Annotated in this window: 48 protein-coding genes and 1 pseudogene (1 of these 49 running past the window's edge); 25 read left to right on the top strand and 24 right to left on the bottom strand. The window is 64.8% G+C overall.

Annotated elements, in window-relative coordinates:
- The 3 genes and pseudogenes from CXQ91_RS20640 to CXQ91_RS20620 form a co-directional block, all read left to right on the top strand.
- A protein-coding gene (locus CXQ91_RS20640) for a TetR family transcriptional regulator (protein WP_181038980.1) crosses the window boundary here: on the top strand, positions 1-337 show its 3' end. It extends 338 nt beyond the left edge of the window; 337 of the gene's 675 nt are visible here — the last part of the coding sequence; its start codon lies beyond the left edge, outside the window; it ends in the stop codon at positions 335-337.
- Positions 338-1120: 783 nt separating this feature from the next.
- Positions 1121-3077: pseudogene (locus CXQ91_RS20630) on the top strand (HelD family protein).
- A gap of 410 nt (positions 3078-3487) precedes the next feature.
- The gene (locus CXQ91_RS20620) at positions 3488-4300 is read left to right on the top strand and encodes an SDR family NAD(P)-dependent oxidoreductase (RefSeq protein ID WP_104175749.1); all 813 of its coding nucleotides are present in this window, start codon (positions 3488-3490) and stop codon (positions 4298-4300) included.
- A 37-nt stretch (positions 4301-4337) separates the two neighbouring features.
- Here CXQ91_RS20620 and CXQ91_RS20615 read toward each other — a convergent pair whose 3' ends face one another.
- The 5 genes from CXQ91_RS20615 to CXQ91_RS20590 all read right to left on the bottom strand — a co-directional run bounded on the left by CXQ91_RS20615 (position 4338) and on the right by CXQ91_RS20590 (position 7640).
- The gene (locus tag CXQ91_RS20615) at positions 4338-4703 is read right to left on the bottom strand and encodes a DUF1801 domain-containing protein (protein WP_219816556.1); all 366 of its coding nucleotides are present in this window, start codon (positions 4701-4703) and stop codon (positions 4338-4340) included.
- 320 nt (positions 4704-5023) lie between these two features.
- A complete protein-coding gene (locus CXQ91_RS20610) occupies positions 5024-5248 on the bottom strand; it encodes a helix-turn-helix transcriptional regulator (protein WP_104175747.1) in 225 nt (74 codons plus the stop codon).
- On the bottom strand, positions 5197-6018 hold the full coding sequence (locus CXQ91_RS20605; protein ID WP_104175746.1) for an MBL fold metallo-hydrolase: 822 nt from the start codon (positions 6016-6018) through the stop codon (positions 5197-5199). The genes CXQ91_RS20610 and CXQ91_RS20605 overlap by 52 nt, the downstream gene beginning before the upstream one ends.
- Positions 6019-6339: 321 nt before the next feature.
- A complete protein-coding gene (locus CXQ91_RS20595; RefSeq protein WP_104175745.1) occupies positions 6340-6777 on the bottom strand; it encodes a VOC family protein in 438 nt (145 codons plus the stop codon).
- 152 nt (positions 6778-6929) lie between these two features.
- The gene (locus tag CXQ91_RS20590) at positions 6930-7640 is read right to left on the bottom strand and encodes a TetR/AcrR family transcriptional regulator C-terminal domain-containing protein (protein ID WP_181038979.1); all 711 of its coding nucleotides are present in this window, start codon (positions 7638-7640) and stop codon (positions 6930-6932) included.
- Between the two features lie 104 nt (positions 7641-7744).
- Between CXQ91_RS20590 and CXQ91_RS20585 the strand changes: the two genes are divergently transcribed.
- Both CXQ91_RS20585 and CXQ91_RS20575 read left to right on the top strand, forming a co-directional pair.
- Positions 7745-8965, top strand: a complete 1221-nt coding sequence (locus tag CXQ91_RS20585; protein WP_104175743.1) for a glycosyltransferase — start codon at positions 7745-7747, stop codon at positions 8963-8965.
- Positions 8966-9342: 377 nt separating this feature from the next.
- Complete coding sequence (locus CXQ91_RS20575; protein WP_104175741.1) at positions 9343-9750, top strand: hypothetical protein; 408 nt, start codon at positions 9343-9345, stop codon at positions 9748-9750.
- 88 nt (positions 9751-9838) lie between these two features.
- Here CXQ91_RS20575 and CXQ91_RS20570 read toward each other — a convergent pair whose 3' ends face one another.
- The 6 genes from CXQ91_RS20570 to CXQ91_RS20540 all read right to left on the bottom strand — a co-directional run bounded on the left by CXQ91_RS20570 (position 9839) and on the right by CXQ91_RS20540 (position 15327).
- Positions 9839-10294: a DUF6262 family protein gene (locus CXQ91_RS20570; protein WP_258074174.1), complete on the bottom strand. Its 456-nt coding sequence runs from the start codon at positions 10292-10294 to the stop codon at positions 9839-9841.
- On the bottom strand, positions 10281-11828 hold the full coding sequence (locus tag CXQ91_RS20565; protein ID WP_258074173.1) for a site-specific integrase: 1548 nt from the start codon (positions 11826-11828) through the stop codon (positions 10281-10283). Before CXQ91_RS20565 ends, CXQ91_RS20570 begins: the two co-directional genes overlap by 14 nt.
- On the bottom strand, positions 11825-12433 hold the full coding sequence (locus tag CXQ91_RS25435; protein ID WP_258074172.1) for a tyrosine-type recombinase/integrase: 609 nt from the start codon (positions 12431-12433) through the stop codon (positions 11825-11827). The genes CXQ91_RS20565 and CXQ91_RS25435 overlap by 4 nt, the downstream gene beginning before the upstream one ends.
- Positions 12396-12929, bottom strand: coding sequence for a site-specific integrase (locus tag CXQ91_RS25430; protein WP_258074171.1), 534 nt, complete (start codon positions 12927-12929; stop codon positions 12396-12398). The genes CXQ91_RS25435 and CXQ91_RS25430 overlap by 38 nt, the downstream gene beginning before the upstream one ends.
- A 279-nt stretch (positions 12930-13208) precedes the next feature.
- Complete coding sequence (locus tag CXQ91_RS20555; RefSeq protein WP_146072400.1) at positions 13209-13445, bottom strand: hypothetical protein; 237 nt, start codon at positions 13443-13445, stop codon at positions 13209-13211.
- Between the two features lie 1504 nt (positions 13446-14949).
- Positions 14950-15327 (bottom strand): hypothetical protein, encoded by a 378-nt coding sequence (locus tag CXQ91_RS20540; protein WP_028275079.1) that lies wholly within the window; start codon positions 15325-15327, stop codon positions 14950-14952.
- A gap of 353 nt (positions 15328-15680) precedes the next feature.
- Here CXQ91_RS20540 and CXQ91_RS20535 point away from each other — a divergent pair, with 353 nt between their 5' ends.
- Complete coding sequence (locus CXQ91_RS20535) at positions 15681-16274, top strand: recombinase family protein (protein ID WP_104175737.1); 594 nt, start codon at positions 15681-15683, stop codon at positions 16272-16274.
- Positions 16275-16400: 126 nt separating this feature from the next.
- Here the strand turns inward: CXQ91_RS20535 and CXQ91_RS20530 are convergent, their stop codons facing one another.
- The 7 genes from CXQ91_RS20530 to CXQ91_RS20500 form a co-directional block, all read right to left on the bottom strand.
- On the bottom strand, positions 16401-16604 hold the full coding sequence (locus CXQ91_RS20530; protein WP_013599688.1) for a cold-shock protein: 204 nt from the start codon (positions 16602-16604) through the stop codon (positions 16401-16403).
- Between the two features lie 195 nt (positions 16605-16799).
- On the bottom strand, positions 16800-19514 hold the full coding sequence (locus CXQ91_RS20525) for a PEP/pyruvate-binding domain-containing protein (RefSeq protein ID WP_104175736.1): 2715 nt from the start codon (positions 19512-19514) through the stop codon (positions 16800-16802).
- A gap of 9 nt (positions 19515-19523) precedes the next feature.
- On the bottom strand, positions 19524-19841 hold the full coding sequence (locus CXQ91_RS20520; RefSeq protein ID WP_104175735.1) for a hypothetical protein: 318 nt from the start codon (positions 19839-19841) through the stop codon (positions 19524-19526).
- A 126-nt stretch (positions 19842-19967) separates the two neighbouring features.
- On the bottom strand, positions 19968-21119 hold the full coding sequence (locus CXQ91_RS20515; RefSeq protein ID WP_104175734.1) for a diguanylate cyclase: 1152 nt from the start codon (positions 21117-21119) through the stop codon (positions 19968-19970).
- Between the two features lie 153 nt (positions 21120-21272).
- A complete protein-coding gene (locus CXQ91_RS20510; protein WP_104175733.1) occupies positions 21273-22328 on the bottom strand; it encodes a zinc-dependent alcohol dehydrogenase family protein in 1056 nt (351 codons plus the stop codon).
- A 65-nt stretch (positions 22329-22393) separates the two neighbouring features.
- Positions 22394-23020, bottom strand: coding sequence for a response regulator transcription factor (locus CXQ91_RS20505; protein WP_104175732.1), 627 nt, complete (start codon positions 23018-23020; stop codon positions 22394-22396).
- Positions 23017-24237, bottom strand: coding sequence for a sensor histidine kinase (locus CXQ91_RS20500; RefSeq protein ID WP_181038978.1), 1221 nt, complete (start codon positions 24235-24237; stop codon positions 23017-23019). Before CXQ91_RS20500 ends, CXQ91_RS20505 begins: the two co-directional genes overlap by 4 nt.
- A gap of 220 nt (positions 24238-24457) precedes the next feature.
- Here CXQ91_RS20500 and CXQ91_RS20495 point away from each other — a divergent pair, with 220 nt between their 5' ends.
- From CXQ91_RS20495 to CXQ91_RS20470, 6 genes are all read left to right on the top strand, one after another.
- Positions 24458-25051, top strand: a complete 594-nt coding sequence (locus CXQ91_RS20495; RefSeq protein WP_181038983.1) for a heme-binding protein — start codon at positions 24458-24460, stop codon at positions 25049-25051.
- Positions 25052-25255: 204 nt separating this feature from the next.
- On the top strand, positions 25256-27184 hold the full coding sequence (locus tag CXQ91_RS20490) for a hydantoinase/oxoprolinase family protein (RefSeq protein ID WP_104175730.1): 1929 nt from the start codon (positions 25256-25258) through the stop codon (positions 27182-27184).
- A 49-nt stretch (positions 27185-27233) separates the two neighbouring features.
- Entirely contained in the window at positions 27234-27674 is a 441-nt protein-coding gene (locus CXQ91_RS20485) for an acetone carboxylase subunit gamma (RefSeq protein WP_258074169.1), read from the top strand.
- Between the two features lie 27 nt (positions 27675-27701).
- On the top strand, positions 27702-29828 hold the full coding sequence (locus CXQ91_RS20480) for a hydantoinase/oxoprolinase family protein (protein WP_104175728.1): 2127 nt from the start codon (positions 27702-27704) through the stop codon (positions 29826-29828).
- A 63-nt stretch (positions 29829-29891) separates the two neighbouring features.
- Positions 29892-32213: a hydantoinase B/oxoprolinase family protein gene (locus CXQ91_RS20475; protein WP_104175727.1), complete on the top strand. Its 2322-nt coding sequence runs from the start codon at positions 29892-29894 to the stop codon at positions 32211-32213.
- Positions 32214-32333: 120 nt separating this feature from the next.
- Positions 32334-33155 carry a hypothetical protein gene (locus CXQ91_RS20470; RefSeq protein ID WP_146072399.1) on the top strand — a complete coding sequence of 274 codons (822 nt, stop codon included), beginning with the start codon at positions 32334-32336 and terminating at the stop codon, positions 33153-33155.
- Between the two features lie 11 nt (positions 33156-33166).
- On the opposite strand, the gene CXQ91_RS20465 is transcribed toward CXQ91_RS20470, so the two are convergent.
- The 4 genes from CXQ91_RS20465 to CXQ91_RS20450 form a co-directional block, all read right to left on the bottom strand.
- Positions 33167-35977, bottom strand: a complete 2811-nt coding sequence (locus CXQ91_RS20465) for a LuxR C-terminal-related transcriptional regulator (RefSeq protein WP_104175725.1) — start codon at positions 35975-35977, stop codon at positions 33167-33169.
- 138 nt (positions 35978-36115) lie between these two features.
- Positions 36116-37300: an acetyl-CoA acetyltransferase gene (locus CXQ91_RS20460; RefSeq protein ID WP_104175724.1), complete on the bottom strand. Its 1185-nt coding sequence runs from the start codon at positions 37298-37300 to the stop codon at positions 36116-36118.
- Entirely contained in the window at positions 37297-37983 is a 687-nt protein-coding gene (locus CXQ91_RS20455; RefSeq protein WP_104175723.1) for a CoA transferase subunit B, read from the bottom strand. Before CXQ91_RS20455 ends, CXQ91_RS20460 begins: the two co-directional genes overlap by 4 nt.
- Positions 37984-38042: 59 nt before the next feature.
- Entirely contained in the window at positions 38043-38762 is a 720-nt protein-coding gene (locus CXQ91_RS20450) for a CoA transferase subunit A (protein WP_104175722.1), read from the bottom strand.
- 201 nt (positions 38763-38963) lie between these two features.
- Here CXQ91_RS20450 and CXQ91_RS20445 point away from each other — a divergent pair, with 201 nt between their 5' ends.
- Positions 38964-39746 (top strand): IclR family transcriptional regulator, encoded by a 783-nt coding sequence (locus CXQ91_RS20445; protein ID WP_104175721.1) that lies wholly within the window; start codon positions 38964-38966, stop codon positions 39744-39746.
- A gap of 377 nt (positions 39747-40123) precedes the next feature.
- Here the strand turns inward: CXQ91_RS20445 and nadE are convergent, their stop codons facing one another.
- Positions 40124-40978: an ammonia-dependent NAD(+) synthetase gene (gene nadE / locus CXQ91_RS20440; RefSeq protein WP_104175720.1), complete on the bottom strand. Its 855-nt coding sequence runs from the start codon at positions 40976-40978 to the stop codon at positions 40124-40126.
- Between the two features lie 72 nt (positions 40979-41050).
- Positions 41051-42052, bottom strand: coding sequence for a LacI family DNA-binding transcriptional regulator (locus CXQ91_RS20435; protein ID WP_104175719.1), 1002 nt, complete (start codon positions 42050-42052; stop codon positions 41051-41053).
- Positions 42053-42316: 264 nt separating this feature from the next.
- Here CXQ91_RS20435 and CXQ91_RS20430 point away from each other — a divergent pair, with 264 nt between their 5' ends.
- The 12 genes from CXQ91_RS20430 to uidB all read left to right on the top strand — a co-directional run bounded on the left by CXQ91_RS20430 (position 42317) and on the right by uidB (position 57562).
- Entirely contained in the window at positions 42317-43165 is an 849-nt protein-coding gene (locus CXQ91_RS20430; RefSeq protein ID WP_104175718.1) for a sugar phosphate isomerase/epimerase, read from the top strand.
- Positions 43162-44172, top strand: coding sequence for a Gfo/Idh/MocA family protein (locus CXQ91_RS20425; protein WP_104175717.1), 1011 nt, complete (start codon positions 43162-43164; stop codon positions 44170-44172). The genes CXQ91_RS20430 and CXQ91_RS20425 overlap by 4 nt, the downstream gene beginning before the upstream one ends.
- A gap of 231 nt (positions 44173-44403) precedes the next feature.
- Positions 44404-45930 (top strand): ABC transporter substrate-binding protein, encoded by a 1527-nt coding sequence (locus tag CXQ91_RS20420; RefSeq protein WP_104175716.1) that lies wholly within the window; start codon positions 44404-44406, stop codon positions 45928-45930.
- Between the two features lie 6 nt (positions 45931-45936).
- Positions 45937-46878: an ABC transporter permease gene (locus CXQ91_RS20415; protein WP_104175715.1), complete on the top strand. Its 942-nt coding sequence runs from the start codon at positions 45937-45939 to the stop codon at positions 46876-46878.
- Positions 46875-48731, top strand: coding sequence for a dipeptide/oligopeptide/nickel ABC transporter permease/ATP-binding protein (locus tag CXQ91_RS20410; protein WP_104175714.1), 1857 nt, complete (start codon positions 46875-46877; stop codon positions 48729-48731). Before CXQ91_RS20415 ends, CXQ91_RS20410 begins: the two co-directional genes overlap by 4 nt.
- A complete protein-coding gene (locus tag CXQ91_RS20405; RefSeq protein WP_104175713.1) occupies positions 48728-49600 on the top strand; it encodes an ATP-binding cassette domain-containing protein in 873 nt (290 codons plus the stop codon). Before CXQ91_RS20410 ends, CXQ91_RS20405 begins: the two co-directional genes overlap by 4 nt.
- A 48-nt stretch (positions 49601-49648) precedes the next feature.
- A complete protein-coding gene (locus CXQ91_RS20400) occupies positions 49649-50509 on the top strand; it encodes a sugar phosphate isomerase/epimerase (protein WP_258074167.1) in 861 nt (286 codons plus the stop codon).
- Between the two features lie 41 nt (positions 50510-50550).
- Positions 50551-51717, top strand: a complete 1167-nt coding sequence (locus CXQ91_RS20395; protein WP_104175712.1) for a Gfo/Idh/MocA family protein — start codon at positions 50551-50553, stop codon at positions 51715-51717.
- Between the two features lie 164 nt (positions 51718-51881).
- Positions 51882-52943: a LacI family DNA-binding transcriptional regulator gene (locus tag CXQ91_RS20390; RefSeq protein ID WP_104175711.1), complete on the top strand. Its 1062-nt coding sequence runs from the start codon at positions 51882-51884 to the stop codon at positions 52941-52943.
- Between the two features lie 84 nt (positions 52944-53027).
- Positions 53028-54434: a glucuronate isomerase gene (gene uxaC, locus CXQ91_RS20385; protein WP_104175710.1), complete on the top strand. Its 1407-nt coding sequence runs from the start codon at positions 53028-53030 to the stop codon at positions 54432-54434.
- Entirely contained in the window at positions 54431-55864 is a 1434-nt protein-coding gene (locus CXQ91_RS20380) for a mannitol dehydrogenase family protein (RefSeq protein ID WP_104175709.1), read from the top strand. The genes uxaC and CXQ91_RS20380 overlap by 4 nt, the downstream gene beginning before the upstream one ends.
- 264 nt (positions 55865-56128) lie before the next feature.
- Positions 56129-57562, top strand: coding sequence for a glucuronide transporter (uidB, locus tag CXQ91_RS20375; RefSeq protein WP_258074166.1), 1434 nt, complete (start codon positions 56129-56131; stop codon positions 57560-57562).
- The last annotated feature ends 109 nt before the right edge of the window (positions 57563-57671 follow it).

Here is a 57671-nt window from a genome sequence, read left to right as displayed (position 1 = left end):
TGAACCGACGAGCGGTGCAGGGCGTGACCTCCCTCTCCGGCAGGGTCGGGCGATTGCCTGGATCTCCGAAGCGCTTGCACCGCTCAAGGGGAAGATGACGGACCAGGACATTCATCGGCTGGTCCTGGCAATCCGAAGTGCGATAGGAATCGAGTCCCTGGTCTGGCTGACTGATGTTGGTGGCCTTAGCCGGGAAGATGCCATCGCCTCGATGCGCTGGACCGCCGCGGCCCTCTTGTCGCAGGCTCTGGCGCGCGGTCTTCCGGCCAGCGCGCCAATGCCCGGTGTCACCATTGTTCCGGGCACTGGCGCCGCTACCGCCGAGAGCAGTTCCTAAGGAAACGACCTCTCACAAAAACTGTATGCCTAACGCCCGGATCCGGCTTGAGTGGCCGCTACCTGTTTTACCCGTCTGGGTCACTCTTGGACATGAGCTGTCCTGTGCTCAGAACGGGCCGGCTACGCAGGACCGCCGTCTGGTGTTCCACGACTTTCCGGACGGGCCACTACGGAGGCGACCGCCGCGGCCAGTGCCGGAACGTAGAGCCAACCTATGGTTGCAGACGCAATGATGGTGAAGATGGCAAGTGCGACGGTGGTCGCGACTGACGCATATTGTTGTGCGCGTCCCGTTAGCACAAGAGGTAGCCCGGTTAGGGCCACGGGGATGAGCAACGGCACGAAGACGGAGGGCCCTGCAGTCTCAAACAGGGTCGAGGTAGTGACCTGGTCTGGCCCGTCGTTTGTCAGTCTTACGTTGACGTACAGGGGAACCAGCAGTGCCACGAGGGCAACAGCAATCGTGAGCGAAAACGCAATGATCTGGCGAATACTCATCGGATGCCAGCGGCGTCTCATATGACCCCTACTGCAACACATTCCTCCTCACTTTCAATCTATAGGGCACCGGGGGGCTTGCCGCAAGACCCGGGTTGGGCCGCAGAATTGAGAGCCGAAGTCAGGACCTACGGAATTGGGGTAGCGACATGTGCATCCACCTAGACCGCCGCGCCCGCGCTACGAGAAGCGCTCTCCAACTGGTTCGGCAGATCGCTCAGCCCAGAAAGGAACTGATGACGTGCCCCTGACCACGAGCGCGTTCAACCTGCCCGCCCACCTCATGCCCAAGGCCGATCCGAAGCTGATTGCCGGTGACGAGCAGCATTTCGCGGCCATCGCGGAGAGCCTCGGGCAGTCGATCGCCGAGCTGTCCGACCGTCTCGGTGCCGCACGCAGGGCGCCCGGCCGCACGGGCCAGGAGGCGCTGGAGCGGGACGTGGAGATCCGCCGGCTGACCTCTCGCCTGCGCGCCCTGCGTCGCTTCGGTTTGGACCTGTGCCTCGGACGCATCGTCAGTGCTGACAACCCCGAACCCGTGTACATCGGACGTCTTGGCCTCACGGACAGCGAGGGCCGTCGGCTGCTCGTCGACTGGCGCTCGCCCGCGGCTGAGCCGTTCTTCGGAGCGACGAACGCCAACCCGATGGGGCTGGCACAGCGCCGCAGATATCGCTGGACCCGCGGCCGAATCAGTGACTACTGGGACGAGGTATTCACCTCGGACGGTTTTGAGGGGCAGGCGTCCCTGGAGGACCTTTCCGCTTTTATGGCCAGTCTGGGGAGCAGCCGGTCTGCTCGGATGCAAGACGTTCTCGCCACCATCCAGGCGGACCAGGATGCCATCATCCGGGCGTCATCGCGCGGTGCCCTGGTCGTCGACGGCGGTCCGGGCACAGGCAAGACCGTCGTCGCGCTGCACCGCTCCGCCTACCTCCTCTACTCCGACCCGCGCCTTGGTCACCGCCGGGGCGGCGTCCTGTTCGTTGGTCCACACCGGCCCTACCTGGCCTACGTCGCCGATGTCCTCCCCAGCCTGGGAGAGGAAGGAGTGCAGACCTGCTGACGAGTGGGCCGAGGCGTTTGAAGCGCCGGTGTCCGGCACCCCGCACAACGAGGCACGGGACGAGGTCTGGGAGGAGCTGCTCACCATCCTCGTGGACAAGTTCGACGGCGGCGACGTCCCGGAAGGCGTGCTCCGCCGGGCTCTCACCGAGAATGCGGAGTTGGTGGAGACATTCAGCCGAGCGTGGCCGCTGCTCGACTACACCGACGTGGTCAGTGATCTTTGGTCAGTGCCCGCGTACCTGCGCCTGTGTGCGCCCTGGCTGAACGCTGCAGAGGTCAGGAAGTTGCAGCGCCCGAATCCCAAGGCCTGGACCGCACCCGACCTACCGCTCCTGGACGCGGCCCGGCAACGGCTCGGCGACCCCGAGGTGTCGCGACGCGTGCGTCGGCAGAACGCCGCCCTGGCTGCAGAGCGTGAGCTCATGGACAGGGTGGTTGACGACCTGATTGCGGCAGACGACTCCGAACTGATGGTGATGTCGATGCTGCGCGGGCAGGACATGCAGGACAAGCTGGTCGACGAGGACGCGTTGCCGACCGCCGACCCGGACACGCTGGCCGGCCCGTTCGCCCACGTCGTCGTGGACGAGGCGCAGGAGCTGACCGATGCGGAGTGGCAGATGCTGCTGCTCCGCTGCCCGTCGCGGAGCTTCACCATCGTCGGGGACCGCGCCCAGGCCAGGCACGGGTTCGCGGAGTCGTGGCTGGAACGGCTCGGGCGGCTCGGGCTGACCAACGTGAACCTGGCGGCCCTCAGTATCAACTACCGAACGCCGGAGGAGATCGTGGCGGGAGCCGAGCCGGTCATCCGGGCCGTGATCCCGGACGCCAACGTGCCGACGTCCATCCGCAGCGGCGGCATGCCCGTCGTCCACGGATCGACGCTGGAGCTGAACTCGATCCTGGACACCTGGCTCGCCGCGCATGCTGACGGGATCGCCTGCGTCATTGGCACGGGTGACGTCGGGGATGGCTCGTTCGGGGCAACGTCCCGCGTCAGGTGGCTGACCCCGGAGCTGTCGAAGGTGCTCGAGTTCGACCTGGTGGTCCTCGTCGACCCGGAGGGGTTCGGCACGGGGATCGAAGGAGCGGTCGACCGCTATGTCGCGATGACACGTGCGACCCAGCAACTCGTCATCCCCACAACCCCTAACGGTGGCGAAAAATCATGATCGTGGCACTGGCGCTCTAGAACCAAAGAGACTGGATGATTCCAATAGCGCCATCGCCACGATGAGTATGAAAAGGAACCCCAGTTTGTCCCACCCGCCAGCATTCTCGAACAGCAACCAGAGGGAACCGGCAAGGACGAACGGCACCGCGGCCAGGATGAGCGCCCGGTACCTGATCCATTCCCACATGACCATTCCCCCCTGGAGAGTATCCGGTTGCTTCAACCGGCATTCTGCGATGCCGCATACCCGTACTGCGACATGAGCTCCGACACGGAGGCCAGCGCCCCGAAGGCCACAAATGCTGGGGCCACGGAGCCAGCCTGGGTGATGCTTGCGCTGCTGGTCCAAGGTGCCGGCTCCGGCGTATCATGAGGTCGCGGAACGGAAGGCAATCGGGGCCGCTTGGCATGATCAACGATGGCGAACGCAGGGAAGCGCAGACGGAAAACGTGGCGCTCGTTACCGGCGCGAGCCGAGGCGTCGGCCGCGGTATCGCACTTGGCCTTCTGGCGGCGGGGTTTCGCGTTTACGGCTCGGGCCGCTCGATCGAGCAGGCGGACCTGCCGCGGGAGATACGGCGCCTGCGCTGCGACCATCTCCAGGACGAAGAGACGGCAGCCGTGTTTGAGGCGATCCGGTCCGAGTGCGGCAGCCTCGATCTCCTCGTCAATTGCGCGTGGGGCGGCTACGAGAAGATGGTCGAAGGCGGCGCGTTCACTTGGGCTGCGCCGTTTTGGGAGCAACCGCCGCATCGCTGGACCGGCATGATGGACGCCGGCGTGCGCGCGGCATTTGTGTGTTCGGCGCACGCGGCACGAATGATGACGCCGCGCCACCGCGGCCTGATCATCAACATCAGCTTCTGGGCGGCGCAGCGTCACCTCGGCAACACGATCTACGGCATCGCAAAAGCGGCGACGGACAAGATGACATCGGACATGGCCGTCGAGCTGAGACCGTTCGGTATCCCCGTAATCTCGCTCTACCCCGGTCTGGTTCGAACCGAGTCCGTTCTGGCAGCGGCGAAAAGTGGCATGTTCGATCTCTCGACCAGTGAGAGCCCTGAGTTCATCGGCCGCGTCGTCAACGCGCTTTTCCACGATCCGAACCTGATGGCGCGGACGGGCCAGGTGCTGGTCGCTGCCGCGGTAGCGAAGGAGTTCGGCGTACTGGACGTTGACGGAAGTTCGCCGCCGGCGCTGACACTTGGGGACGTCTAGCCGAACCTAGACTCCAGCCCGGTGTCCGGTTGTCGACTTATGCTCGAACCCATTCCCGGACAAGCGCAACGAATTCGTCCTGCCTTGCCGTGGCGACCTCAGCGCTTGGAAAGATCACTTGGCCGCGGTCTTGCCCGATCATTTCCAGCAGCCCGGTCCACTTGGCGGTGTCAAAATGAAAGTCATCCTCGATGGTCTTTGCGCCGCGGTGAAAAATTAGCTGAACGTGATGAAGCGGCCGCAAATTAAACGTGACCCGATCAACAGAATTGAAGCAGAAGCTTGGTGCCCTCCATTTGATACGCTCCGACATCGCATCATCCGCGTCGAGGACAGCCAACCGCAGGCGCTCGATCACAGGCTTCAATGGATGGTCCAGCGTCTCAAGGAACGAATCAACCATCGGGTTTCGATTTAGTGTCATAAGGCATAGTCCATCACCTCCGTCGGCTGATGCGTGAGACAGGAGAGATCGGGGCCGAGGTATAACGAAGGCCCGCCTATGGGGGACAGGCGGGCCTTCGCAACTAAATGCTACAACGCTCTTGAATAGCTATCGAGTGGACGATACCGAACCCGACCGGGCCGAAGACTGGCAGTTCGACAAAAGAGTGCAAAGTCGCCAGATTGGCCAGCCCGGGGGACTGCAACCTTTGCATTGATTCTCCGTAACCCGTGCCGACCAGCAGCCGCAGCATTGTCTCGCCGGGATCGGGATGCCTCTCACTGCTCGTCGAGGAATAGCTCCTCGATCTTCAGGTCGAACAGCCGGGCGAGGCGGAAGGCGACAGGAAGGCTCGGATCGAACTTCCCAGTCTCGATTGCGTTGATCGTCTGCCGGGAAACGCCCACGCGCGGTGCCACGTCGGCCTGCGTCCAGGCGTGTTTGGGGATCGCTAGCCGGGCGTCTCGTTCTGCTCTCTTTGGGCCAGACGCTGGAGTTGCCATCTGTGCACGTCGGGCAGCCAATCCAACGTGGCCGATGGACCGACCCGCGGGTCGTCGGGAACACCGCCGTCGCGCAGTGCCTGGACGTACGCGCGATCCTGTTTGATTCGTGCTCGTACCTGCTCGGCTCCGCCGACTGAGCCGTGACCGGGGATGACGGCATCAACGTCGTCGGCCACGCTCTCGAGCAGCCGCAAAGCGGCGAGGTAGTCCTCGATCGGATTCGCGGCCCCTAGGTCGAGGAACGGCATCAGGATGTCAGAAAGCATGTCGCCGGCGACGAGGACGCCGCGCTCCTCAATTAGCAGAGCCGCATGGCCTGGGGCATGGGCCTGATGCTCGATGATCCGGACTTTGGGGCCATCCCAAGGAATCTGCGCAGCTTCGGCGGGCAGACCGGTAATGAGACCCAGCAGATCCATCGGGATCTCCACGGCGTACTCCGGCGGGAGCCCCACGGCTATGCGAGCCTTCCAGTCCGCGTTCGACAGCAGATCTTGGATAGTGGCCGCGCAGCGAGCTGTACCGTAACGGGGTACGTCGCCGAAGTTCGCGTGCCAGAGCACGTGGTCCCAATCAGAATGCGTCGAGAAGCCTGCCACGACGGGCTGGCCCAACTCGTGAAGGTCGTTCGCGAGGGTCGCCATTTCGTCGCCCGTTATACCGGGGTCGATGAGCAACACGCCGTCCCGGCCCTGCACGACAATGGAATTACTCTGGATGAACTCGCTCTCGTGAACTAGAACGCCCTCAGCCACTTCCTTCAGCATGAAATACCTTCCGCTTGTGGTTTCGAACCGCTTGTCGAGACGGTATTAGCTGGCGGTAGTAGATTGCAAGCACTATGGACGAAGCGGGTGAGCCGCGGTCGGGGTGCCCGATCAACGCGGCGATCGAGGCGTTCGGCGATCGCTGAACCCTGTTCGTCCTCCGCGACATCGTCTTCGGGGACCGTCGATATTCCCGGGAGATGCCGGTCGGCTCAGAGAGGGGATCGCCTCAAATGTTGACGACAGCGGTAGGTGATGGCCTCTTGGACAGTCTTACGGCCTGAGGCCTAGCAACACAGGCTAATTGGGCCGATCCGGGTGTCAGTCTTTCTGCAGTTTCTCGGCGAGCATCACGAGGATTCCGCTGGGGCCGCGGAGGTACGTGAGTTTGTAGACGTCGCCATAGGTCGCCACGCCGCGTAGCGGATGGCATCCGTGCTTCGCAGCTACCTCAAGGGCTTTGTCGATGTCGTCGACCGAGAAGGCCACGCGGTGCATGCCGATGTCGTTGGGACGAGTTGGGTTGGACTCGATCGCTTTGGGGTGGATGTATTCGAAGAGCTCAAGTCGACCATTACCGTCTGGGGTTTCGAGCATCGCAATTTTGGCGTGGTTGCCATCAAGTCCGACGGCAGTGTCGGTCCACTCCCCGCTGACCGTGTCACGGCCCACGACCGTGAGCCCGAGGTCGGTGAAAAAGGCGATTGTTGCTTCGAGGTCGCGAACGGCGATACCGACGTTCTCAAGTTTGATGGCCATGCGTTCAAGCTACCAAGGCGGACCGATTAGCTCCAGTGGCGAGCCGGGACTCGACTGAACAAGCACCGGCACTGATCACCCCTATGTACGCATGTGTCTGTTCGTTCAGAATGGCGGTCTTTTCACAGCTCGGTTTGGCGGTTCAGGTTCCCTCAGGCGGAACCGGCGGCGACCGGAAGGCCCGCGCCTGCCAGGTAGCTGGTGATGACGCTGGTAAACACTTCTTCCGGTCTCTCGGGGTCCTGCTGCCCGGTGATTGCGCCGGCCAGCAGCGGGTACTTCCCGGACTGGACTACATCGGAGAGGTACTGCAGGCGCACGTTCGCCGCGCCGGGGCCCGTCCCGGAGCTGTTGGCTGCTGCCAGCTCATTTTGTACGAATGCGGAGGTGATGGCCGTGATCATGGCCACGGTCTGCAGCTTTGCGGGGCCGGGCATGTCCAGCGTTTCCAGTGCGGACAAGGCATGCTCCAGATATCCGAGAGCGTTGGGTCCCATTGAGGGCCGGGTCAGTAGCAGCGGAGCCAGCCACGGGTGCCGGTGCATGATGGCCCGGCCTTGCCGTGCCAGGTTCAGCAGCTGGATCGGTGGTGGTTCATCGGAGGGGTCAAGGTCGTATTCACCACTGACCGTGTCAACAATGAGTTCGATGAGCTCGTCGTGGGATTTCAGATACCGGTACAGGGACGCTGCGCCGGCCCCGACGCCGGCGGCCACGCGTCGGATGGACACCGCCGCCAGGCCGTCCCGGTCGGCGATATCGATCGCCGCCGCGGCAATCCCCGCGCGCGAGTGCTCCGGTTTCGGCCCGACGCCGGAACGCTCCGGCCGCCGCCAGACGTCAATGGGGTCACGAGAGGGCATACCTGTTCCGCCTTTCGTCTGGCCGCTTGGGTTAGGTTCCGCACCCATTTGACTATATTCTTGATTGCGAACAGTGATCGCAATCAGGCGGAATGAGAAATGGCATGCGAGTACTCATGATTACGCCAGGGACCCGAGGCGATGTCGCGCCGATGGCCGGGCTCGGCAGCAGACTTCGGACCTTAGGTTTTGATGTCGCAATCGCAGCCAATACTGCCTATGCCCATCTGGTCACCACGGCGGGGTGCGAGCACCGCGAACTGCCCGGTGACATGAGCCACCTCGTCAGCCCCGCCGCGCCCGGGAAGAAGGCCACGGGCGCGGATCTGCGCAGCTATATGCGTGAACTCGGTGACTACTTCGATCTGGCCGCAACCGGCACACTTGCCGCGGCCGAGGCCGGCGCCGACGTGATCCTGGCTAACGCGGTCGCCCCGTTTGCCTATGACGTGGCCGAGGCACTTGGCATCCCCGCCATCGGCGCCCATCTGCAGCCGACCGAATCGAGCGCTGCCTACCCGCCTGTGGTTCTGGGGACCGCCCGTAGCCTGGGTCCGGCCGGAAACAAGCTGCTCGGTTCACTGATATCCGCGGGGAAGGCGCCCTATGACGCCCCGAGCGCCCGCATCCGCCAGGTGCTCGGCTTGACTAAAAAGGCCCGGTCCGCGTCCGAGCGGGCCCGAAGGAATGCCAACCGTCCTGTTCTCCACGGCATGAGTCCCACCGTATTTCCGCGTCCGGCGGACTGGCGATCCGGACTCGCCATGACTGGCTACTGGTGGCCAGAAGCCGAGCCGGGCTGGCAGCCACCTGCGGAGCTGGTCGAATTCCTCGCGGACGGACCGCCCCCGGTCTTCATCGGGTTTGGTAGCAGCGCGGCCCTGGACGCCGACTTCATGCTCGACGCCGCGCACCGCGCGGGTGCGCGCGCGGTGCTGCAAGGCGTGCAGGGTGTCTCAGGGCCCGGCGCCATCAGTATCGGAGCCGTTCCGCATGAATGGCTGTTCCCGCAGATGGCTGCGGTGGTCCACCATGCCGGAGCGGGGACCTCTGCGGCGGGGCTGCGCGCCGGTGTGCCGACGGTCGGCGTGCCGATATATACGGACCAAGCGTTCTGGGCCGCCCGGATCGCATCCCTCGGCGCGGGCCCGCAACCAATCCGTTACAGGGAACTCACCAAGGAACGGCTGGTCTCCGCCATCACGCAGGCGATGGCGACGCCGGACTACGCCGCACGCGCACGTCAACTGTCGGCAGCCCTCTCAACGGAAGACGGAACCGCGCCCGTCGTGGCAGCGCTCCGGTCCGCGGCAAAGCCGATCTAGCATTTCCAAATACGGTCGATATCTTTAGTCTTCCTCCTTCGATGCCTTGGGAAAGCGGGGCGCATTCGATGTGGAAAGTGTCCACGACGCATCTCCGACCGCACTGCGTCCCCGAGGACCAGACTGAGAATCGTGATGCACTCGAGATGCTTCCGATGACGCTTCCTTGGTTTCTGAATGGCTGCAGCCCTCAACTGGTCGTGCGGCGGTGTGATTCTTAGCAGCGCATTCTTGGCCTTCAGCGGTGCTGGCAAAGTCGCGGCCTTGGCAGGGAAGGAGGGTCTCGGATATGAGACTATGGGCACAATGCTCACAGGCGGGTTTGCCTTGGATACTTTGGACTATATGGGAACCGGCGAGGTGAGCACGCAGTGCAAATGACTCCGAGCAGCCTGTACGAGCGGATGGTGGACCGGCGGGTCAGGAAACTGGCGCCTCTTTGGGAGTCCAGGATCGGCGAGACGGGGCTGCGTCTGAATGCCGAGACTTGGGTGCGCTTCAAGTTGGGATGGCTGACCGCAGTACTTGGCTGTGCAGTGTTCGCCCCTGTCATATGGTCTGGGGCGGCTGCCGAAGTCACCGTTCCTCTGGTGCTCGCGGTGCTTATTACGTCTGGGGCACTAATGTGCTCAGCGCTACCGGTGATCAAACGCCATATGAAAGCCACCATGCAACACCTTGGGCTTCCCGAAAAACCTGCCATCACCGCTCAGGCGCTGCAGTCGCCGGAGGATTTCGACATATGGCTCCTTGAAACACGGCAATACCACAACCTTGAAGAATGACAAATAGCGAATGGGTACCGTTCTGGTTGTCCTAGCGGGTGCCAATCAATCAAACCGCTGCCCTCAGGTGAATGTGCTCAATAAAGCATCACTGCACGCCACCACTACTGATATATCCCGCAGAGGATGCCTGAGGAGCAGCCCGCATCGGGTTCCCTTGGGTCCCGCTGGCGTTCCGTCGCCGCGAGTGTCCCAAGGCGAGGGCCAGCTGGTGTCTGAGGTGTTCGATTTCCGTGGAGAGCGCGCGGTTCCGTTCTAGGGATGCGCTGAGCCTGGCGCGGAGTGACTCCGTGCTGGCGCTGCTTCGGCTTGTGCGAGGCTGCCGGGGCCGGCCCTCATGGCGCAGACCGATGATGACGGCGCGCAGGTCGGCCTGGGTGTAGAGCCAGGACCGGGATACCCCGGCGGCAGCCGCTACGGCTTCGAAGGTGACGGCTCCTCCCTCCTTTTCTAGTTCACGCAGTGCCGCTACAGCTTTGGAGCGGGTGAGTTCATGCCGGCGTTCGGCGGCCCGCCGGATGTGGTGGCTGTTATCTGCCCGCACGGCTGTCCTCCTCGTGTTGATGGTCAGGGTTTGTGTGCGTTTCGGTGTCGAGAGTTTGGATGATGCGGTCCAGGTTGCCTAGTACCTGGGTGTTCATTTCGGCCAGCCGCTGCTGGCCCCGGGCTTCAGCCGCGGAGATGATTTGAACGACCTGTGTGCGGTGTTCGCGGTGTTGCGGGAGGAAGTCTGCTGTGGTGATGAACATGGGACAGGTCAGGCACGCGTTGGCATGCGGGCAGGTCTTTTGCACCGGGAGACCGCAGTAGCCGTTGGGGAGCGCTTGGGTTGCCCTGCCGAGACGCTGTTTGGACCAGGCGGCCTCGGCGAGGGGGCCGTCGGGGTCAAGTTCGACGACGCTGCCGGATGCGTTGACTTTCCGTGCGGCTTCCCAGTGCCGCCGGATGGTTGTATCGCTGAGTCTGGCGTAGTGGGCGGTCATCTGGTGGGAGTCGTGGTCCAGGATCCTGCGCACGACTTCCTGCGGGACGTCGAGGTTGATCAGTCTGGTGCCCAGGGTGTGACGGAAACGGTGCGGGCTGACAACGGCAGGGTTGCCGTTTTCATCGGTGACGTTGCAGTCTCTAACCCATCGCCGAAGAGCGGTGCTATATGAGCCTGCGCTGATGTGTCCGGCGCCGTAAACGTCCACCATGTCATGGGCGAAAAGCAGGCGTGTCCCGGAATTGCTCGTGCCGTTGACGTAGATGATCTGCTCCGCGATGGCCCGTTCGAGTTCCTCATCGATGGGGACGAGCGCCTCGCGTTTCATCTTGTGGTTCAGATACCGCAGATACGGGGCACCGTCCTTGTCCCGGGTGATGCAGTCCTGGGTCAGGGCCACGGTGTCGCTGATCCGCAGCCCGCACCGGATCAGAATCAGAGTGATCAGCCGGTGATGCGGGCTGGCCATTTTGGCGAGATTTTCCGGGTTTTCCAGCTGGGCCATGACGTGTTCACTCAGTGCCCGGGGTTGTCGGACCGTCTCTTTGGGATAGTCCTCGGTGTAAATCTGGGCTGTACTGGGCAAGTCGGTCACCCATCCGTGGCGGCGCATGGTGAGGAGAAATGTGTTGAACTGGCCGATCCGGATCCGGTGCGATGGAGCTCCTGCGCTGTGGGTATGCAGGTATGCCAGGAACCCTTCGATTAGCTCCCGGTCTATATCGGCGGTGCCGGTGACCGGGATCCTCGTTGAATCAAGAAAGGCGTTGAAGCTTTCCACGGCTTTGGTTCCCAGCACCGCGGATTCAATCGTTAACCCGGTCGTCAGCCGCCAGCGGGCCCATCGTTTGGCCAGCTGCTTTAACCAGGGCCGCGTGATGTTTTCGAAGTGGACCGTGACTTGGCTGCGGGCGTTGATACCGAGGGCCCTGGCATGCCAGACATCCTTGGGAAACTCGGTATCCCACGGCGCGGCGCCCGCCCCGGTCTTCCCCATGGGGCCCGTCCGGACCGGCGGCGGGTCGATGCTGCTGTCCGCGCCGGGGGCCGCTGCCGGGTCGTTTCGTGAGGGCAGAGGATGCAGGGTGGTCATATCGTCACCGTCCTGGTGGCGAACCAGCCGGCATCGGCCAGTGCGCGGCGGGCATCATCGCTGGTGATATGGGCGTAGGTTTTGACCGTCGTCGTCAGGCTCGCATGGCCCAACAGTTTGGAGACCACCTCGACCGGGACGTTCTCCCGAAGCATCCGGGTGGCATAGGTGTGCCGGAACCAGTGCGGGTCAAACCCGATGCCCGTCTGCCGCCGGAGCCGCCGCACCAGATCATGGACGGCGGCATATGTCATCGCTTCCCCGTGGGGTCGGCCCCACAGGTTGACGAAGACGTAGTCGGAATCCAGGTCACCGTATTCGACGTCGAGGTAGTCGGCATACAGCCGGATCAGTTCGGCGGTGACGGGGACTGTGCGCGAATGAGGCGACTTTGCGCGCGCACCATTGGAGTTGTCACGCCGGCGGACCGTGATTTCCCGTTCGGCGACGGCGATGTCCTCATGCCGGAGCCCCAGGGCTTCACCGACGCGAATACCGGCGTCATGGAGCAGTGCAAACAGCAGCCGGTCCCGGAGGTGCCCGCACGAATCCAGGATGCTTTGGACCTCATCTGGGGCCAGCAGGCGGGGAATCCTTGCCGTCACGGGAAGCTTCACCACCCGGCCGCTGTTTCGCGGCACCCTTGCTGATGTGGTGCAGGAAGGGTTTCCATCCTCCCTGGCGTGCGGACGGGTCCCAGCACGTGATCAGCTCGCCCAAGTCGAGGCCATGGCGGGCGGCATTCTGATAGAAGATCGATACGGTGGAAAGCTTGCGGTTCACCGTTGCCTCACCGCAATGGTGCCCGATGGCCGGAAGCACAGAGAAGACCTGGCCACGCATATCAGGCGGACGCCGCAGCCACCGGATGAAGGCCCCCACGTCTTCCAGCTTCACCGACTGCCAGTCACGTCCGTATTCGTCCAGGAAAACGAACCAGTCCTTCAAATCGTGGGCATGGGCCTTCATCGTGTTCGGTGACCGCTCGGTCTCGGCCAAATACCGCAGATACCGCTCCGCCGGTTCGACCACGCCGGTCGCGCCGATCAGCGTGAACGACACCGCATTGCTTTCCGGATCCAAAACCTTCGATACCCGCATCGCCGCTCCCGTCAGCTGCCTAGTGGACGGACAAGACGCTAACCCATCCACAACGCAGCAACCAGAACCCCAAACCCCCGTGCACTACATGACAGACGTAAAGAGGAGGACTAAAGATATCGACCGTATTCGCTACAAACCAACCGACTTGTTCAACGGATTCGATGTGTGAATCGCGGCGGTATGTGGCGGTAAATGGCGGGTGTCCCTTCGAGGAAGCCGTTAGGAGCCGGCGTGCCTGTAAGCAGTCCCGCGACCGGTTGAACCGGCGCGGATCATCTACTCGTCCTCAGAAACCTCATCGTTTGCCGTTTCCTCGATCCAGTCGATTGCCTCATCCGAGAGGAAGAATCCTTCCGGAGCGGTTTCCCCAACCCAGGAAGCATCTGCCGTGGGTGCGCCTGCCACAGCCGTGATCTGATCCAGAATGTTCGGCGGCACAACGTCACCGTTGTTGTTGATCAACCATTGCTGCGTTGACGGGTCCACCCTTGGCCACCACTCTTCAATGCGCATGGCCTTATCTTGACACGGCGCCAAACTGTCCGATAGCCCAACCCTGACCGGTCAGTTTCGAGAGGATGCCTCGGGAGAAGCGGTCGCTCGGCGCAGTAAAGGAAAGCCTCGAAGGGGTACGGGGACAATTCTGTTCGGCACTAGCGCGTTCCGGCTGTCCGTGATTCAGTTCGTTCATGCCATCGCAACCGCCGGAGAAGCCAGTCAGGGGCAAGTCGTCGACCCGGGCCAGTCCCGAAGTGAGGCGCAGGCTCGCACGCATTGCCTACTTTGCAGTTCCGTTCACCGTGGTCTCGTTGGTCCTACAACTTCTCCCGTTCGACTCGTTAGCTTGGCAGGTAGCCAAGACGGCTTTCCTGCTTGTCGGTGCCATCGTCCTTGGGGTCTGGGCGACCCGCTTTTCACGGTGGCAGCGGGATGAGTACTGGCGCGAACAAGGCAGAGACCCCAAACATCCCGAACGCTTTCCCCAAAGGGCAGGGGACTGACGGACAGGCGCATGATCATTGATCTCACTACTTGGATTCGCTGTCTTGAGTCCTTCTGATGACAGAATCCAGCCGTGTCTTACCGGGAGTCCCTGCCCCACACGCCAAGCCTCGCTGGGGCCGCGAGCAGTCAAGCCGTCGCTTGTAATTGGTGCACTATTCGGTGTTCGGCTGAGGAGCCCTTACCGGGCGGAAAATTGGCTCTCCGACAAGTGAGGGCCAAGAGTCGCAAGGAAGGGGCAAGCCAGAGGAAAGCAATCCTCGACGGGTCGCCGCGAGCCCGTAGCGAGGTTAGAAAATTCGGATACTCCCACGCCCTGAGTGGCGCCTACTTTTCAGGGGAGGCTCTTCACTTGGGGCATCGAAGCGATCGGGCTGATTTCGGAATTGTGCGATTTGCTCGTCCCGCTTCACCTTCCGATTGATGAAGATTGTTGAGACTCCTCCAATTGCTCCGGCCGCTACGAGGAAGAGAACGCCAAGCCATCCCAAGACCTGGTAGGTTACCCAACACATGACCAGGAACCAGACCACCCATATGGCGCGCTTCGTCGTTTTGCTCATGCCTCATGCTATTGATCACAGCATTCCTCGGATAGGCGAAATGACCCTTGTGAGATCTATTCGTCCAGCAAGCCGAACCCTCTGAGAAGCGACGGAAGCCGAACCCTGATCGGACAATTCGAAGGTCCGAAAAGGATCCTTTACCGGGCGCCGCCGCGAGTGAGCGTGACCAGTAACGGTCGTATTCGTGCGCTGGCCACACCGCATCGTCCGCGGCTCCTGACGCCGCGCCAATTCGCGGAACGCCGACACTGACCTTTGCACGAAACACTGCACGTGTGGAGTTGGTCGCTCGGTGGCGGCGTTTTTTGGTCGCTCCGTGTCGCAACAGTGCCCGTAAGGCGAGCACCTATTCCCAATACATCGCAGCCGCACGTGAGCAGAGGCGCATCTCATGGCCGCCGACACGAAACGCCGAGGCTGGTCGACGCACCGGATCGCGTCGCAGACGTTCACGGCTGGGCGTGACGCTCCAACGCGTCCAGAGTCGTCTCGGGCGATGTGTTGAAGCAGAAGGTGATTCCGGGCGATTCCGCATTGCACACGTTGATGATCCGTTCGAAGAGCTCGGTGTACTCCGGGATCATCCTGATGCCGCCCCCGATCATCACGAGGCCGAAACGATCACGACCGAACGCCGAGCGAATCTCTGCTTCGGCCTCGTCCGGGGAGGTGCCGATCAGGCAGTTGACGGCGTCGAAGCCGGCGGCCGTAGTGGCCCCGAACCCCGCTTCGATCCGTTCGGTCATCGTGGCCTCGTCGAGGCCAGGAGGCAGCTTGCTATAGTCGAGGGCTCGCGCGTGGATGCCGATCATGAGGATTCGAGTCATGGGCCTCATTGTGGCATGCACGCCTCACCACGAATTAGCCAAACCGCACCACCAATCAGGCGGGCCCGCTGGATCCTTGCTCGACCCGCCCCGCCCCGCCCCGCCCCAGATGAGCTGTTCCTGTAGTGCAGAGGACTCCTGACGTTCCGTGCAGACGACTTCGGAAAATGACATCGGGGCCGGCCCCAGGTTGCGAACCGCCCGTTAGACGGTCCCCTTCCGGACGAACCCGCCGCCCACATGCATAAACGTGTCCCTGCGCATCAGCCCCCACCGTAAGACCCGTCCGGTGAAATGCCCGGTGACGGTAACATATCTGGCCCACCTAAGAGTCGAGTGGCAGACTTTTGCGCATGACCGCTTTGCTGGTCGGCTACGCGCGTGTGTCCACGGAGCAGCAGGACCTCACGGCGCAGCGCGACGCACTGTCAGCCTTGGGGATCACCCCGGATCGGATCTACGTGGACCACGGACTGACCGGCACTGACAGGAACCGGCCGGGCCTTCGGGAAGCGATGGCGGCCTGCCGGGATGGCGATACGTTTGTTGTCACCAAGCTGGACCGTCTGGCCAGGTCAGTCCGGGACGCCCACGAAATCGTTGACGAGCTGGCCCAGCGCAACGTGAAACTCAGCATCGGCGGCTCGGTGCACGATCCCACCGACCCCGTCGGAAAACTGCTGTTCAACGTGCTGGCCATGGTGGCGGAATTCGAGAGCGACCTGATCCGCGCCCGAACCCGCGAGGGCATGAAGATCGCAAAAGCCAAGGGCCGGCTGCGCGGGAAGAAACCGAAGCTTTCTCCCGCGCAGGAGGCGCACTTGGTCAAACTGCACGACGCAGGCGAGCACACCACCGGCGAACTCGCAGAACTTTTCTCAGTAGCCAGATCCACGGTGTACCGGGCAGTCCAACGCGCACGGCACAAGCCGGGCCTGCCCCGGTGAGGTGGCGCCTGCGCCGTGGCCAAAGCCAGCAGGCAACAACAACGGCCCCTCCAAACCGTTCGGTTCGGAGGGGCCGTAGTTGGTACAGGGTGGTCCGGCTAGGCGCCGGAGCCTTACCCTAAGCCTTTAGAGAGGGCGGATGTTCTCTGCCTGCGGGCCCTTGGGGCCCTGGGTCACATCGAATTCGACCTTCTGGTTCTCATCCAGTGAGCGGTATCCGCTGCTGGCGATTGCCGAATAGTGGGCGAAAACGTCAGCGGACCCGTCGTCGGGGGCAATGAAGCCAAAACCCTTTTCGGCGTTGAACCATTTAACTGTGCCTGTTGCCATGGCTGCATTCCTTCATGTGACTCTGATTCTCTCCGCAGGCACAGTGGCCCGCGGTGCGGAGAACGTCCCCCGCTGTCCCCAACGTACGGGGCGGCGGCGCTGCTTGCAAGGGTATAAGTCCTCTTACGGCACTATAAGTCTGGCTTTCGAGGCAATAATTGGCCCCCACGAACCGTAAACAAACGGGCAGAACCCTCACCAAGTGACGGTTCCGGCTGCCCCGTCCACTGTGACCGTCTGCCCGTCGCGCAGCCGCGCGGTGGCATCGGGAACGCCGACGACGGCGGGGATGCCGTATTCGCGTGCCACCACCGCACCGTGGGAGATGACTCCGCCCATCTCCATCACCAGGGCCCCGGCCGTCATAAAAAGCGGCGTCCAGCCGGGATCAGTCGACGGGGCCACAAGAATTTCCCCGGGCTCCAGGCGGGCACCCACCGGATCCATAACCACCCGGACTTTCCCGGTGGCCGTGCCGGCGGAGGCCGGCGTCCCCGCCAGCCGGTCCGCCGCGTCTGCCGGGGCCAGCGCGGCGGCCTTCGCCATGACGGCGGCCTCCACGTCGGTTCCGTCCGAGAGCAGCAGGCGCGGAATCCGCCGTCGCCGGAGTTCGACGTCGTACAGCCGGCGGCGCGGGGCGACGATTCCCAACAGGTTCGCACCGCGAAGGCCCACCCTCAGCTCATCGAAGTCCAGGAAGAACACATCGCCGGCGGCCGTGATGGTGCCGGCCCTTGTCAGTTCCACTCCAACGGCCAGGAGCTGCCGGTGCATCTCCGCCAGCACCATCACAATGCAGAACTTGGGAAATTCCCGCAGGCCGGCCAGCTGCCGGGTCCGCCGCAGGCAGAGCGCCACCAGGCGCCCCCGCAGCCGGCTTTTGGCACCTGCACGCGCAGCGAGTTCGCTGATCCGGGCCTCCGCGTCGTCGGCAGCCTTGGCAAACTGGCGGTCCGGAGCCTGCTCGGGCTCCTCCACCCGGAGATAGTTCGAGATCATGCCAAGCAGGTGGTCCGGCTCCTCGGACCACCGCGGCATCCCCAGATCGATTTCCGCCACAGCCCGGTGGCCGTACTTGGACAGGAACTTCCGCAGCCCGGCCTGGGCAACGGCCGGCAAGTTTCCCGCGTCGTAGCGCGCAGCCAGTTCCTCGGGGCGCTGTTCCATCAGCAGCCGGCGGGCCTCGGGATCCCGGCCCAGGGAAACGGCCAGGTGCCACAGTTCAAGGTCCATAATCGTGGTCACGTTGTGGGGAAGCCCCCGCAGGACCGCCTCCAGTTCCCGCGGCTTGGCAATGCCGCGCAGCAGCCTGCGGGCGGCGGCCAACATCAGGTACCCGGCAGCCGGCCCCGGCAGTGTGGCCTGGATCAGCCCGCTGACGGTGGTTCCCAAGACATCCTCTGCGTGCCGGAGCCGTCGTGCCGGACTGGCCGGGAGGGGGAGCACGAGCCGGGCTTCGAGGCGTTTTTGATAGCGCCGTGCCCTGCGCAGTTCCGCGTCCGGCCACAGCAGGGCACGCACCATCGCCGGGATGAACTGTGCAGCCAGGCCGAGGTTCTGTGTACCGTCAGTGCCCCGTCTTTCCGTCGTCGCGGAACCCGCAGCGCCGTCCCGGCCCCGCTTCCGGCGCCGCTCCTTTCGGGGAGGGCGGACAATGCTGAACCGCGGGTCCTCCAGCAGCGCCGGGAACACGGCCGCCGACCTTCCGTCCGCCAGCGGAAGCATCCGCAGCAGCGTCCGGCGGCCGGATTTGCTGCGGACGAACGGCGTCAGGTCGACATACATCCGCAGCCCGGGGTTCACGTATTTCCACGGCCCCTTGTTTCCCCTCATGAGGCTCAGGACTGAGAGGCCCATCGGCGTGATCGGGCGGGTGAGCCCCTGGAGCAGCGTGCCGCACAGGTACACGCGCGGCTCCGTGCCGGCCGCCTCGTCCGTGCTGGCTTCGCTGCCGGATTCTTCCTCCTCCGGCAGCGGGTACAGCGTGGTGATGGGCCGCGACTGGGTCAGCCAGGCCTTGCCTCCGGCGTCGATCACCCACTCCACGTCCTGGGGTGCGCCAAACAGGCTCTGGGCAGCGTCGCCAAGTGATGCCAGTTCGCGAAGCTGGGCCTCGGCCAGGCTTTGCCCCCGGCCCTGCGGCGGCTGCAGGACCCTGCCCGTGGCCGTGTCCACCACAAAGTGGTCGGGATTCACCGCGCCGGAGACCACGGCCTGCCCCGGTCCCGGGCTGGCATCAATGACAGTCTCCGTGCGCGTCCCCGTCACCGGGTTGGCGGTGAACAGCACGCCGGACGTGCCGGCGTCGACCATCTGTTGAACGACGACGGCGAGACCCACCTCGCGGTGGCTGATCCCGTTCGCCGTGCGGTAGGCCACCGCCCGGTCCGTCCAGAGGGACGCCCAGCAACGCCGCACGGTCTGGACAACGGCGTCGGCTCCGACGATATCCATGAACGAATCCTGCTGCCCCGCGAAGCTGGCGAAGGGCAGGTCCTCCGCGGTGGCCGAGGACCGTACCGCCACTGCCACGTCGTCGCCCATGGCCGTGTACGCGCGGCGGACGGCAGCCTCGACATCGGGCGCCACCGGTGCCGCCGCCACCGCCTCGCGGGCATGCCGCGCCAGATCGTCCCGGACGTCGGCCGCGCCGTCGTCAGAGTGTGAGTCCGGAGTGCCGTCCAGGCGGGAGGCCACGCCGTCGAGTGCCGCGGGGACGGCCATCCGGTAGGCAGCTGTGGTGAGGCAGAAGCCGGGCGGAACAGGGAAGCCCGCCGCGGTGAGTTTGCCAAGGTTCAGCGCCTTGCCGCCCACCAGCGCCAGCGACCCGGAGGCAAGCTCACTGAGCCCCACAACGAGGCTGTCCCGGGCCCCGCTGCCCGCCTGCGGATCATGGCTTACAGAACCCATGTCCCGCTCCTAGCCGTTGTCGGCGCCCTCGCCGGTGTCCTCCCACATGACATCCAGGTTGTGGAAGATCACGGGTCCGTCGCACAGCGCCGCCATCTTGGCCGCGAACTCCGACGTTTCCGGGCGGCCGGAATTCTCCATCGCAGAGTCAAAGGAATCGAAGTCGACGATAGTGAAATAGGTCCCCGGGCGGTCCCTGTCCGCCGTCGCGACAATGCGGCGGAACGTTGGCGGAGTACTTCCCTCGGTCCTTGACGGAGGGCCCAGCTCTTCAATCTCCTTGATGCGGGAGGTCTTGAATTCGATGATCTGCACAAACCCGGCCATGACGTCTCCTCGACGGCGGTGGATGCTGACGCGCTTCACGCTAGCCCCCGCCGCAGGGCGGCGCAAAGGGGAGAAATGCCCTACTTTGCCGGTGCCGTGGCTCTGCCCTGGTGGGAGCCAGGGCGACTAAGGGGTGTGGACTCCCCGGACGGTGCGGTTGCGGCCCAGCGACTTGGCTTGATACAGGGCGGTGTCCGCGGTCGCGATCAGCTCATCCAGGCCGGCCGTTCCATGGTCTATCGGGGCAATGCCGTAACTCGCCGTGGGCATGCGGAAACCGCCCGGTCCGCGGACTGAGCTGAGCTGCCGGTTGATTTCCGCAGTGATGGCTTCTGCCCGGTCCGGGCTTACACCGGGCAGGAGGAAGATGAACTCCTCGCCGCCGTAACGTCCCACGAGGTCTGTTGAACGGACCGTGTCATTGCAGGCGGCGGCGAACGACTGCAGGGCCACATCGCCGGCCGCGTGGCCGTAGGTGTCGTTGACTGTTTTGAAGTGGTCAATGTCGGCCAGGATCAGGGAGCCCAGTGCCTGCTTGCGCCGCAGCCGTTGCAGCTCATCGGAAGCCAGTTCCAGGAAGGCCGAGCGGTTGAGCAGCCCGGTGAGGCCGTCCTGCGTGGCCACGGCGTGGAGGGCGCGTGTCTGCTGTTCGCTGCTGAGCGCCGCCATGCTGAAGGACACCACCACCAGCAGCACCATGGTGACCAGCGTGGTGACGGCGGAGCCGAAGTAGGCAACGAAAACGGGGCCGTCCGGGCCTTCGCCGATGTACACCACCAGCCGGCAGAAGTAGTAGGCGGCGAAGAACCCGGCCGCGATGGCCAGCGGAATCCGGACCCGGGAGTAGCCCGGCTCCAGCCGCCAGAGTTCGCGGGACGCCAGGCCCAGCATGAGGCTCATGAGCGCCAGGAACACGGCCCCTCCGGACCAGACGTTGACGGCTGGGTTCTCCAGGGCTGATGACACGGTCACAACGGCGGGACCTGCCGCCAGCTGCCAGGAACGGGGCCGCGGGGCCCGCAGGGACCGGGCACCTGCCCAGACGCAGGTTGCTCCCGCGATCAGCAGGCAGTTTCCCAGCGGGTTGGCCCACACCTGATGCGCTGTCCCGTTGAAGAGAAAGGCAGCGGACCCGGCGAGGAAGAGCGTCAGGGCGACGCACCACCACGCACTGTAGGGGGACCGCGTGTTCCGGTAAGCCGCGAAGTAGAACAGGAGGGCAAGGGTGAACGCGACAACGGCAAAGGCAACCCTGAGGGTTGAGGTGTCGAGCTGCATTCAGTTCCCCCAGTTCGCCACCAAGCGAAGATCCGGACCGTACGCGCACCCAATTCGTACGCAGACTTAGTATCGCACCCGAAGGCGCTCGCACGGGGACTGCCGTTGCAGTCTGTCAAAACCCTGCTTAAGCCCTGCGGTCAGCCGGCCGGGTCAGGGCGTGAGCAGCACCTTGATGGCACGCCGTTCGTCCATGGCTTTGTAGGCCTCGGCAGCTTCCTCCAGCGGCATCACGGAGTCAAACACCCGGCCCGGGTTGATGGTTCCGGCCAGCACGTCCGTCAGTAGTTCGGGGATGTACGTCCGTGCGGGAGCCATGCCGCCGGCGATGGAGACGTTGGAGTCAAACAGGTAGCGCAGCGGAACCTCGGCCCCTCCGGTGGGGACGCCCACAAAGCCAAGTGCGCCGCCCGGGCGGACGCAGTGCAGGGCCTGCTCCATGGACTCCTTCGTGCCCACGCATTCCAGCACCGAATCGGCCAGCACACCGCCCAGCAGCCCGCGGATCTTGGCCACGCCGTCGTCGCCCCGTTCCTCCACGATGTCCGTGGCGCCGAACTCGCGAGCCAGCGCCTGCCGGTCCGCGTGGCGGGACATGGCGATGATCCGCTCTGCCCCGAGCCGCTTGGCCGCGAGGACACCGCAAAGCCCGACGGCGCCGTCGCCCACCACTACCACCGTCCGGCCGGGTGCCACTTTCGCGGACAGCGCCGCGTGGTGGCCGGTGGCCATGACATCGGAGAGCGTCAGCAGGTTGGCGGTTAGCCCAGCGTCCGGCTCGGTGACTCCCGGCACCTTGACCAGGGTGCTCTCGGCAAGAGGAACACGAACGGCCTGGCCCTGGCCGCCGTCGATCCTGTGGCCGGTATCGTCCCGGCCGCCCCAGCCGGCCAGGTGGTCGCACGCAACGGTGACGCCGTTGCGGCACTGCGGGCATTCGCCGCAGCTGATGACGAACGGTGCGATGACGAAGTCGCCCGCCGCCAGCGCTGTCACGTCCGCGCCGACGCTCTCCACCACTCCGACGAATTCGTGGCCGATGGCCGTCGGCTTCTTCGTGGGCCTGACGCCGCGGTACGGCCACAGGTCCGAGCCGCAGACGCAGGATGCGGTCACCTTCACCACAACGTCCGTGGGCAGCTGGACGCTGGGGTAGTCGCGGTCTTCGACCCGGATGTCTCCAGGGCCGTGGATGATGGTGGCGCGCATGAGGGCTCCTCAAGTCCGGGTGCGGGGCTAGGGTCGAGTCTAGACCTGCGTTCCAGAAGGATCCGCTAGCGCATCCCCTCGCGGCGGATGGCGGTGGCGATCGCGGCGGCCCGGGTCTCCACCCCGAGCTTGGCGTAAATGTGGGCCAGGTGCGTCTTCACCGTGGCCTCGGAGATGAACAGCCGCCGGCCGAGCTCCCGGTTGCTGAGCCCCTCGATCAGCAGGCTCAGCAGCTCCGCCTCGCGCGGAGTCAGGATCTCGTCGGGGTTCCGCAGCTGCTGGAAGAGCCGCGAAGCCACGGGGGCGCTCATCACGCTCTTGCCCTGGACGGCTCCCCGGATGGCAGAGAAGATCTCCTCCGGCGCGGCGTCCTTGAGCAGGTAGCCCATGGCGCCGGCGTCGACGGCCCGGACGATGTCCGCATCCGAATCGTAGGTGGTGAACACCAGCACGGCCTGCCTGCTGTCGCGGCGTCGCAGCTGCTTGATGGCCTCGATGCCGTCCATCCCGGCGCCCATGGCGAGGTCCATCACCACCACCGCGGGGCTGAGCTGCTCCGTTTGGACCAGTGCCTCTTCTCCGGAGGCGGCCTCGGCCACCACCTGAATGTCGGGCTGCGTTCCCAGCAGGGCCTTGAGCCCGCTGCGGACCACCAGATGGTCGTCCACCAGCAGCACGGTAATCGGGTTCACTGTTCCTCCCCGGTGGGCAGTTGCGCGGCCACTATCGTCCCTTCGCCGGGGGTGCTTTCCACCGAGAATACGCCGCCCAGCTGCTCCACCCGCTGCCGCATGGCGCGGAGTCCGTAGCCTCCGGCGTCCGACGGCGGTGCCAGCGACAGCGGGTCGAAGCCGCCGCCGTCGTCGTACACATCCAGGGTGACGGCACCGGGCAGGAACCCCAGCGTCACCGTGGCGTTCGCCGCGCCGGCATGCAGCTTGGTATTCGCGGCAGCGCTCTGGACCACCCGGAGCAGCGTGTGCCGCACGTCGGCGGGGACAGGGCGCGGCTCGCCGGTGACCAGCAGGCGCACGCCCGGGACATACTGCGACGCCGCCTGCAGCAGGGCATCCGGCAGGGGAGCCGTATCCAGCCCAGGGGAGGCGAGCTCGTGGACCAGGCTGCGGGTGTCCGCGAGGTTCCGGCGCAGCATCCCGCTGGCGTTGAGGACGTCCTCGCGCGCGGCCGGGCTGGGCCAGGACCTGTTCGCGGCTTCCAGGAGGAGGAGACTGCTGGCCAGGCCCTGCGTCACGGTGTCGTGGATTTCCCGGGACACCCGTTCGCGCTCCTCGATGGTGCCCGCCCTGCGCTCGCTGGCCGCCAGCCGTCCCTGGGCCAGCGACACCTCCGCGTGCAGCCTGCGCTGCTCGGCGGCGTCCTGCTCGATGCGGTCGTAGATCAGCGTCAGCATAACTCCCACGGCCAGCGGCCCCAGGAGCATGGCAATGTCGCTGCCGCCGCTGAGCCGGAACAGCCCGACGGCGGTGGCCGCCGCCGTCGCACCCCCCGCCAAATACGCCACCCAGCCGCTGAAGGCGGTCCGGCACAGGAAGAACAGCGCGAACGAGCACCATGCAAAGCTGGGCGCCGCGATCACCAGCACCGCCCAGAGCGCCACCAGGACGAACATCCACACCGCCCACGGCCGCCTGCGCTGCGAGAGCACGGCGATCACGGCATAGAGCGAACACACTGCCGCGGCCAGGGCCAGCACCCACAGGTTGTCCGCCGGGCTGTGGCGCATGACGTACCGGACCGCCGACGCCACCAGCAGCACGGCAAAACCAAGATGGACGACGGCGTCGATGCGGCCCAGCGGGCCTCTTCCGGGAGCGCCATGGTGGGGGAGGGCTTCGGGGGCTGGCGAGGGGACCGGCGCCGCCGGGAGGGCTGGTGGTGAGGAGGGCATGGGGGTCCGGTTCCGGTGGAGGAGTGCTACCCACAATGCTAGGGCCCGCGCCGTTGCTGGTCTCTCAGCCTTTTGGCTGATACGGCAAGCCTGATGGGGGAGGCCGGAGCAGACTAACGCCCGATGCCTTGCCGCGCCTGAGCGGAAACGATGGATTCCAGGCCCGGGGGCATGAACCCGGGCAAGTGCCAGAACCCCATTCCAAGGAGAACCCGTGAAGATGTCCAAGAAGATCGCCGCCGCCGCTGCCGCCGGAGCACTGCTCCTGACCGGCGGGCTGACCGCCGCAGCCAACGCCGGGACCTCAGCTGCCGCGTCTGCACCGGCAGCGGCTCCCGCAGCCGTTCCGGCAGCCGTTCCCGCAGCCGACGTCCAGCCGGCCCCGGAAACCGTGGTGGCCCAGAACCGGATCAGCGTCGGTGCCTCCGCGGACGCGGTCAAGGCTGCCCTTGCCAAGTGCCAGGCGGACAAGCTGCCGTTCGTCACCGTTGCCCTGGTGGACAGGTTCGGAACCGTGCAGGCGCTGCTCCGCGGCGACAACGCTGCCGAGCACACCATTGAGGCGGCGCAGCAGAAGGCCTACACGGCTGCCGCGTTCGGCACGCCCACCAGCGAGCTTGCCAAGCGCATCAACGGCAACGGGCCCAGCATCGCGGACCTCCCCGGCACCCTGTTCCTGGCCGGCGGAGTCCCGCTCAAGGTCAACGGGGTCTCCGTGGCGGGCATCGGCGTGGGCGGCGCCCCGGATGGTGCGCTGGATGAAGCCTGCGCAACCGCCGGCGCCGAGGCCATTGCCGCCGGGACCGCCAAGTAGGCCCTGCGGCTGCAGCCGCAAACCACTCCACCACCCACCCGGGTGGCCGTTCGGGCCCCGAATAGTCCACCCGGTCAGGTGGTTGCGGGCCACTCCGGCTGCTGAGCCACACTGAGGTCAGTCCTCAATGTGGCTTGGATCACAGTCGCATGTTGAGGAATACGCCGCTGGTGTCACCGCGCCTCAACATACAAAGGAGTATCAATGGAACGGCTCATTAACATCGACAACGGTGGGACGCTGACCGATATTTGTGTCTGGGACGGTGAGAATTTTTCGTTCACGAAGACGCTCACCACACCCTTTGACCTCTCCCAGTGTCTCTTCGACGGCATGGCCAAAGCTTCCAAGGAGATCTTCGGCGAAGAGGATCTTCCGGGGCTGCTGCACTCGACCCGTCACATCCGGTACTCCACCACCCAGGGAACCAATGCCCTCGTGGAGCGCAAGGGTCCCCGGGTTGGCATCCTCACAGACAGCCCCACGCTGGCCGGCGAACTCCGCAACGGGGACGCCGCAGCTGAGCTCTTTGAAGACCTCGTCGGCTCGCGGGTGGCAGTCATCAACGCCGAACAGGACGTGGAGGAGCTCGCCCAGGACATTGTCAAGCATGTCAACCGTCTGACCACGGACGGCGCCGCACGGCTGGTCATCGCCATGGCGGACCGCACCAAGGAGAAGGCCGTCAAAGGCGTCCTGCTCCGGAAGTTCCCCCGTCATCTGCTGGGCTCGGTTCCCATGCTGTTCTCCTGGGAATTCACGCCCGACACCGTCCAGGGCCGCCGGGTGTGGTCCGGAATCATCAACTCCTTCCTGCATCCCACCATGGAGCGGTTCCTCTACAGCACCGAGCACCGGCTCCGGGACCACAAGGTCAAGAACCCGCTCCTCATCTACCGCAATGACGGAGCCTCGTCACGGGTTGCCAAGTCCGTCGCGTTGAAGACGTACTCTTCCGGCCCCCGCGGCGGGCTGGAAGGAACCAAGGCTCTCTCGGAGGCATACGGACTCGCGCACGTTCTTATGATCGACGTCGGCGGCACCACCACGGACGTCGGCTCGGTAAAGAACTCGACCATCTCGACGGACCGCAGGGGCTCCATTCAGGGAGTTCCAGTTTCATTCGAGATGAGCAATGTTCACTCCAGCGGCGTGGGTGGCAGTTCCGTCATCTCCCTTCGCCACGGCGTCATCACGGTCGGCCCCGAGAGCGTCGGAGCTGCACCAGGCCCTGCTTGTTTTGGTTTTGGGGGCAAGCAGGCCACTATCACGGACGTAAATCTGCTACTCGGCGTGCTCGATCCCGACACCTACCTCGATGGAGGTTTCAGTCTCGACGCGGAACGCTCCCGCGCAGTCATCACCGAAGTCATCGCAGAACCTTTGGGGATCACCCTGAATGACGCCCTGATCCGGATGGAAGCCGCATACTTCCACCGCATGTCGCAGTCCTTTGCGGCCGACGTCGAGGATGCGGACGCCACCACGGTTGCCGCGTTCGGAGGGGCCGGACCGATGAGTGCCTGCGGTGCCGCACGGATCGCCGGAGTTCGCCGTGTCCTGGTGCCCAAGATGGCCGCGGTCTTCTCAGCCTTCGGGATCGGCTTTTCCGACATTGCGCAGACTTACGAGGCGAACGTCGCGGGAATGGACGCGCAAAACTTCGGCGCAGCCAGGGCGACACTGCTGGCCCGGGCTACGCGGGACATGTTCCAGGAAGGCCACGACATCGGCGAATGCCGGCTCGAATGGAACGTGGTGCTGGAAGACGCCGAAGGCCAGCTGGTGTCCGAACTGCCGTACCTGGCGTCCGATCCGCAGCCAGGCACCAGCGAGCACAACACCATGCTGACCCTGACCGCCCGGTACGAACTGCCGCACGCATCGATCAGGCGGGCCGAATCCGTGGCGAAGACACCCGCCGTCGCCGCCTCCACCCGAAAGGTCCGCTCCACCGTGGACAAGGTGGACGAGGTTGAAGTCTTCGACTTGGACAGCCAAACGGCCGGGGCTTCGGCGGCAGGCCCCGCAATCGTCGAAGGCCCCTACTTCACGGCCCGCGTGCCGCACGGCTGGGTCTTCGACGTGACGGTCTCCGGTGACCTCATGCTCACAGACACCCTCCAGAAGTGACCCCACACAACCAGCAAGAAAACAGGTGAGACACGCTATGCGAATTCCAATGACGGAATATCTGATCATCGATCTCGACACCGAGCGGTGGAACTGCAAGGTATGCGACCAGGACCTCGGCGACGCCAGAGGCAACTACAAGGAGGGGACGCTGGTTTACGACCGGGACCCCACGGAAATCCACCAGTCGATCCTGGACCCTGAGAAGTACGAATTCACGTTCGCCCCGGACCCCACGTTCTGCCGGATTCTCGAGTTCTACTGCCCGGGGTGCGGAACACAGCTGGAAACGGAATACGTACCGCCGGGACACCCGCCCACAGTGGACATGCTGTGGGACATCGACTCGCTCCGCGAAACATGGATCAAGCGGGGCACCAAACCTGAGGTCGCCATCAACTACGGACCCGGCGAAGAGGCGGTCGCCGATTTCACCCCGGCCCTCGGCTCCTATAACACCCACAACCATTCCCCCCATTCGTTCAGCTAGTACTTGGAATAAAGGAGACCACTGGTCATGAAACGAATCTCCGTCGACATCGGCGGCACATTTACCGACTGTTTCTTTGCCTGGGAAGACCAGTACGTTGAAGCAAAGGCGCTTACAACGCACCACAACCTGGCCCAAGGCTTCAATGAAGCACTCGACCTCGCCTGCTCACGCGCCGGACTGGACCGGGACCTCGTCCTGAAGGAAGTCGATTCCGTCCGCTATGCCACCACACTCGGCACCAACGCGCTGATCGAAGGTAAAGGCCCGCGGGTGGGGGCGCTGGTCACCCACGGCTTCGAGGACACCATCCCGCTTTCCCGCGGCCGTGGCTACGGCGAAGGACTGGACCCTTCCAAGCAGCAGAACATGCCTGACGCCACCCGCCCTGATCCGCTCGTGCCCCGCGCCCTGATCCGGTCGGTGAAGGAGCGAATCAACTCAGCCGGCAAGGTCGTCGTTTCGCTGATGGAAGACGATGTCCGCATCCAGGTGCGCGAACTCGTGGACGCCGGGGCGGAGGCAATTGTCGTCTCCCTGGTCAACTCGACCGAAAACCCGGTCCATGAGCAGCAGATCCTGGAGATCATCCTGGACGAGTACCCGGCCCACGAGCTCGGGGCCATCCCCGTCCTGCTGGGAAGCCAGGTGTCGGGCCGAAAAGGCGAGTACGTCCGTGCGACGTCGACGATCGTGGACGCGTTCCTGCACGAAATCATGTTCCACGCGCTGGGGCAGCTGTCCAACAACCTGCGTACGTCCGGTTACGACAAGCCCATGCTTGTGATCCACAACTCCGGCGGTATGGCGCAGTCCAACTCGACGGATGCCCTGCAGACCATCCACTCCGGTCCCATCGCCGGCGTGGGCGCTGCCCAGCACCTGGCTGACAGCACCGGCTTGGGAAACGTGATTTCGACGGATATGGGCGGCACATCCTTCGACATCGGACTGGTCCCGGAAGGCGGAGTCAAGCACTACGACTTCCAGCCGACCATCGGCCGCTGGCTGGTATCCGTTCCGATGATCCACCTGTTGACGCTGGGTGCGGGAGGCGGCTCGATTGCCAGTTATGACCGCATCCACCACGCGGTCCAGATCGGGCCGGAATCAGCCGGCTCGGACCCGGGCCCCGCATGCTACGACCGCGGCGGCCTCCGACCTACCGTCACGGACGCCGACCTGGTCCTGGGGTACCTGGATCCGGACAACTACGCCAACGGCTACATCAAGCTGAACAAGAAGCGCTCCGTCTACGCAATCGACGAGGTCCTCGCTGATGACCTGGACATGGACACCATCCAGGTTGCCAAGATCATCAAGAACGCGGTCGACGAGCAGATGGCGATCGGCATGGCCAAGGAGCTGCGGGTCCGGGGATACCTTCCGGAAGACTTCACCATGCTGGCCTATGGCGGCAACGGCCCCCTCCACGCCTGTGGCATTGCCGATCACGCAGGCATCCGCAGGATCCTCGCGCCGCCGTTTTCCTCGGTATTCTCGGCCTGCGGTGCCGGCAACATGAAACCGCTCCACATCCATGAGCGCGGCTCCCATGTGGTGCTTTACAACCCCACGGACCGCAGCCTCTACCAGAGCTACGACGAGCTGAACAATGTCATCCAGGAGCTGGAAGCCAAGGGCAAGGAAGACCTGATCCGTCAGGGGTACGACGCCGCCGACATCCGCTACAGCCTCGAAATGGACATGCGCTACGGCAACCAGCTGGTGACCACGGCTGTCGTTTTCGACATCAACCGTGTGAACGGCGTCGCTGACGTGCTTCACCTGATCCGGACGTTCTCGGACATCTACGGCAAGCGCTACGGTGCCGGCAGCCAGGCTCCCGAGGCCGGCATCCGGGCCCAGACCGTGAGGGTGTCGTCCTATGTGGACGGGGACGTGGTCAAGTTCGATTCGATCGACTCCGGACATGACAGGACCATGCCCAGTCCGGTCGGCACCCGGCAGGTCCACTTCGTGAAGATCGACGGAGCCGTGGATACCCCGGTGTACGACGCCGAGGCCCTCCACCACCAACACGTCATCCACGGCCCGGCCATCGTCACCACGGAAAACACCACGTATCTGGTGGAACCGGGCTGGCGTCTGGAACCGACATCCCAAGGAGCAGTGTGGTTCCTCAAAGACTGATCCCGTGCCCAACGGATCCACACCAGACCTTCCAGCTAATCCCATTGAAGGAGCTCGACAGCAATGACGCTTACAGCAAATGAAACCAGCACCACCGGAGACGCTTCCCAGCCGCTGACTGCCCAGGAGCAGCAGTGGGTGGACCAGTTCATGGACGAAACGACCCTCTTTCTTGGCCCGGACCCGGCCATCATGCGAAGCCACCAGATCACTTCCCGCTCCGCCTACGAGGAGGAGTGCATCTCCAAGGGGGTGGACCCCATCAAAGTGGACCGCATCCGCAAGCGCCTTGCCGGCGCCCTGGATGAGGGCTACGAAATGTGCGAGGCCATGGGTGCCGCTCCCGGTGCCAAATGGGGGGATCTGACGACGGCGATCTACACCGCCGAAGGGGACGTCACCTACCTGTCCTGTCACGGCGTGATCGCGTTCTCGGCGATCCTGCATCACCCGATCCGCTACATCATGAAGTACTGGAAGGACGAGCCGACGGTGGGGATCAACCCCGGCGACGGATTCATCCACAACGATGCCCGGTACGGAAACGTCCACAACACGGACCAGTCCATGATCATGCCGATCTTCCGCGAGGGAAAGATCATCGCTTGGGTCGCCGCGACCATTCACGAAGGCGAGAACGGGGCATGCGAGCCGGGCGGAATGCCGTCGGGCTCCGAGACCCCGTTCGACGACGGACTCCGGATGTCCCCGTTCAAGATCGTTGAAAAGGGCGATCTGCGCCGGGACCTGCTGACGTTCCTGCAGCACTCAGTTCGCGACCCCAAGCTGCAACTGGCTGACCTCAAGGTCAAGATCGGTGCCGTCCAGCGCATCCAGGAACGCGTCGACAGCATCATCGACGAAGTGGGAGTGGAGACCTTCGTCGCTGCCCTGCGGGTCACCGTTGAAGACGTGGAGCAGGAAGTGAAGCGCCGCATCAGTGAACTGCCGGACGGGACCGTGTCCTTCAACCAGTTCATGGACTCCACGCTCAAGGAGAACATCCTGATCAAGTTCGCCTGCAAGGTGACGGTCAAGGGCGACAAAATGACAGTGGACCTGAGGGGCACGGGTCCCGAAATCCTCAACCGGGCCATCAACTCCCCGCTGTGCTCGGTCAAGTCGATGATGATGCAGGCGATCCTGGCGTTCTGGTGGCCTGACCTGCCCCGCTGTACCTCTGCGATGTCGCCCATCGACATCATCTCGGATGAACACACGTGGGCCGACGCTGGTTACGATGCTCCGATGGGGCAGTCGCTGCAGGCGTCGTTCCGGGGATTCTCTGCCCTGCAGACAGCCTTTGCCAAGATGCAGTTCTCCAATCCGGAGAAGTTCTCCAATGTCCTGGCTCCGTGGTTCAACCAGATCAACACCTTCCTGTGGGGAGGCCTGACCCAGCACGGCGACCAGGTAGGGAACCTGTGTGCCGACCTCAACGGCATGGGCGGCGGTGCCAAGGCATTCCGCGACGGCGAAGACGCCGTCTCACCGTTGTTCTGTGCCATGGCTGACACTGCCGAACAGGAAGTCATGGAAGAGGAAGTTCCTTTCATGCAGCTGGTCAGCAAGCGGATCGTCCGCGACAACCAGGGCTTCGGCAAGAACAGCGGCGGCATGGGCTACGAGATGATCGTCGCCGCCGAGGGAACGCCGATGTGGGGCTTCATGACCGTGACCTCGGGATCCAAGTTCTCCTCCGTCACGGGAATGTTCGGCGGCTACGGCTGCAGCACCACACCGCTGGCCATGGTCAAGGGCATCAACATCTACGACGTCATCCGCAAGGACTCCAGCAAGTTCGATTTGTCCATGGAACGGATCATGAACGAGCAGCCCTACGAGGGCGGGAAGTACACCACGTCCCATATGGGGCTGCAGTTCGACGTCGCCAAGGATGGCGAGATGTACATGATCGCCCAGGGCTCCGGCGGAGGGTACGGCGACGTTCTGGAACGTGATCCGGAAGCGGTGGCTAAGGACCTGGAGCTGGGCCGCATTTCACCGAAGGTCGCCACCAGCATCTACGGCGTCGTCTGGGATCCTGAAACATTCGTGGTGGACCAGGAGGCAACCGCCCGGTTGCGCCACGACTCACGGCAGGCCCGGATCGCCCGCGGCAAGCCGTACAAGGAGTTCCTCGAGGGCTACGTGAAGACCGAGCCCCCCAAGGACCTCCTCTACTACGGGTCCTGGGGCGACGACACGGAGGAGCTCACCGCCACCCACTTTACCAACAACGGACCGGAACGGGTCAAAGCGACCATCGACAAGCTGCCGCTGATCATGCTCCCGGACCGCCGGGAAGTGAAGATCAGCGCACTGGAGGACCGGATCCGCGAGCTCGAACTGAAGCACGGGGAAGTTGTCCACCGTAAGTCCTAGCCCGTTATGGCACGTCCCCATCCGGGGCGCAGCAACTCACGAAGCCTCCAGCGCCGCATCCCCATCCAGGACGGTGCGGCGCTGAAGGCCGCTATCAGCCACAGTATGGAGAAAGACGTCATGACCACTTCCACTGCCACCACCCTCGCCAACGTTGTTGCCTCCCCTCCGTCCGGGCGACCGAAAGCTGTGGTGTTCGACCACCATGAGTACGCAGCTTCCGTGATTCTTCGCGGCCGGCCCGTCCCCTGGGACAACGCCACGGCGTATGCGGCTTTCTTCGCCCAGGCACAGGGGCTGCTCCGGCCGGACGTGGCGCTCCTGGACCTGGACCGGTTGTACGGTCACCTGCAGACCGGCAACACCCGGCTCGAGACCGCCATGGCGGCCAGGTCCCGGACGGGGTTCGCGCTGAGGACTTTGCTGGGGGACGAGGACCTCAACCGGTCGGTGCTGGACTTCGTTACCGTGTTCGCCAAGACAGCCCGCCAGCCTGTGGTGCTGCGCATCCCGTCGCCGATGAGGTGGCTGATGGCAACGCACCGATTCTCGGGCGCGGATGACACCAGCGGCCTCGACGCCGACAACGCCGAGAATGCCTCCATGTATGTCAGTGACTGGCTGCGGGCGTTCGCGGGGCTGCCCGTCGCGGGACTTTTGCTGGACAACCGAACGCCTGCCGACGCGTCCCGCGGCGTGCACGTTCCGCTCGAGGCCTACACTCCGATTGCCAATCTGGCTGGCAACTACCGTTGGACGCTGGGGCAGCTCGACGACGACCGGGCGCGCCTGCATGGGAACGCTGCGGTTGGTGCCTACATTCCTGCAGGGTTCTGGCTGGAGTCGGACGTCGAACTCCCGGCCGGGGACTTCTACCTGGGCGAGATCCCCGGCGCCGCCTCGCCGGAGGGCGTCCTCGCCAGGCTGGAAACCCTGGGATAACTGACCCCTGGTTACTTCAGCGGGAGCAGGTGCCGGCGTCGGGCCTCTATGACACAGGCCCTTCGGTCACTGACGCCGAGAGTATTGAACAGGCTCTTGAGATACCACTTGACGGTGTTGATGCCCAGATGGAGCTCCTGGGCGATTTCGCGGTTGGACCGTTCTTTCTCGACAAGGCGCAGGATCATTTGCTCGCGCTGCGACAGGCCCGGTTCCGGAACGGTGGTGCCCGCGCCGGTTGTCGGAGGGGCGGCCTCTGCGGGCCACCCGGTATCGCGGTTGGTCCTGGCCTGGGAATCGAGCCGGATGAGGATACTGAGGAAACGCGGCAACTCGTGGCTGCTCCCCTCCGGGACGGGCTCGCGCCGGAGTCTTGCCGAGGTGGCGCGGACCAGCTCCAGGCAGCTTGCGCCGCCATCGAGCACAGGTCGGACCAGGCCCAGCCGGGAACATGTCTCCAAGGCTGGCCAGAGCGTCGTTTCGGCTTCCTTACGGTTCCCCGCCTGTTCGAGCGCGACGGCCAGCAGGATGCGGGCATTGAGTTCTGCCCTCGGCCCTAAATAGGCTGCCGCCCGCGACAGCAAGTGGCGGGCGCCTTTCACGGTGTCCAGTTTGCTGGTGGAGTCCGTGCCCTCGTGCTCTGCGTCAGCCATGGCGGACCGCAGCTGCGTGGCCAGCTGGATCTGGTGCCGGGCCTCGGCCAGCCCTTCCAGCCGTGGTCCGGTGGTGTCCGCCGTTTCCTGGGCAACAACCTCGCCAAATACGGCACCGCGGGGTTCCGCGTCGACGGTCCGGGGGCTGATTCCCAACTGCACGCGTTCCAGGTTCATGACCAGTTTGAGCCGGTCCAGGCCGAGGCTGTCGGCCACCAGATCGCCTTCATCGAGTATTTCCCGGGCCCGCGGAGTGTCCCCCCGGAGTGCTTTTATCCTTGCCAGCGTCCCGTATGTGGACAACATGAAGTCCACCACCCCGCCTTCGGAGCCCAGCTCGCGGGTCTCTTCCAGCAGCTTCTCGGCTTTGTCGAGTTCTCCGCGTTCATACAGGAGCTGGCCCATCATCGCTCCCGCCAGCCGCGCCGCATGCGAATATCGCCCTGCCTTGCGCCTGCCCAGTTCCACGGCCGCGGTGAAGTGCTGGTCCACGCTGTCCAGATCGAGCAGGGAGTAGGCGGCAAGGCCCGCGAAACAATGTCCGTACACGCCACTGAAGGGTCCCGAGGTGAGGCCGTGGAACTTCGCGGCCCAGCGCTGTTGTTCCAAGGCGAGCGGGTACCCGCCGTCGTGGATTTTCTTGAACGTTGACACGTTCGCTGCCACCGAGACGATCCAGGGCCGGAGCAGGTCCGCGTGGGCGAAGCACTTCTCGTCCAGTTCGTCCACGTGGTTCACTCTGTCGCTGTACATGTCGATGCAGCTCTGAACAACGAGCCCTTCGACGCCCAGTTCAAAGCGGTCGTGTTCGGTCAGGGTCGCATCGGCGGGCATCACGGCTTCGGCCCGGTCCAAGGCGCTCTGCGCCGCTGCCGATTGGTGGAGCAGTGTGTGGGCCCACGCTATCGCCGTCTGGAGCCGGGCTTGTCCGGCCACATGGTCTGCCGGGATCTTGGCGACAAGAGCCAACAGGGTGGACATGCTGGAGTGTTCCACCAGCCACATGGCGCGGAATTCGACGATCTCCGCTGCGAGATTAACGTCGCCGGCAGCGAGGGCATGGTCTACCGCGTCACTGGGGAATCCGTTTTCCGAATACCAGCGTGCCGCGATCAGGTTCAGTTCCTTGGTCCGGCCCGGGTAATCGCGCTCCAGGCGGCGGCGCAGGTAGTCCTCAAACAGATGGTGGTAGCGGTACCAGGTGCCGTCGTCGTCCAGCGGCTGCAGGAAAAGATCCTGCGCCTGGATCCTCTCCAGCATTGCCTGGCCCAGTTCCACCCCCGAGAGGGCGGACGCCAGTCCTGCGCACAGCCGTTCCGGAACCGACGTCATCAGGAGGAAATCGAGTGTTTCGGGGTCAAGGGTGTCGAGGACGTTTTCGGCCAGATATTCACCGATGGACGCGTGCCTGCCGGAGAGCCGTTCGATCAGTTCGGAGGCCTCGCGGTGGTCCCTCAGGGACAGGGAGACCAGTTGCAGCGCGGCGATCCATCCCTCAGTGGTCCGGTGCAGGCTGGCCACGTCCCCCGCATCCAGATCGAGCCGGTTGATGCCGACCAGGAAGTCCTGGGATTCCGTTTCATCGAACCTCAGCGCGACCGCGTCCACTTCGAGCAGCTGGTCCCGCACCATCAGCCGGCCAAGTGGCAGGCCCGATCGGTTGCGGCTGGTGATGATGAAGGACAGATGTGAGCCGCCGGCATCCAGCAGCCGTTCCACCACAGTCCTGGTTCTGGGCTCCGTGACCAGGTGCCAGTCATCCAGGGTGATGACGATGTCCTGGCCGCCCTCATCGATGGCGTTGATGAGGGCGGGAACCACGTACTGCTCAGCGTCGTCGGGCCGCTCCTCCAGCAGCTGCTGGAGTTCCTCCTCGAATCCGGGCCGGGCTTTGCGGATTGCCTGAAGCAGATGGGAAAGGAACCAGATGGTGTTGTTGTCGTCCCGGTCCAAGGACAACCAGACAGTCACGAGGCCCTGGGACGCCAAGTTTTCCATCCATTGGGCTGCAAGGGTCGACTTGCCGAAACCGGCCGGGGCGTGGATCAGCGCGAGCCGCCGTTTCCGGTCCGAGTGGAGCATCTCGGTCAGCCGCGCGCGGTGAACCCACTGGCCAACCGGCTCGGGTGCGCGGAACTTGCTTGACGCACTGGGTGGTCCTGTCGGCATCCGCCACCTCCTTGTGGTCCGGCGGTTGCCGGGAAATGCATTTGGCCCTCTGAAATCCTATGGGAACCGCGGGATCAAAGACAGTGGTGACCTCTGCCTGCTCCTCCCGGCGGTTCCCGGCCCCCGCGTTGGCTTTTCCTAGACCGCTTCGAGCACGCTGACGTAGTTCGCGATGCCCACGCCGCCCATGTTCTGCACTGCAGCGCGGCGGGGATTGGCGAGCTGCATGCCGCCTGCGGTGCCGGTGAGCTGCATTGCCGCGATGACGTGCTGGGACACGCCGGTGGCGCCGACGGGGTGGCCCTTGGCCTTGAGACCGCCCGAGACGTTGACGGGCAGCTTGCCGTCCTTGAACACCCAGCCTTCCGCCAGGGCACGGGCGCCTTCGCCGGGTTCGGTCAGGCCCATGGCCTCGTACATGAGCAGTTCGGCGATGGTGAAGCAGTCGTGCACCTCGGCGAAGTCCAGGTCCTCCAGTCCGACGCCGGCCATCCCCAGCGCCCGCTGCCAGGAGGCCCGCGTGGCGGCGAATTCGGTGGGGTCGCGCCGTTCGGCGGGGAAGAAGTCGTTCGCGTGGCCGAACCCCGCCAGGCGCACCGGCGCAGTGGCCCCGCCGGTCGGTGAGGCAGACAGCACGACGGCGGCGGCGCCGTCGGACACGGGGGAGCAGTCGGTGCGGCGCAGCGGATCGGCCACCATCGGGTTCTTGTCCGAGACCGTGCGGCAGAACTCCTCGCCGAGGTCCTTGCGGAGCTGCGCGTAGGGGTTGTCCACGCCGTTGCGGTGGTTCTTCGCGGCGATGGTGCCCAGGATGTCGCTGACAGGGCCGTAGCGCTTCTCGTAGTGCTTGGCCACTTCGGCGAAGAGGCCAGTGAAGCCGGTGGTGGAGGCCTTGCCGGCCATGTCGTAATCCGCGCCCAGCAGGGCCGAGCCCACAACGTCGGCGCCGGCGTGGGTCATCTTCTCGGCGCCGATGACGAGCACGGTCTTGGCGGTGCCTGCCAGCAGCGACTTCGTGCCCTGCTGGAATGCGGCCGAGCCGGACGCGCAGGCGTTTTCCACGCGGGTGGAGGGCACGTTGGCCAGCTGATCGGACACCTGCAGCGCGAGCGACGAGGGGAAGGCCAGCGGCATCATGCCGGAATTGAACTGGCCGAGGTAGATCTCATCGATCTGGCCGGGCTCAATCCCGGCGTTGCCGATGGCCTCGGTGGCCACTTGGACGATCAGGGACTCGAGGGTCTCGTCAGTGAGTTTGCCGAAGCGGCTGTGGCCCCAGCCGGTGAGTAGGACATCTTTTCCGAACTGTTCGCGCAGGCTCATGCTATGGCTCCTTCAAGGGTGGGGGTTGCGTTCAGGGACGTGGCGACGTCGAAGCGGGCTTCGGTTTTCCCGCGAAGTTCCTCCACGGTGACGCCCGGGGCGAGGCGGGTCAGCGTGAGCTGCCGGGCGCCGTCGGACTTTTCCAAGTCAAAAACAGCGAGGTCGCTGATGATCCTGTCCACGCAGCTCAGACCGGTTAGCGGGAGGGTGCACTCCCTGACGATCTTGGCGGTGCCGTCCTTGGCGTTGTGTTCGGTGAGGACCACAACGCGCGGGGTCCCGGCGACGAGGTCCATGGCGCCGCCCATGCCCTTGACCATCTTGCCGGGGATGGTCCAGTTGGCGAGGTCGCCGCTGCCCGAGACCTGCATGGCGCCCAGGATGGCGACCTTGACGTGGCCGCCGCGGATCATGCCGAAGGACGTGGCGGAGTCGAAGATGCTGCCGCCGGGCAGGACCGTGACAGTCTGCTTTCCGGCGTTGATGAGGTCTGCGTCTTCCTCGCCCTCATAGGGGAAAGGGCCCATGCCGAGCAGGCCGTTCTCGCTCTGCAGGACCACGCGCACGCCCTCGGGCAGGTTGTTGGCGACCAGCGTGGGGATGCCGATGCCGAGGTTGACGTAGTCGCCGTCGTTGAGTTCTTCGGCCGCGATGGCAGCCATTTCATCCCTGGTCCAAGCCATGGGGTTCTCCTTGGGGTTCAAAAGTTGGGGGCTTAAGTGTTCGTTCGCGCTTGGTGGGGCTAGGCCGGAACGGGCTCCGAGGCGCGGGGGCGGACCGTGCGCTGTTCGATGTCCTTGACCCGGCCGCTGGCCTGCACCAGGTGCTGGACGTAGACGCCGGGGGTGACGATGTGGTTGGGATCCAGCGCGCCCGGTTCCACGATGACTTCCGCTTCGGCGATGGTTACGGCGCCTGCCGTGGCCACCACTGGGTTGAAGTTCCGGGCGGTGAAGCGGTAGATCAAGTTGCCGTCGGTGTCCGCGGTGTGGGCGTGGACCAGGGCGACGTCGGCCTTGATGGCGCGCTCCTGGACGTACGTTTCGCCGTCGAACTCGGCTAGCGGCTTGCCCTCGGCGACGAGCGTGCCAACACCGGTCTTGGTGTAGAAGGCCGGGATGCCGGCTCCGCCGGCGCGGAGGCGCTCGGCCAGGGTGCCCTGAGGGGTGAACTCCACCTCCAGCTTGCCGGCGAGGTACTGCTCGGCGAAGAGCTTGTTCTCGCCCACGTAGGAGGCGATGACCTTGCGGACCTGGCCTGCCTCGATCAGCACACCGAGGCCCTTGCCGTCCACGCCCATGTTGTTGGAGACGACCGTGAGGTCCTTGACGCCGGAATCGCGGACGGCCTCGATCAGGTCCGCCGGGATGCCGCTGAGCCCGAAGCCTCCGACGGCCAGCGTCATGCCGTCCTGCAGCACGTCCTGCAGTGCGGCAGCCGCACCGGATTTCACCTTTGACATTGCATCTCCTCATTGAGCTCTTGACGCAATCCACTTTGTGGACTGTTCCTCTGCTGTTGGAGCCTACGGTTCCGAAATGGGCACTGTCAATGGTTGATTTTGGTCCAAAAGACGGCATTTTTACAGTGTGGACGGTAGGATGGTGAGTGTCCATAATATGGATGGTTTAGATGGATCTAACGCAAAGTCCGAGGAAAAAAGATGTGTTCATTACCGGTCCAGGGCGCACAAGTCGTCAGCCGCGTCGCGTCCCTGCTGCGCATTGTCGGACGGAAACCGGAAGGTTCCCCGCTTGTGGAACTCGTCAGGGAATCCGGGCTCACCCGCCCCACAGTGCACCGGCTGCTTTCCTCACTGGCTTCGGAGGGGCTACTGGACCAGGAACCGCAGAGCGGCAACTGGGTGCTGGGCCCGGAAATCCTGCTGATGGGTTCCGTTGCCTCCGCCCGCTTTCCGCTGGAGGACATTGCCCGGCCCAGCCTGCGCCGGCTCGCCGAGGAGACCGGTGAAAGTGCCTTCTTCTCCATCCGCCGCGGAGCGGAAACAGTGTGCCTGCTCCGGGAGGAAGGCAGCTTCCCGGTGCGCTCCTTTGTGCTGCACGAGGGCGTCCGGTTTCCGTTGGGGGTGGCGTCCGCCGGAACTGCGATCATGGCGTTCCTGCCCGAAGCTGAACAGGAGGAACTGCTCGCCGGCTGGACCGCCCACGCCGGCACCTTCGCCGCGGCGCACACCGAGGCCCTCGTCCGGGAGAACCTGGCAAAGACCCGGCAGGCGGGCTACTCGGTCAATCCCGGTCTGGTCCTCGAGGGCAGTTGGGGCATGGGTGCAGCGGTTTTCGACCAGCGCGGACGTCCGGCCTGGGCGTTGTCGCTGACCGGGATCGAGCCTCGGTTCCGGGGCGAACGGCAGGAGACCCTGGGCCGTCTCCTGATGGAGGAAGCACACCGGATCTCCACGCTGCTCAATCGCCCGCCAGGGGCCTGAGCATCGCCTTGGTGCCCGGCCGTCACGGGGCACTTCGACACGGACGCGCCGGCAATTGAGGCCGAAACGGGCCAACCAAGGCTCAAAGTGCCCCGGTCCGGCCGCGGCTCGATCTGCCAAGTCCACCCAACTTCAGGCGCTTGAGCCCACCTCCGAAGTGCAAGATGCTGGCAACACGGGCGCCGCGGCGTATTCTGCCCTGGTCCAGGTGGGCCTCAGCCGCGGGGGCCACGTCCGGGGCAAGCTCGTGCTGATTCCATAGTTGGAGGCGCCGACTTGATGCCCGGCCGTCATGGGGCACTTTGACACGGACACGCCGGCGTTTGGGGCCGAATCGGTCCAGCCGGGCTCAAAGTGCCCCGGTTCGGCCTGCAGGCCTACAGCCCGACCCGGGGCTCCTCAGGGCCTTGGCCCTTCCACCAGGTGTCGAAGATGGTGACCGGGACCGTGCGCTTGTGACGGGTGCGGAGGTATTTCTGCTCGATGGATTCGGCCACGGCGTCCGGGACCTCCCGGCCTTCGAGGTAGTCGTCGATCTGGTCGTAGCTGATGCCAAGCTCGTCTTCGTCCGTGCGACCCGGCTTGCCGTCGAGGAGGTCGGCCGTGGGGACCTTCTCCCAGATCCGGGCGGGGGCGCCGAGCTCGGCGAGGAGTGCCCGGTTCTGGCGCTTGTTCAGCCCGAACAGCGGCAGGATGTCCGCGCCGCCGTCGCCGTACTTGGTGAAGAAGCCCGTGACGGACTCGGCGCCGTGGTCGGTTCCGATGACCAGGTAGTTGTGCTCGCCGGCGAGGGCGTACTGCGCGATCATGCGGGTGCGGGCCTTGGTGTTGCCCTTGTGGAAGTCGGAGATCCCGTTGCCCACGGTCTTCTCGAACTCTTCCTCGAAGCCGTCCACTGCCGCGGAGATGTTGAAGGTCCACTCCGTCTTGGCCTGGATGAAGTCGAGGGCGGCCTGGGCGTCGTCCTCGTCGTGCTGCACGCCGTAGGGCAGGCGGACCGCCACGAAGTTGGCTTCGACGCCGTCGGCCGCGAGTTCTTCGACGGCAAGCTGGGCCAGCCGGCCCGCGAGCGACGAATCAAGGCCTCCGGAGATGCCCAGGACGAAGCCCTTGGTGTGCGTTGCCTTGAGGTATTCCTTCAGGAACGTGACGCGTTTGCGCACCTCCCCGGCGGGGTCGATCCGGGGCTGGACGCCCATTTCTTCAATGATGCTGGCCTGGAGTTCGCGCATGTGATCCAGACTAGTCAGCAGTGTCAACCATGCTCAACTGTGTCCGCCCGAACCACGTCGCAGAGTGAAGGCTTAGCCAGGCGCAGGCGCAGGCCCGGTGGAGCCGCGGACGGTCAGATGCGTGGGCATCACGGACCGGCTGCGGGTGCCGCCGCCCGCCAGCGGGTTCAGCTGGGCCAGCAGCATGGAGACTGCCACGCGGCCGGCCTGTTCGATCGGGGAGGCCATGGTGGTCAGCGGCGGATTGCAGAAGTCTGCGCCGAAGATGTCGTCGCAGCCCACCATGCTCATGTCCTGCGGAACACGGATGCCGCGTTCGCGGAGGCGCTGGAGCATTCCGATGGCGATGAGGTCGTTGAACGCGATGCAGGCCGTCACCCCGCTGTGCACGGCGGCGTCCGCGGCTGCTGCGCCGGACTGCGTCTTGGGCGCGAACGGCCCCAGCCTGCGCACCTCCACGCCGCGTTCCTTGGCTGCCTCGGACAGGGCGGTCCAGCGCCGGGTGCTGGACTGGGACGTTGCCGGTCCGGCGATGTATGCAATCCGGGTATGGCCCAGCGAGATGAGGTGGTCGAGGGCCTGGCTCGTGGCGGACGGCGTGTCAATGAGAACCGCAGGGATGCCGGGGACGTCGCGGTTCATGGTGACCATGGGCATTTTTGCCGCCGCGGCCAGCAGGGCTTCGTCGGTGAGCCGGGAGGCGGCCACCACGATTCCGTCCGCACTCTTGCGGAGCTGTTCCATGGTGCTGGCCTCCACCTCGTCCGATTCCTCCGTGTCCACCAGCAGCTGGGTGTATCCGGCGGCCTTGAGCTGGAGCTGGGTGCCCCGGATGAGGTCGAAGTAGAAGGGGTTGGTGATGTCCGGGACCAGCACCCCCACTGCTCCTGTGCGCCCGGAACTCAGTGCTTTCGCCTGGCTGTTGGGGATGTAGTGCAGCTGGGCGGCGGCCGCTTCGATGCGCTGGCGCGTCCGGATGTTGACGCGGTCCGGCGAGGAGAGCGCCCGCGAAACGGTGGAGGCCGCCACGCCGCAGAGCGCGGCGATGTCGTGGATGGTGGGCGGGCGGTCCATTGCTGCTGGTTGCGTCGTAGCCACGGCGCTCCTCTCTGAACGTGGTGGCCGGGCCGTGAGGCCGGGTCGGATGGACGGGCCTGTGACTGCCGCCACAGATCCGGTCAGCAAAGAATGCCACAGATTGTCAAAGTTTGGCAATCGGTTGTCATTTGAAGGCGGGGCTAGCTAAACTGAGCTGGACACCGTTTGTGAACTGCGTCACCGCACTGGAGCCCGAAGGCGAGCTGCCAGCCCGGCGGCCGCGAAACCCAGGAGATCCGCGTGAGCAAAACAACAACCGCAGTCTGGCCCCTTTCAGGTTTCGGCGATGAGATAGACCCGGACCCCGCGGTGCAGGCTGCCGTATTGCTGGCACTGGGCGCGAGCCACATCGAGGTCCGCAGCGCCTGGGGCACCAATGTCTCCGAGCTGGAACCGGAGCAGGTTGCCCGGCTGAAGGAGATCCTCGATGAAAGAGGCCTCAAAGTCTCGGCAGTGGCCAGCCCCATCGGCAAGGTGGATGTGAGCCTGCCGGCGGAACACGAGCTGGAACGGCTCCGCCAGATCATCTCCGTGGCCAAGGGTCTGGACACCAAGTACATCCGCGTCTTCTCGTTCTACCGGGCGGAAGACCGTAGCGCCGAAGATATCCGCGAGGACGTCCTGGCCCGCATGGGCGCGCTGGCAGCGCTCGCGGAAGAGTCCGACGTCGTGCTTCTGCATGAAAACGAAAAGGGCATCTACGGCGATACGCCGCAGCGCGTGCTGGACATCATGGAGTCCGTGGACTCCCCGGCGCTCCGCATCGCCTGGGACAACGCCAACTTCGTCCAGGTTGGCGTCAAGCCCTACACAGAGGGCTACGCCATGCTGCGCCCGTACCTCGAGTACTTCCAGGTCAAGGACGCGCTCTCCACCACCGGCGAAGTGGTGCCCTCCGGCGAGGGCGACGGCGAACTGGACGCCACCATCGCCGCCCTCAAGGCCGACGGCTTCACCGGTTTCGCGTCGCTGGAACCCCACCTGGCCAGCGCCCACGAGCTGGGCGGCTTCTCCGGCCCGGTTGCCTTCGGCATCGCGGCCCGCGCCTTCGCTGCGCTCGCGGCGAAGAACGGGGTTGAACTCTCTTGAGCACGACGGCGGCGGTCATCGGCTGCGGAGATGTTTCGGCGGTGCACTTCGAAGCGGTTGCAAAGCTCGACGGCGTCACGCTGGTTGCGGTCTGCGATGCGGATCCGCAGCGGCTGGCCGCCGCTGTGGCCGCCTATGGCGTGCCCGGTTTCGCCGACCACCTGAGCCTTATCGAGGCGGTCCGGCCGGACGTGGTGCATATCTGCACCCCGCATGACCAGCATGCCTCGGTGGCCGCGGACTGCCTGGAGCGCGGCGTCAACGTCATCGTGGAGAAGCCACTGGCCCACACCCTGGCAGAAGGCCGGCGGCTGGTGGAAGCCGCGTCGGCGGGCGGGGCGAAAATCGCGGTGTGTTTCCAGAACCGTTACAACGCCACGGCGCAGGCCATGCACGCGCTGCTGTCGTCGGGCGAGCTGGGGGCCGTGGTGGGGGCCTCGGCAACAGTGATGTGGCAGCGCTCCGCTGACTACTACGAAAACCGGCCGTGGCGGGGGACGTGGGCCGGGGGCGGAGGCGGGCTGATGATGAACCAGGCGATCCACACCGTGGACCTGCTTCAGTGGCTGGTGGGCGACGTTGTCGCGGTCACGGGAAATGCTTCCACGCGCTTCCTGGGCGGCACCATCGAGGTGGAGGACACCGCGGAATTCGTGGCCGAACATGCCAACGGTGCCCGAAGCGCGTTCTATGCCACCCTGGCAAATGCCTTCAACGCGCCGGTGACACTCGATGTGGTCACCGAGAAGGCGGTCCTGTGCCTGCGGGGCGACCTCACCGTCACCCATGACGACGGGCGCGTGGACGTCGTTCCGGAGCGCAAGAGCGACTCCGGCGGCCGGTCCTACTGGGGTGTCTCGCACGAGCTGCTGATCAGCGACTTCTACAGCCGGCTGGACGAGGCGGAGCCGTTCTGGATCAGCCCTGCGGAGGCCGAAAAATCGCTGCGCATCATCAAGGACGTCTACCGGCAGAGCTACCCGGAATTGGCTGGCAAAGTGTCCTGACCCGTGGCTGGAATGGCGTCTGGGGCCTAGCCGAAGCAACCGGTTGCTGACCCTTATATGCTCCGGGAGCTCTTCATTTCCGAACTCTCAAAGTTTTTCTGCAACTCTTTTGACAATCGGTTGCCAAAGTGGGCAACAGTGCGTACGCTGAATCCCACAAGGCAAGTGTGGCCCACGCCACACTTGCTTGATTTCGCAAGTCTCACGTTCCACGGACACTAGGAGCCAACAATGAAGTTAGGTCCCAAGGCGGCAGCTGCCGCCATCATCGTCAGCGCGGCGCTCGCGCTGACCGGTTGCGGCGGCGGCGCCGGAGCGGGCTCAAACGCCGGCGCTGCTCCAACATCACTCACCTTGGGCACCCTCCGCGACATCACTTCCTGGGATCCTGCCCAGGCCCACGTCGGCCATGCCCTGCAGCCGTACCAGGCAGCGTATGACACCCTGATCCTGCGGGAACCGGACGGCAAGCTCAGCCCCATGCTGGCAACGGCATGGAAGTACAACGACACCAACACCAAGCTCACCGTGGACCTCCGGACCGACGTCACGTTCAGTGATGGCGCCAAGTTCGACGCCACGGCAGCCAAGGCCAACCTTGACCACTTCAAGAAGGCGAACGGTCCCCAGATGGCCCAGTTGGGGTCTGTATCCGACATCGCCGTGGTGGACGAAGACACCATCGACATCAACCTCAGTGCAGCAGAGCCCGCCCTGGAATACTTCTTGAGCCAAGCAGCTGGCCTGATGGGAAGCCCCGCAGCACTGGGCACTGACGCCATCAAGACCGTACCGGTAGGCTCCGGTCCGTACGTGATGGACAAGGCAGCCTCAGTGAAGGACTCGCAGACGGTCTTCACAGCACGTGACGGCTACTGGAACAAGGACTTCCAGAAGTACAAGAAGCTGACCCTCAAGATCCTTACCGATCCCACAGCCCGGACAAACGCTTTGGTTTCCGGCCAGGTTGACGCCACCCTCCTGGACCCCAAAAACGGTAAGCAGGCCGAGGGCGCCAAGATGAAACTTGAAGCGAACCAGGTGGACTGGTCCGGCTTGCTGCTCCTGGACCGGGATGGCACCAAGAACCCGGCCCTGGCCAACGTCAAGGTCCGTCAGGCCATCAACCACGCATTCGACCGCAAGACCATCCTGGAACAGGTCATGCTCGGCCAGGGAACTCCCACCTCCCAGCCGTTTGGCAAGGACAGCGGTGCCTGGACTGAAGAGCTCGAAAACTACTACAGCTACGATCCCGCCAAGGCCAAGCAACTCCTGAAGGAATCCGGCTTCGAAGGCAACGTGACTATCGACGTCCCCACCCTTCCGGGAGCTGAAACGCTCATCTCGGTTCTCCAGCAACAGCTCGCCGACGTCGGAATCACCCTCAAGCCGGGCGCCGCGATCACCAACACCTTCACCGCGGACGTGGCAGCCCAGAAATACCATGCAATGTTCTTCAACCTTTTCCAGGGTGAGCCCACGGTTGCGATTGACCAGATCGTCTCCACTAAGGCCCTGTACAACCCGTTCAAGAACACCACCCCGGAGCTTGAGGCCAAGATCCAGGCTGTACGCAGCAGTGGCGAGGACGCCGGCAAGCTGGCCCAGGACGTCAACAAGTACGTGGTGGAACAGGCGTGGTTCGCACCGCTGTTCCGTGTGAACCAGATGTACTACCACAACGACAAAGTGAACGTCACCCCGCAGGCACAGCAGGCCGTTCCGTCCATCTACAACTACTCGCCCGCCAAGTAGGACTCCATGATCAAGTTCATTGCGAAAAGGCTGGGCAGCGGGTTGGTGGTGTTGTTCGTAGTCTCGGCACTCACCTTCACTTTGCTGTACACCTCCAGCGGCAGCATTGCCCGGAACATCCTGGGTGACCAGGCCACTCCGGAGCAGGTTGCCTTGAAGGAACAGGAGCTGGGACTCGACCAGCCTCTCGTGACCCGTTACTTCGCCTGGTTGGGCGACGCCCTCTCAGGAAACCTTGGAGCTTCGTGGTTCACCTCGGAACCGGTGGCCAGCTCCCTGGCTACGCGTATCCCGGTGACCATGACGATGGTTTTCACCGCAATGATCCTGATCGCCATCTGCGCAGCACTGATCGGTGTTGCCGCAGCCGTCAAGCGCGGCTGGGTGGACAGGGTGGTCCAGGTGGGCGCGATCGTTGGCGACTCCATCCCGGGGTACGTGATCGGCGTGTTGCTTGTGACCATCCTGGCCATCCAGCTGGGCTTCTTCCCGGCCACCAGCACCATCTCTCCTGAGGTGGGTCCGGAGGCGTGGGTCTACTCGATGACCCTTCCGGTCATTGCACTGCTCATCAACGGCGTGACTGGCGGAGCGCAGCAGATCCGCAGCGCCGTCATCAAGCAGCTCGAGCGCGACTACGTCCGGACACTCCGCAGCCGGGGCATCGGAGAGCGGGAAATCCTCTTCAAGCACGTGCTGCGCAGCGCGGCACCGGCAGGCCTGACCGTCCTGAGCCTGCAGCTGATCGGCATGCTGGGCGGCGTGGTGATCATCGAGCAGATCTTCGCCCTTCCAGGAATGGGACCGCTCGCGGTCACCGCCACCGGCCAGTCCGATCTTCCCGTGGTCATGGGAGTGGTGATGTACACCGTGGTGGTGGTCATCGTGGTGAACCTCCTGGTGGACATCCTCAATGGTTGGCTCAACCCGAAAGTGCGTGTGTCATGAGCGATTCCGTAGAAACAGCGGCGGTAGCCGCACCAGTGGCCACCGGCCAGAGCGGCACGGTAGTCCGTTCCACCGTGATGCGCCGCCTCATCAGGAACCCGATGGGCATCGCCTCGCTGGCGATCCTGGGATCCATCGCCTTGCTGGCCATCTTCGCCCCGGTCCTGGCCCCGTTCGAGGAGAACTTCGCGAACATCACCAAGACCCTGGCACCTGCAGACTCGGTGAACATCCTGGGCACGGACAGCGCCGGACGCGACACCTGGAGCCGCCTGCTCTTCGGTGCGCAGCTCACGCTGTTGTCCGCACTCCTGTGCGCCGGTGTTGCCATCGCCATCGGCCTGCCGGCCGGCCTGATCGCCGGCTACTACGCCGGGAAGTTCGAGGCCGTCTCCAACTGGGTGGTCAGCATCCTCATGAGCCTGCCGGGCCTGATCGTGCTGCTCACCATCCGCGCCGCGTTCGGACCCTCGGTCTGGATTTCGATGATCGCCTTCGGCGTCCTCATCAGCCCGTCCTACTTCCGGCTGACCCGCACCGCGGTCCAGTCTGTACGCAATGAGCTCTACGTCGACGCCGCCCGGGTTTCCGGGCTCTCCGACTGGAGCATCATCGCCCGCCACATCTTCTCCGTGGTCCGCGCACCCATCATCATTCAGACCGCAGCCATTGCCGGCGTGGCCATCGCCATCCAGTCCGGACTCGAGTTCCTGGGCCTCGGCGATCCCACCAAGGCAACCTGGGGCGTGATGCTCTCCGAAGGCTTCAAGAACGTCTACCTGACCCCGACGCTGCTGCTGTGGCCGGCACTCGCCATGGCACTGACCATCGGCGGTCTCGTCCTTCTCGGCAACGCCATCCGCGACGCGTTGGAAGACGGCGAAAAGATCAAGCACCGCAAGAAACGGGCCGCGTCTTCGGCCACGGGAGCGCGCCCGACGGCGGGACCCGCCGTGGCGCGCCCGTCGCGTAAGTCTGTGGCCGCCGTCGATGCGGGAACCGAGCACCACCTCGTAAAGGTGACCAATCTCGGCGTCGGCTACCCGCAGGCCGACGGCACCATCAAGAAGGTGGTGGACGATGTGTCCTTCCACGTGGACCGGGGCGAGATCCTGGGCATCGTGGGTGAATCCGGTTCGGGGAAGTCCCAGACGGCGTTCTCCATCCTCGGCCTGCTGCCGGACAATGCCCGCATTGTGGGCGGCGCTATCCAGTTCGATGGCAACTACACCGTGGCTCCGGGCGACGAACGCGTCAACCAGGCGCGGCTGTCCAAGCTGCGGGGCAAGCGGATCTCCTATATTCCGCAGGAGCCCATGAGCAACCTGGACCCCGCCTTCACCATCGGCTACCAGCTGGTCACGCCCATGGTGCGGGTCCTGGGGATCTCCAAGGAGGAGGCCCGCAGGCGGGCGCTGAAGCTGCTGACCGACGTCGGGATCGCCAGCCCGGAACGGACGTTCAGCGCGTACCCGCACGAAGTCTCCGGCGGCATGGCCCAGCGTGTGCTGATCGCCGGGGCCATCAGCTGTGAACCGGACCTGGTGATCGCCGATGAGCCCACCACCGCGTTGGACGTTACGGTGCAGGCCGACGTGCTGGACCTCCTGCGCGAGCTCCAGCAGCGCCTGAACATCGGCGTCGTCCTGGTGACGCACAACTTCGGCGTGGTGGCGGACCTTTGCGACCGCGTGGCCGTGATGCAGAACGGCCGGCTGGTGGAGGAAGGATCCGTCCGCGACATCCTCCGGAACCCGAAAGAGCAGTACACCCGGACTCTTCTGGCCTCGATGCTCGAAGGCAAAACCCCCATGTCCATGCTTGTATCCAGCCAGAAGGAGCCGGTCGCATGAGCACGCAGAACGCCCCGCTGCTGACAGTGGACAACCTCGTTGTCGAATACCCGAGCAAGAAGTTCCGGGCCAAGCCGTTCAGGGCCCTGACGGACATCAACATCACCATCGGCCAGGGCGAGACCCTTGGCCTGGTGGGGGAGTCCGGCTCCGGCAAGACCACCCTGGGCCGCGCGGTCCTGGGCCTCGCACCGGTCACGGCCGGCAAAATCACCTTCGAAGGCAAGGACATCAGCCACGCCACTCGCAAGCAGCGGCGAACCCTGAGCCGCGACCTCCAGGTGGTTTTCCAGGATCCGTACACCTCGCTCAACCCCGCCCTGGAAATCGGTGACATCCTCGCCGAGCCCCTCGGGGTGCAGGGCATGTCCCCAGCCGAGGCGAAGAAGCGCGTCAAGGAACTCCTGGACCAGGTGGGTCTGCCCGCGGACGCCCTCCACCGCCTGCCGCGCGAGTTCAGCGGCGGCCAGCGCCAGCGCGTGGCCATCGCCCGTGCCCTTGCCCTCTCGCCCAAGCTGATCGTCTGCGACGAGCCCGTCAGCGCTTTGGACCTGTCCACCCAGGCCCGGGTCCTTGACCTGTTCCTGCAGATCCAAAAGGACACCGGTGTTTCGTACCTGTTCGTCTCCCACGACCTTGACGTCGTGCGGCACATCAGCCACCGTGTGGCCGTGATGTACCACGGCGAAATCGTCGAACAGGGGCCGGCCGAGATCGTTACCCGCGACCCCGAGCACCCTTACACGCAGCGCCTCCTGCTGGCGTCCCCGGTACCCGATCCGGACCGGCAGGAACAGCGCCGGGCGGATCGTCACCGACTGCTGGAAAGCCAGCGGCATCAGATTGAACAGGCCGGAGCCCTCGCCTGAGGGTAGGCGCAGGATTTAACACAACAGGTACAACAACGGAGGAATAACGTGGCCAAAATAGGCGTGCAGGCGATGATGCTGAAGGACAGCTTCGCGGAGATCGGCGCGTTTGAAACGCTCCGCAAGGTAAGCGCGATCGGTTACAACGCCGTCGAAATTTCCCAGATCCCGATGACACCGGAGAACGTGGCCGAACTGGACCGCTCCCGTTCGGAGCTGGGCATGGACATCGCGGCGTTGTCCGTCGCGATGGAAACCCCCAAGGGCCGCCCCGGCGATTCGCTCCAGGACCACTTCGACAAGATCGTGGACGACGCGAAGCGCCTGGACTCAAAGCTCCTGCGGATCGGAATGCTGCCCTTCCCGGCAATGAAGTCGATCGGTGCAGTCATTGACTTCGCGAAGCAGGCCAACGACTACGCCGAACGCCTCCAGGAGCACGGCCTCGGCCTGTACTACCACAACCACCACATCGAGTTCGCGAAGTTCGACGGCAAATACATGCTGGACATCATCGCCGAGAACTCCCCGGCCATGGGCATGGAAATCGACGTGCACTGGGTACAGCGCGGAGGCCTCGACCCCGTCCGGACCCTGGAAAAGTACGCCGGGCGCACCGCCATGGTTCACCTGAAGGACTACCGGATCGGCCAGATGCCGCAATCAGCTTTCGGACTGCTGGATTCAGGCGACGTCATGGGATTCATGGCGGAGTTCAAGAACGTGGTCCAGTTCGCCGAAGTAGGCGAAGGCAACCTGGACTTTCCCTCGATCATCCCTGCCGCGCAGGCAGCCGGAGCCGAATACATGCTGGTTGAACAGGACGAACTGTACGGCCGCACCGTCTGGGACGCGCTGCAGACCTCCCACGACAACCTGGTGGCCATGGGCCACGCCGACCTCTTCTAAGACTTCCCAGACTCAGCACCAACGAATACGGAGATTCAACAATGACCAAGAAAGTACGCCTCGGCATTATCGGCCTGGGCCAGCAGGGCGGAGCCTACGCCAGGTTCATCGCGGAGGGCATGGTTCCCAACATGGAGATCGGCGCCATCTGCGACGTCGATCCCGCGAAGAAGGAACTGGCCTCGGCCACGTACCCGGAAGTTCCCTTCTACGACGACTACATCGCCATGCTGGAAAGCGGCGACGTGGACGCCGTCGTGACCTGCGTTCCGCACTTCCTGCACCCCGAGATGGGCATCGAGACCCTCAAGCGCAACATCCACGCGCTCGTAGAGAAGCCGGCCGGCGTCTACACCAAGCAGGTCAAGGAGCTCAACGAGTTTGCCGCGGGCAAGCCTGAGCTGTCCTTCGCGATTATGTTCAACCAGCGCAACAACCCGCTGTACCGGAAGCTCAAGGAGATCGTCGAGAACGGCGAGATCGGCAAGATCCGCCGCAGCAACTGGATCATCACCAACTGGTGGCGTCCGCAGGGCTACTACAACTCCAGCGAATGGCGGGCCACGTGGGGCGGCGAGGGCGGCGGCGTGCTGGTCAACCAGGCACCGCACCAGCTGGACCTGTGGCAGTGGATCTGCGGCGTGCCGAAGTCCGTCTACTCCAAGGTTGCGTTCGGCTTCCGCCGCGACATCGCCGTCGAAGACGAAGTGACTGCGGTGGTTGATTACGGAGACGGCGTTACCGGCGTCTTTGTCACCGCCACGCACGACCTTGTGGGAACCGACCGCTTCGAGATCCTGGGCGACCAGGGAAAGATCGTCGTCGAAAACTCCAAGACCGCCACCGTCACCCGCCTGAAGAAGCCCGAGCGTGAACTCAGCGACGGCATGGATATGGACGATGTCCGCAAGCTCTTTATGGGCGAGCTGAACCCCGAGCAGTACTACTCCACCGAAGTTATCGAGTTCGAATCCGTCTGGGGCGGCCAGCACGCCGGCGTCCTGGAGAACTTCGCGGCCAACATCCTGGACGGCACCCCGCTGCTGGCCCCGGGATCGGACGGCATCAACGGCGTCCGCCTGGCCAACGCCATCCACCTCTCCAGCTGGACCGGCACGGAAGTCGGGTTGGACTTCGACGAGGATGTGTTCCTTGCCGAGCTGAACAAGCGCATCGCGGACGAAGGCAAGTTCCCCGAGCGCTCCTAGCTCACTCCGGCCGGCAGCCCCGCACGGCAACCGACCCGCGGCAGCCCCGCACGGCAACCGCTGGCCATCCCAGGCCCAACTGGGTCGCAGTTAATGTCGTTATGGGCGCTCATAACGACATTAACTGCGACCCAGTTGGGTTGTTTCCTCGTTAGGATGGGGCGGTGACTGAACCCAAGACGCCGGAAGTTGCCGCAACAACAGCGCCGGCCAAAAAGCACGCTCGGGACGGCAAGCCCAACGCCACCATTTACGACATTGCCAAGGTTGCCGGCGTCAACCCGTCCACGGTGTCCCGGGCGCTCAGTAAACCGGGCCGGGTCAGCGCCAAGACGCAGAAACTCATCGAGGATGCCGCCGCCGAACTGAACTACCAGGTCAACCCGTTCGCGCGCGCCCTCCCCACCGGGCGCACCAACACCTTCGGGCTGATCGTCGCGGACATCACCAACCCCACCTTCTTCGACATCATCCGCGGAGCGGAAACCACCGCCACCCTGCGGGACTACACCCTGGTCCTTGCCGAATCCGCCGAGTCCGCCGTCACCGAGCTGACCGCCGCCCGCCGGATGATGGCCACCGTGGACGGCCTCATCCTTGCCAGCCCGCGCATGGACGACGACGACATCCGCACCCTCGCCCGCGACAAGCCCGTGGTGGTCATCAACCGCGAGGTCGACGGCGTGCCCTGCGTGGTGCCCGACGTGAACAAGGGCATCAGCGAGGCTGTGCGCAGCCTGGCGGCCAACGGGCACCACAAGGTTGCCTTTGTTGCCGGGCCGCTGCAGTCCTGGATGTCCGCCCGCCGCTGGGAAGGCGTGCAGGCCGCCTGCGAATGGTCCCGGATCGAGGCCGTGCGGCTGGAATCCACCAAGCCCACGGTCGACGGCGGCCGGCAGGTGGCGCGCGACGTCCGGGCCAGCGGGGCCACGGCTGTGCTGACCTACAACGACCTCCTGGCCATCGGCCTCATGCAGGAACTCCAGGCCGCGGGCATGGTGGTTCCGGACCAGATCAGCATCGTGGGCTTCGACGACATCTTCGGGGCGGATTTCACCACGCCGCCGCTCACCACCGTGCGATCGCCGCTGGGGGAGTGCGGCTCGGGCGCTGCCGCACTGCTGCTTGACCTCCTGCACGGCACGGGGGAGCCAGCCGGAACGCTGCGCGTCGAAACGGAGCTGGTGCTGCGGGGCTCGAGCGGACGGCTCCTGCCCGCGGGCTAGCTTTACCTGAGGCGCTCCGCAACCAAGATGGCAATTTATGGCAACCGGTTGACAAAAGGCGACTGCAGACCCGACCATTGAGCTATGTCACAGTCGATTGCAGCCAACCCAGACCGGCTCCTGCCCGCGGATCCCGGAACGCGCAGCATTGCGCGCGACCTCCTGCAGCGCGTCCAGGACCTGCCCATCATTTCCCCGCACGGGCACGTTGACGCCGCAGTCATCGAGCACAACACCCCGTTCCCGGACCCGGCAGCGCTGCTGGTCAGCCCGGACCACTACGTCACCCGGCTGATCCACGCCAGCGGGGTCCCGCTGGACCGGCTGCGCGGCTCGAACACCGCGGAACCGGACTCCCGCACCGTCTGGCGCGAGTTCTGCCAGGCCTGGCCGCTGTTCGAGGGGACCGCCTCCGGCTACTGGCTCCGCACCCAGTTCGACAGCGTCTTCGGCCTCCAGCAGGAGATCAGCGCCGAAACTGCCGATGCCAGCTACGATGCCATTTCCGCCAAGCTTCTGGAGCCCGGTTTCCGGCCCCGCCAGCTCTTCAAGGACTTCAACATCGAGGTGCTGGCCACCACGGACGACCCCCTGGACAGCCTCGCCAGCCACAAGGCGATCGCCGAGGACCCCACGTTCCACGGACGCGTCCTGCCCACCTTCCGCCCGGACGCCTACCTGAACATCGCGCACCCCACCTGGGCCGCGAACGTTGACCGGCTCATCGCGGCAGCCGGCGACGGCGCCACCGGCTATGCCGGCTACATCGCGGCACTGGAAAACCGGCGTCGTTATTTCGTGGACCACGGCGCCGTCTCCGCCGACCACGGCGTCCGCACTCCCGCAACGTTGAAGCTCGACGCCGGCGATGCGGCGAAGCTGTTCGACCGGGCCCGCTCGGGCCAGGCCACGGCCCAGGACCGCGAAGACTTCGAAGCCCACATGATGTACCAGATGGCGCGGATGTCCGTGGAGGACGGCCTGGTGATGACCATCCACCCGGGGTCGTACCGCAACCACCACGCACCCACCTTCAACGCCTACGGCGCCGACACGGGCCACGACATCCCGTTCGCCGTCAACTACACCGAGGCGATCCGTCCGCTGCTGCAGGACTTCGGCACCGCCAAGGACTTCCACCTGGTGCTCTTCACCCTGGACGAGACCGTGTTCTCCCGCGAACTCGCTCCGCTGGCAGGCTTCTACCCGTCCGTCTACCTCGGCGCCCCGTGGTGGTTCCTGGACGCGCCGGACGCCATGCTGCGCTTCCGCTCGGCCGTCACCGAGACCGCCGGCTTCTCCCGCTCGTCCGGCTTCATCGACGACACCCGCGCCTTCTGCTCCATCCCGGCACGACACGATGCGTCCCGCCGGATCGAGGCCTCCTTCCTGGCCAGGCTCGTGGCCGAGCACCGCGTCAGCGAGGACCGCGCCCATGAACTGATCGTCGACCTCGTCGACGGCTCGCCCCGAAGGGTGTTCAAGCTGTGAGCATCGAACTGCAGCCTGAGGCTCAATCCGCTGTCGACCTTCCCCAACTCAACCGCCGCCTGCGCCCGTCCGCCAAGGCGCCGGTGCGGATCGTCCACCTGGGGCTGGGCGCCTTCCACCGCTCGCACCAGGCCTGGTTCACGCACCAGGCGTCCGACGCCGCGGACTGGGGCATCGCCGCCTTCACCGGCCGCCGCCCCGACGCCGCGCTGGCCCTGGCTGAACAGGACGGGCTGTTCACCGTGGTGGAACGCGCCGACGACGGAGACTCGTTCACCGTGGTCAGCAGCATCGTGGAGGCCGCGGACGGCGCGGATGTACAGCGGCTGGCGGAGCTGGTTGCCGCTCCCGCCACCGCCGTCGTCACCCTGACCATCACCGAAGCGGCGTACCGGCTCGGCGCCGACGGCCACCTCGACCGGACCGCGTCCGACGTCGTTGCCGACCTCGCGGTGCTGGCATCCGGCAGCGGAAACCCGACGACGCCGCTGGGCCGGCTTGTGCTGGCCCTCGCCGCGCGCCGGGCTGCCGGGGCGGGGCCGCTCGCCGTCGTCTGCTGTGACAACCTCTCCAACAACGGCACCGTGGCGCACAACGCAGTGGCAGGCATGGCCGGGGCGTGGGACGCCGGCCTGGCCGAATGGATCAACGCCAACATCAGCTTCGTCAGCACCTCGGTGGACCGCATCACTCCGCGGACAACCGACGCGGACATTGCCGCCGTCCAGGCCGCGTGCGGCTACCGCGACAATTCGCCCGTGGTGGCCGAGCCCTTTTCCAACTGGGTGCTCAGCGGGGACTTCCCGGCCGGGCGGCCGCGCTGGGAAGACGCCGGTGCCGTGTTCGTGGCAGACATCGAGCCGTACGAGAACCGCAAACTCCGGCTCCTGAACGGCGCGCACTCGCTGCTTGCCTACGCAGGCCAGCTCCGCGGCCACACCACCGTGGCCCAGGCGTTGGCGGACCCGCTGTGCCTGCAGGCCGTCGAGAAGTTCTGGGACGAGGCGGAAGCCAACCTTTCCGGGCCGGACGGAAATGCTGCGGACCTGCAGATACCGGCCTACCGCGCCGCCCTGCTGGCACGCTTCAGCAACGCCCGGATTGCCCACCACCTCGCGCAGATCGCCATGGACGGCAGCACCAAGCTCCGGATGCGCGCCGTTCCGGTGCTGCAGGCCGAGCGCGCCGCGGGCAGGTCCGGTGCGGCCGCCGCGCTTATGATCGCCGCCTGGATGGACTACAGCGCCGCCGCCGCCGCGTTCCAGGATCCCCTGGCTGACCAGGTGGCCGCAGCCAACCGGCTCAGTGGTACGGAGCGGATCCGTGCCCTGCTGGGCCTGGTGGATCCGGCGCTGGCCGGGGACGCCGTCGTCGTGGAACTGATTGCAGACTTGTGCGGAACGTTCGAGGAGCTGGCTGTCTCCCCGTAGCGTCCTCCGTACGTGCGCTGCTGCCCGGCCCCCCGGATCAAGGGGAGCCGGGCATTAGTGTTTAATGAACTTTCAACAAAAATAATGGCAACCGCTTGCCAAATGATTGCCAAGTAATTAGGATTGCAACAAGAGCCAAAACCGGCATCCCGGGAATCGCACCCGCCGGAGGCCCAAGACTTTTCACAGCATCACCACCCCAAGCATTTTCACAATTTTTTCGCCGGCTCCACGGGGGCGGCACCGGGTAAAGGAGCCCAAATCATGAAAAAGCTGAGCAAGCTAAGCATCGTCGGCTACGGCGCCGGGGATGCAGCCAACAATCTCGCCTTCACCACCGCCACCATGTTCCTTCTCGTTTACTACACGGACGTTGCAGGAATCTCGGCCGCCGCTGCAGGTACCCTGCTGCTGGTCGTCAGGATCTTTGACGCGTTCGCCGATGTCTTTGCCGGCCGCATGGTGGACCGCACCTTCAGCAAGCGCTTCGGGAAGTTCCGTCCGTTCATCATGTTCGGCTCCATCCCGCTGCTGCTCCTGAGCGTTGCAACCTTCTCCGTCCCGCAGTTGGGCGAGTCCGGAACCCTGCTCTACGCCTACGTCACCTACGCGGCCCTTGGCCTGGCCTACAGCCTGGTCAACATTCCGTACGGCTCCCTCGCCGGCGCCATGACCCAGGAGCCGGGGGAGCGCGCCAAGCTGGGATCGGCCCGCATGGTGGGCGGACTGCTGGTGGGCTCGGCCCTCGGCATCTTCGTCGCCCCGCTCATCAAGCCCGGCGCCGACCTGCAGGCAACCTTCACCACCATCACGCTGGTGTTCGTGGCGATCGGTGCCGCCCTCTACTTCTTCACCGTCATGACCGCCAAGGAACGCGTCCACCGCGCCGTCCCGAACGTCTCGGTCAAGCAGAGCATGGACACGCTCAAGGGCAACAAGCCCCTCCTGATGCTGTGCATCAGCTCCTTCTTCTTCCTTTCGGGCTACCTGGCGCTGACGTCGGTGCAGCTGTACTACCTGCGCGACGTCCTGGGACGCCTTGACCTGTACCCGGTTCTGTCCATCATCCAGCTGGTGTTCACTTTCGTGCTGGCCGCGTTCATGCCCAGGCTGGTCCGCTCCATCGGCAAGAAGCGCGTCTACATCTACTCGTCGCTGCTCACCGTCATCGGCGGCGCCATCATCTTCTTCACTCCAGCCAGCCAGGTCTGGATGGGCTTCACCGGCCTGGTGATCAGCCTCCTCGGTGTCCTCGCCGTCAACATCGTGGTGTGGGCACTGGAAGCCGACACCGTCGAATACGGGGAATGGAAGACCGGCGTCCGCACCGAAGGCATCACCTACGCGCTGTTCTCCTTCACCCGCAAAACCGGCCAGGCCGTGGGCGGAGCGCTCGCCGCATACGCCCTGGCATTGGGCGGCTACAAGTCCGGCGCCGTGCAGACCGCGGACGCCGTGTTCGGAATCCAGCTCGCCGCCGGTGCCATCCCGGCCGTGCTGACCATCCTGGCCGTGCTGGTCATGTCCAAGTACAAGCTGACGGACGCCATGCACGCCGAGATCCTGGCCGAGATCCGGGCCCGCCGCGTGGACGGAGAGAACGGTGTTCCCGGGACTGAACCGTCCGGCGGGACCGAACCGTCCCGCGCCGCCGAGGCCACCGCGGCCGCCAAGCCGTTCGCCGCCACCTCCAACTAAGCCCCGCCCCAGCCCCGCTCGAAAGGAATAGCTGTGAAAATCATTGCCGCGGAAGTCTTTGTGACAAGCCCGTCCCGTAACTTCGTGACCCTCCGGATCACCACGGAGG

The organism is Arthrobacter sp. Y81, assembly GCF_002929335.1.
Classification (GTDB): Bacteria; Actinomycetota; Actinomycetes; order Actinomycetales; family Micrococcaceae; genus Arthrobacter.
The sequence above is the reverse complement of the archived record's forward strand: the minus strand, read 5'-3'. Positions and strand labels throughout refer to the sequence as shown.

What these genes read in the sequence shown, in the direction of transcription:
- CXQ91_RS20620 (WP_104175749.1), top strand. Translation starts at nt 3,488, where the DNA reads ATGATCAACGATGGCGAACGCAGGGAAGCGCAGACGGAAAACGTGGCG.
- CXQ91_RS20615 (WP_219816556.1), bottom strand. Translation starts at nt 4,703, where the DNA reads ATGGTTGATTCGTTCCTTGAGACGCTGGACCATCCATTGAAGCCTGTG.
- CXQ91_RS20610 (WP_104175747.1), bottom strand. Translation starts at nt 5,248, where the DNA reads ATGGCAACTCCAGCGTCTGGCCCAAAGAGAGCAGAACGAGACGCCCGG.
- CXQ91_RS20605 (WP_104175746.1), bottom strand. Translation starts at nt 6,018, where the DNA reads ATGCTGAAGGAAGTGGCTGAGGGCGTTCTAGTTCACGAGAGCGAGTTC.
- CXQ91_RS20595 (WP_104175745.1), bottom strand. Translation starts at nt 6,777, where the DNA reads ATGGCCATCAAACTTGAGAACGTCGGTATCGCCGTTCGCGACCTCGAA.
- CXQ91_RS20590 (WP_181038979.1), bottom strand. Translation starts at nt 7,640, where the DNA reads ATGCCCTCTCGTGACCCCATTGACGTCTGGCGGCGGCCGGAGCGTTCC.
- CXQ91_RS20585 (WP_104175743.1), top strand. Translation starts at nt 7,745, where the DNA reads ATGCGAGTACTCATGATTACGCCAGGGACCCGAGGCGATGTCGCGCCG.
- CXQ91_RS20575 (WP_104175741.1), top strand. Translation starts at nt 9,343, where the DNA reads ATGACTCCGAGCAGCCTGTACGAGCGGATGGTGGACCGGCGGGTCAGG.
- CXQ91_RS20565 (WP_258074173.1), bottom strand. Translation starts at nt 11,828, where the DNA reads ATGACCACCCTGCATCCTCTGCCCTCACGAAACGACCCGGCAGCGGCC.
- CXQ91_RS25430 (WP_258074171.1), bottom strand. Translation starts at nt 12,929, where the DNA reads ATGCGGGTATCGAAGGTTTTGGATCCGGAAAGCAATGCGGTGTCGTTC.
- CXQ91_RS20555 (WP_146072400.1), bottom strand. Translation starts at nt 13,445, where the DNA reads ATGCGCATTGAAGAGTGGTGGCCAAGGGTGGACCCGTCAACGCAGCAA.
- CXQ91_RS20540 (WP_028275079.1), bottom strand. Translation starts at nt 15,327, where the DNA reads ATGACTCGAATCCTCATGATCGGCATCCACGCGCGAGCCCTCGACTAT.
- CXQ91_RS20535 (WP_104175737.1), top strand. Translation starts at nt 15,681, where the DNA reads ATGACCGCTTTGCTGGTCGGCTACGCGCGTGTGTCCACGGAGCAGCAG.
- CXQ91_RS20530 (WP_013599688.1), bottom strand. Translation starts at nt 16,604, where the DNA reads ATGGCAACAGGCACAGTTAAATGGTTCAACGCCGAAAAGGGTTTTGGC.
- CXQ91_RS20525 (WP_104175736.1), bottom strand. Translation starts at nt 19,514, where the DNA reads ATGGGTTCTGTAAGCCATGATCCGCAGGCGGGCAGCGGGGCCCGGGAC.
- CXQ91_RS20520 (WP_104175735.1), bottom strand. Translation starts at nt 19,841, where the DNA reads ATGGCCGGGTTTGTGCAGATCATCGAATTCAAGACCTCCCGCATCAAG.
- CXQ91_RS20515 (WP_104175734.1), bottom strand. Translation starts at nt 21,119, where the DNA reads ATGCAGCTCGACACCTCAACCCTCAGGGTTGCCTTTGCCGTTGTCGCG.
- CXQ91_RS20510 (WP_104175733.1), bottom strand. Translation starts at nt 22,328, where the DNA reads ATGCGCGCCACCATCATCCACGGCCCTGGAGACATCCGGGTCGAAGAC.
- CXQ91_RS20500 (WP_181038978.1), bottom strand. Translation starts at nt 24,237, where the DNA reads ATGCCCTCCTCACCACCAGCCCTCCCGGCGGCGCCGGTCCCCTCGCCA.
- CXQ91_RS20495 (WP_181038983.1), top strand. Translation starts at nt 24,458, where the DNA reads ATGTCCAAGAAGATCGCCGCCGCCGCTGCCGCCGGAGCACTGCTCCTG.
- CXQ91_RS20490 (WP_104175730.1), top strand. Translation starts at nt 25,256, where the DNA reads ATGGAACGGCTCATTAACATCGACAACGGTGGGACGCTGACCGATATT.
- CXQ91_RS20485 (WP_258074169.1), top strand. Translation starts at nt 27,234, where the DNA reads ATGACGGAATATCTGATCATCGATCTCGACACCGAGCGGTGGAACTGC.
- CXQ91_RS20480 (WP_104175728.1), top strand. Translation starts at nt 27,702, where the DNA reads ATGAAACGAATCTCCGTCGACATCGGCGGCACATTTACCGACTGTTTC.
- CXQ91_RS20475 (WP_104175727.1), top strand. Translation starts at nt 29,892, where the DNA reads ATGACGCTTACAGCAAATGAAACCAGCACCACCGGAGACGCTTCCCAG.
- CXQ91_RS20470 (WP_146072399.1), top strand. Translation starts at nt 32,334, where the DNA reads ATGACCACTTCCACTGCCACCACCCTCGCCAACGTTGTTGCCTCCCCT.
- CXQ91_RS20465 (WP_104175725.1), bottom strand. Translation starts at nt 35,977, where the DNA reads ATGCCGACAGGACCACCCAGTGCGTCAAGCAAGTTCCGCGCACCCGAG.
- CXQ91_RS20460 (WP_104175724.1), bottom strand. Translation starts at nt 37,300, where the DNA reads ATGAGCCTGCGCGAACAGTTCGGAAAAGATGTCCTACTCACCGGCTGG.
- CXQ91_RS20455 (WP_104175723.1), bottom strand. Translation starts at nt 37,983, where the DNA reads ATGGCTTGGACCAGGGATGAAATGGCTGCCATCGCGGCCGAAGAACTC.
- CXQ91_RS20450 (WP_104175722.1), bottom strand. Translation starts at nt 38,762, where the DNA reads ATGTCAAAGGTGAAATCCGGTGCGGCTGCCGCACTGCAGGACGTGCTG.
- CXQ91_RS20445 (WP_104175721.1), top strand. Translation starts at nt 38,964, where the DNA reads ATGTGTTCATTACCGGTCCAGGGCGCACAAGTCGTCAGCCGCGTCGCG.
- nadE (WP_104175720.1), bottom strand. Translation starts at nt 40,978, where the DNA reads ATGCGCGAACTCCAGGCCAGCATCATTGAAGAAATGGGCGTCCAGCCC.
- CXQ91_RS20435 (WP_104175719.1), bottom strand. Translation starts at nt 42,052, where the DNA reads ATGGACCGCCCGCCCACCATCCACGACATCGCCGCGCTCTGCGGCGTG.
- CXQ91_RS20420 (WP_104175716.1), top strand. Translation starts at nt 44,404, where the DNA reads ATGAAGTTAGGTCCCAAGGCGGCAGCTGCCGCCATCATCGTCAGCGCG.
- CXQ91_RS20415 (WP_104175715.1), top strand. Translation starts at nt 45,937, where the DNA reads ATGATCAAGTTCATTGCGAAAAGGCTGGGCAGCGGGTTGGTGGTGTTG.
- CXQ91_RS20410 (WP_104175714.1), top strand. Translation starts at nt 46,875, where the DNA reads ATGAGCGATTCCGTAGAAACAGCGGCGGTAGCCGCACCAGTGGCCACC.
- CXQ91_RS20405 (WP_104175713.1), top strand. Translation starts at nt 48,728, where the DNA reads ATGAGCACGCAGAACGCCCCGCTGCTGACAGTGGACAACCTCGTTGTC.
- CXQ91_RS20395 (WP_104175712.1), top strand. Translation starts at nt 50,551, where the DNA reads ATGACCAAGAAAGTACGCCTCGGCATTATCGGCCTGGGCCAGCAGGGC.
- uxaC (WP_104175710.1), top strand. Translation starts at nt 53,028, where the DNA reads ATGTCACAGTCGATTGCAGCCAACCCAGACCGGCTCCTGCCCGCGGAT.
- uidB (WP_258074166.1), top strand. Translation starts at nt 56,129, where the DNA reads ATGAAAAAGCTGAGCAAGCTAAGCATCGTCGGCTACGGCGCCGGGGAT.